53 protein-coding genes and 1 pseudogene (2 of these 54 cut by a window edge) are annotated in these 54,909 nt (G+C 63.5%); 21 read left to right on the top strand and 33 right to left on the bottom strand.

What is annotated here, in order from left to right; translation table 11 throughout:
* On the bottom strand, positions 1 to 979 hold the 5' portion of the coding sequence (locus tag AC1DUB_RS10420) for a tripartite tricarboxylate transporter substrate binding protein (protein WP_477729465.1). It extends 8 nt beyond the left edge of the window; 979 of the gene's 987 nt are visible here — the first part of the coding sequence; its start codon is at positions 977 to 979; its stop codon lies off the left edge, out of view.
* Between the two features lie 524 nt (positions 980 to 1,503).
* On the opposite strand from AC1DUB_RS10420, the gene AC1DUB_RS10415 reads away from it, so the two are divergent.
* Both AC1DUB_RS10415 and AC1DUB_RS10410 read left to right on the top strand, forming a co-directional pair.
* Positions 1,504 to 1,869, top strand: a complete 366-nt coding sequence (locus tag AC1DUB_RS10415) for an ATP-binding cassette domain-containing protein (RefSeq protein ID WP_477729484.1) — start codon at positions 1,504 to 1,506, stop codon at positions 1,867 to 1,869.
* Between the two features lie 119 nt (positions 1,870 to 1,988).
* Positions 1,989 to 5,768, top strand: a complete 3,780-nt coding sequence (locus tag AC1DUB_RS10410) for a PAS domain S-box protein (RefSeq protein WP_477729464.1) — start codon at positions 1,989 to 1,991, stop codon at positions 5,766 to 5,768.
* Between the two features lie 23 nt (positions 5,769 to 5,791).
* Here the strand turns inward: AC1DUB_RS10410 and AC1DUB_RS10405 are convergent, their stop codons facing one another.
* A complete protein-coding gene (locus AC1DUB_RS10405; protein WP_477729463.1) occupies positions 5,792 to 6,646 on the bottom strand; it encodes an IclR family transcriptional regulator domain-containing protein in 855 nt (284 codons plus the stop codon).
* Between the two features lie 128 nt (positions 6,647 to 6,774).
* Here AC1DUB_RS10405 and pobA point away from each other — a divergent pair, with 128 nt between their 5' ends.
* The 3 genes from pobA (at position 6,775) to AC1DUB_RS10390 (ending at position 9,788) form a co-directional block, all read left to right on the top strand.
* Positions 6,775 to 7,944, top strand: a complete 1,170-nt coding sequence (gene pobA / locus AC1DUB_RS10400; RefSeq protein ID WP_477729462.1) for a 4-hydroxybenzoate 3-monooxygenase — start codon at positions 6,775 to 6,777, stop codon at positions 7,942 to 7,944.
* 185 nt (positions 7,945 to 8,129) lie between these two features.
* The gene (locus tag AC1DUB_RS10395) at positions 8,130 to 9,059 is read left to right on the top strand and encodes a CoA transferase (RefSeq protein ID WP_477729461.1); all 930 of its coding nucleotides are present in this window, start codon (positions 8,130 to 8,132) and stop codon (positions 9,057 to 9,059) included.
* Positions 9,060 to 9,086: 27 nt separating this feature from the next.
* Positions 9,087 to 9,788, top strand: coding sequence for a DUF1294 domain-containing protein (locus tag AC1DUB_RS10390; protein ID WP_477729460.1), 702 nt, complete (start codon positions 9,087 to 9,089; stop codon positions 9,786 to 9,788).
* A gap of 22 nt (positions 9,789 to 9,810) precedes the next feature.
* Here the strand turns inward: AC1DUB_RS10390 and AC1DUB_RS10385 are convergent, their stop codons facing one another.
* A complete protein-coding gene (locus tag AC1DUB_RS10385; protein ID WP_477729459.1) occupies positions 9,811 to 10,731 on the bottom strand; it encodes a DMT family transporter in 921 nt (306 codons plus the stop codon).
* On the opposite strand from AC1DUB_RS10385, the gene AC1DUB_RS10380 reads away from it, so the two are divergent.
* The gene (locus AC1DUB_RS10380) at positions 10,730 to 10,975 is read left to right on the top strand and encodes a hypothetical protein (RefSeq protein WP_477729458.1); all 246 of its coding nucleotides are present in this window, start codon (positions 10,730 to 10,732) and stop codon (positions 10,973 to 10,975) included. The genes AC1DUB_RS10385 and AC1DUB_RS10380 overlap by 2 nt on opposite strands.
* A 44-nt stretch (positions 10,976 to 11,019) precedes the next feature.
* On the opposite strand, the gene AC1DUB_RS10375 is transcribed toward AC1DUB_RS10380, so the two are convergent.
* The 9 genes from AC1DUB_RS10375 to AC1DUB_RS10335 all read right to left on the bottom strand — a co-directional run bounded on the left by AC1DUB_RS10375 (position 11,020) and on the right by AC1DUB_RS10335 (position 21,536).
* Positions 11,020 to 11,763, bottom strand: coding sequence for a ParB N-terminal domain-containing protein (locus AC1DUB_RS10375; RefSeq protein WP_477729457.1), 744 nt, complete (start codon positions 11,761 to 11,763; stop codon positions 11,020 to 11,022).
* Between the two features lie 271 nt (positions 11,764 to 12,034).
* Positions 12,035 to 14,551 carry a YgiQ family radical SAM protein gene (locus AC1DUB_RS10370; RefSeq protein WP_477729456.1) on the bottom strand — a complete coding sequence of 839 codons (2,517 nt, stop codon included), beginning with the start codon at positions 14,549 to 14,551 and terminating at the stop codon, positions 12,035 to 12,037.
* Between the two features lie 258 nt (positions 14,552 to 14,809).
* Positions 14,810 to 16,087 (bottom strand): fumarylacetoacetase, encoded by a 1,278-nt coding sequence (fahA, locus tag AC1DUB_RS10365; RefSeq protein WP_477729455.1) that lies wholly within the window; start codon positions 16,085 to 16,087, stop codon positions 14,810 to 14,812.
* A gap of 57 nt (positions 16,088 to 16,144) precedes the next feature.
* Complete coding sequence (gene hmgA / locus AC1DUB_RS10360; RefSeq protein WP_477729454.1) at positions 16,145 to 17,449, bottom strand: homogentisate 1,2-dioxygenase; 1,305 nt, start codon at positions 17,447 to 17,449, stop codon at positions 16,145 to 16,147.
* Positions 17,450 to 17,470: 21 nt separating this feature from the next.
* Positions 17,471 to 17,929 (bottom strand): MarR family winged helix-turn-helix transcriptional regulator, encoded by a 459-nt coding sequence (locus tag AC1DUB_RS10355; RefSeq protein WP_477729453.1) that lies wholly within the window; start codon positions 17,927 to 17,929, stop codon positions 17,471 to 17,473.
* A gap of 22 nt (positions 17,930 to 17,951) precedes the next feature.
* Complete coding sequence (locus tag AC1DUB_RS10350; protein WP_477729452.1) at positions 17,952 to 18,926, bottom strand: Bug family tripartite tricarboxylate transporter substrate binding protein; 975 nt, start codon at positions 18,924 to 18,926, stop codon at positions 17,952 to 17,954.
* Positions 18,927 to 18,978: 52 nt separating this feature from the next.
* Complete coding sequence (locus tag AC1DUB_RS10345; protein WP_477729451.1) at positions 18,979 to 19,224, bottom strand: hypothetical protein; 246 nt, start codon at positions 19,222 to 19,224, stop codon at positions 18,979 to 18,981.
* A gap of 17 nt (positions 19,225 to 19,241) precedes the next feature.
* Positions 19,242 to 20,825, bottom strand: coding sequence for an FAD-dependent oxidoreductase (locus AC1DUB_RS10340; protein WP_477729483.1), 1,584 nt, complete (start codon positions 20,823 to 20,825; stop codon positions 19,242 to 19,244).
* A 243-nt stretch (positions 20,826 to 21,068) separates the two neighbouring features.
* Positions 21,069 to 21,536: a CHRD domain-containing protein gene (locus tag AC1DUB_RS10335; RefSeq protein ID WP_477729450.1), complete on the bottom strand. Its 468-nt coding sequence runs from the start codon at positions 21,534 to 21,536 to the stop codon at positions 21,069 to 21,071.
* A 406-nt stretch (positions 21,537 to 21,942) separates the two neighbouring features.
* On the opposite strand from AC1DUB_RS10335, the gene ku reads away from it, so the two are divergent.
* From ku to AC1DUB_RS10305, 6 genes are all read left to right on the top strand, one after another.
* A complete protein-coding gene (ku, locus tag AC1DUB_RS10330; protein ID WP_477729449.1) occupies positions 21,943 to 22,887 on the top strand; it encodes a non-homologous end joining protein Ku in 945 nt (314 codons plus the stop codon).
* A gap of 27 nt (positions 22,888 to 22,914) precedes the next feature.
* Positions 22,915 to 25,563, top strand: a complete 2,649-nt coding sequence (gene ligD, locus AC1DUB_RS10325; RefSeq protein ID WP_477729448.1) for a DNA ligase D — start codon at positions 22,915 to 22,917, stop codon at positions 25,561 to 25,563.
* A 154-nt stretch (positions 25,564 to 25,717) separates the two neighbouring features.
* The gene (locus AC1DUB_RS10320; protein WP_477729447.1) at positions 25,718 to 25,933 is read left to right on the top strand and encodes a hypothetical protein; all 216 of its coding nucleotides are present in this window, start codon (positions 25,718 to 25,720) and stop codon (positions 25,931 to 25,933) included.
* A gap of 60 nt (positions 25,934 to 25,993) precedes the next feature.
* On the top strand, positions 25,994 to 26,218 hold the full coding sequence (locus AC1DUB_RS10315; RefSeq protein WP_477729446.1) for a hypothetical protein: 225 nt from the start codon (positions 25,994 to 25,996) through the stop codon (positions 26,216 to 26,218).
* Between the two features lie 145 nt (positions 26,219 to 26,363).
* Positions 26,364 to 26,528: a hypothetical protein gene (locus tag AC1DUB_RS10310; RefSeq protein ID WP_477729445.1), complete on the top strand. Its 165-nt coding sequence runs from the start codon at positions 26,364 to 26,366 to the stop codon at positions 26,526 to 26,528.
* A complete protein-coding gene (locus AC1DUB_RS10305; protein WP_477729444.1) occupies positions 26,525 to 26,830 on the top strand; it encodes a hypothetical protein in 306 nt (101 codons plus the stop codon). Before AC1DUB_RS10310 ends, AC1DUB_RS10305 begins: the two co-directional genes overlap by 4 nt.
* A 483-nt stretch (positions 26,831 to 27,313) precedes the next feature.
* On the opposite strand, the gene AC1DUB_RS10300 is transcribed toward AC1DUB_RS10305, so the two are convergent.
* Positions 27,314 to 28,048 (bottom strand): glutathione S-transferase, encoded by a 735-nt coding sequence (locus AC1DUB_RS10300; RefSeq protein ID WP_477729443.1) that lies wholly within the window; start codon positions 28,046 to 28,048, stop codon positions 27,314 to 27,316.
* A gap of 355 nt (positions 28,049 to 28,403) precedes the next feature.
* Between AC1DUB_RS10300 and AC1DUB_RS10295 the strand changes: the two genes are divergently transcribed.
* On the top strand, positions 28,404 to 28,766 hold the full coding sequence (locus tag AC1DUB_RS10295; protein WP_477729442.1) for a MoaF N-terminal domain-containing protein: 363 nt from the start codon (positions 28,404 to 28,406) through the stop codon (positions 28,764 to 28,766).
* A 10-nt stretch (positions 28,767 to 28,776) separates the two neighbouring features.
* Here the strand turns inward: AC1DUB_RS10295 and AC1DUB_RS10290 are convergent, their stop codons facing one another.
* Complete coding sequence (locus tag AC1DUB_RS10290) at positions 28,777 to 29,445, bottom strand: DsbA family oxidoreductase (protein ID WP_477717385.1); 669 nt, start codon at positions 29,443 to 29,445, stop codon at positions 28,777 to 28,779.
* 390 nt (positions 29,446 to 29,835) lie between these two features.
* Here AC1DUB_RS10290 and AC1DUB_RS10285 point away from each other — a divergent pair, with 390 nt between their 5' ends.
* A complete protein-coding gene (locus AC1DUB_RS10285) occupies positions 29,836 to 30,006 on the top strand; it encodes a hypothetical protein (protein WP_477729441.1) in 171 nt (56 codons plus the stop codon).
* 52 nt (positions 30,007 to 30,058) lie between these two features.
* Here the strand turns inward: AC1DUB_RS10285 and AC1DUB_RS10280 are convergent, their stop codons facing one another.
* Positions 30,059 to 30,352, bottom strand: a complete 294-nt coding sequence (locus AC1DUB_RS10280) for a hypothetical protein (RefSeq protein WP_477717387.1) — start codon at positions 30,350 to 30,352, stop codon at positions 30,059 to 30,061.
* A gap of 183 nt (positions 30,353 to 30,535) precedes the next feature.
* Positions 30,536 to 30,929, bottom strand: a pseudogene (locus tag AC1DUB_RS10275) (acyl-CoA dehydrogenase family protein); the annotation flags it as partial.
* A 260-nt stretch (positions 30,930 to 31,189) separates the two neighbouring features.
* On the opposite strand from AC1DUB_RS10275, the gene fabG reads away from it, so the two are divergent.
* Positions 31,190 to 31,933, top strand: a complete 744-nt coding sequence (gene fabG / locus AC1DUB_RS10270) for a 3-oxoacyl-ACP reductase FabG (protein ID WP_477729440.1) — start codon at positions 31,190 to 31,192, stop codon at positions 31,931 to 31,933.
* Between the two features lie 73 nt (positions 31,934 to 32,006).
* A complete protein-coding gene (locus AC1DUB_RS10265) occupies positions 32,007 to 32,960 on the top strand; it encodes a bifunctional helix-turn-helix transcriptional regulator/GNAT family N-acetyltransferase (RefSeq protein WP_477729439.1) in 954 nt (317 codons plus the stop codon).
* Positions 32,961 to 33,001: 41 nt separating this feature from the next.
* Here the strand turns inward: AC1DUB_RS10265 and AC1DUB_RS10260 are convergent, their stop codons facing one another.
* From AC1DUB_RS10260 to AC1DUB_RS10240, 5 genes are all read right to left on the bottom strand, one after another.
* Positions 33,002 to 37,888: an NAD-glutamate dehydrogenase gene (locus AC1DUB_RS10260; RefSeq protein ID WP_477729438.1), complete on the bottom strand. Its 4,887-nt coding sequence runs from the start codon at positions 37,886 to 37,888 to the stop codon at positions 33,002 to 33,004.
* 328 nt (positions 37,889 to 38,216) lie between these two features.
* Positions 38,217 to 39,200 (bottom strand): Bug family tripartite tricarboxylate transporter substrate binding protein, encoded by a 984-nt coding sequence (locus AC1DUB_RS10255; RefSeq protein ID WP_477729437.1) that lies wholly within the window; start codon positions 39,198 to 39,200, stop codon positions 38,217 to 38,219.
* A 96-nt stretch (positions 39,201 to 39,296) separates the two neighbouring features.
* Positions 39,297 to 40,262, bottom strand: coding sequence for a zinc-binding dehydrogenase (locus AC1DUB_RS10250; RefSeq protein WP_477729436.1), 966 nt, complete (start codon positions 40,260 to 40,262; stop codon positions 39,297 to 39,299).
* Positions 40,263 to 40,365: 103 nt separating this feature from the next.
* Positions 40,366 to 41,175: an enoyl-CoA hydratase gene (locus tag AC1DUB_RS10245; protein WP_477729435.1), complete on the bottom strand. Its 810-nt coding sequence runs from the start codon at positions 41,173 to 41,175 to the stop codon at positions 40,366 to 40,368.
* Positions 41,175 to 42,365 carry a CaiB/BaiF CoA transferase family protein gene (locus AC1DUB_RS10240; RefSeq protein WP_477729434.1) on the bottom strand — a complete coding sequence of 397 codons (1,191 nt, stop codon included), beginning with the start codon at positions 42,363 to 42,365 and terminating at the stop codon, positions 41,175 to 41,177. The genes AC1DUB_RS10245 and AC1DUB_RS10240 overlap by 1 nt, the downstream gene beginning before the upstream one ends.
* A 190-nt stretch (positions 42,366 to 42,555) precedes the next feature.
* Here AC1DUB_RS10240 and AC1DUB_RS10235 point away from each other — a divergent pair, with 190 nt between their 5' ends.
* From AC1DUB_RS10235 to AC1DUB_RS10225, 3 genes are read left to right on the top strand one after another with little or no spacing between them, the layout of a single operon-like run.
* Positions 42,556 to 43,233 (top strand): GntR family transcriptional regulator, encoded by a 678-nt coding sequence (locus AC1DUB_RS10235; protein WP_477729433.1) that lies wholly within the window; start codon positions 42,556 to 42,558, stop codon positions 43,231 to 43,233.
* A 39-nt stretch (positions 43,234 to 43,272) separates the two neighbouring features.
* Positions 43,273 to 43,848 (top strand): chromate transporter, encoded by a 576-nt coding sequence (locus AC1DUB_RS10230; protein WP_477729432.1) that lies wholly within the window; start codon positions 43,273 to 43,275, stop codon positions 43,846 to 43,848.
* Entirely contained in the window at positions 43,845 to 44,441 is a 597-nt protein-coding gene (locus AC1DUB_RS10225) for a chromate transporter (RefSeq protein WP_477729431.1), read from the top strand. The genes AC1DUB_RS10230 and AC1DUB_RS10225 overlap by 4 nt, the downstream gene beginning before the upstream one ends.
* Before the next feature lie 70 nt (positions 44,442 to 44,511).
* Here AC1DUB_RS10225 and AC1DUB_RS10220 read toward each other — a convergent pair whose 3' ends face one another.
* The 3 genes from AC1DUB_RS10220 to AC1DUB_RS10210 all read right to left on the bottom strand — a co-directional run bounded on the left by AC1DUB_RS10220 (position 44,512) and on the right by AC1DUB_RS10210 (position 46,508).
* The gene (locus AC1DUB_RS10220; RefSeq protein WP_477729430.1) at positions 44,512 to 44,865 is read right to left on the bottom strand and encodes a hypothetical protein; all 354 of its coding nucleotides are present in this window, start codon (positions 44,863 to 44,865) and stop codon (positions 44,512 to 44,514) included.
* A 40-nt stretch (positions 44,866 to 44,905) separates the two neighbouring features.
* On the bottom strand, positions 44,906 to 45,655 hold the full coding sequence (gene rlmB / locus AC1DUB_RS10215) for a 23S rRNA (guanosine(2251)-2'-O)-methyltransferase RlmB (protein ID WP_041388857.1): 750 nt from the start codon (positions 45,653 to 45,655) through the stop codon (positions 44,906 to 44,908).
* A gap of 124 nt (positions 45,656 to 45,779) precedes the next feature.
* A complete protein-coding gene (locus tag AC1DUB_RS10210) occupies positions 45,780 to 46,508 on the bottom strand; it encodes an ABC transporter ATP-binding protein (RefSeq protein ID WP_477729429.1) in 729 nt (242 codons plus the stop codon).
* 103 nt (positions 46,509 to 46,611) lie between these two features.
* Here AC1DUB_RS10210 and AC1DUB_RS10205 point away from each other — a divergent pair, with 103 nt between their 5' ends.
* Positions 46,612 to 47,250 (top strand): arylesterase, encoded by a 639-nt coding sequence (locus AC1DUB_RS10205; RefSeq protein ID WP_477729482.1) that lies wholly within the window; start codon positions 46,612 to 46,614, stop codon positions 47,248 to 47,250.
* The gene (gene mnmH / locus AC1DUB_RS10200; protein ID WP_477729428.1) at positions 47,247 to 48,305 is read left to right on the top strand and encodes a tRNA 2-selenouridine(34) synthase MnmH; all 1,059 of its coding nucleotides are present in this window, start codon (positions 47,247 to 47,249) and stop codon (positions 48,303 to 48,305) included. Before AC1DUB_RS10205 ends, mnmH begins: the two co-directional genes overlap by 4 nt.
* A 196-nt stretch (positions 48,306 to 48,501) precedes the next feature.
* Here mnmH and dnaB read toward each other — a convergent pair whose 3' ends face one another.
* The 9 genes from dnaB to AC1DUB_RS10155 form a co-directional block, all read right to left on the bottom strand.
* On the bottom strand, positions 48,502 to 49,914 hold the full coding sequence (gene dnaB / locus AC1DUB_RS10195; RefSeq protein WP_477729427.1) for a replicative DNA helicase: 1,413 nt from the start codon (positions 49,912 to 49,914) through the stop codon (positions 48,502 to 48,504).
* 168 nt (positions 49,915 to 50,082) lie between these two features.
* Positions 50,083 to 50,535, bottom strand: a complete 453-nt coding sequence (rplI, locus tag AC1DUB_RS10190) for a 50S ribosomal protein L9 (RefSeq protein WP_477717401.1) — start codon at positions 50,533 to 50,535, stop codon at positions 50,083 to 50,085.
* A gap of 11 nt (positions 50,536 to 50,546) precedes the next feature.
* Positions 50,547 to 50,831 carry a 30S ribosomal protein S18 gene (gene rpsR / locus AC1DUB_RS10185; protein WP_011483947.1) on the bottom strand — a complete coding sequence of 95 codons (285 nt, stop codon included), beginning with the start codon at positions 50,829 to 50,831 and terminating at the stop codon, positions 50,547 to 50,549.
* 10 nt (positions 50,832 to 50,841) lie between these two features.
* A complete protein-coding gene (gene priB / locus AC1DUB_RS10180; RefSeq protein WP_477729426.1) occupies positions 50,842 to 51,153 on the bottom strand; it encodes a primosomal replication protein N in 312 nt (103 codons plus the stop codon).
* 60 nt (positions 51,154 to 51,213) lie between these two features.
* Complete coding sequence (rpsF, locus tag AC1DUB_RS10175; protein WP_007871089.1) at positions 51,214 to 51,579, bottom strand: 30S ribosomal protein S6; 366 nt, start codon at positions 51,577 to 51,579, stop codon at positions 51,214 to 51,216.
* Positions 51,580 to 51,786: 207 nt separating this feature from the next.
* On the bottom strand, positions 51,787 to 53,898 hold the full coding sequence (locus tag AC1DUB_RS10170) for a sodium:solute symporter family protein (protein WP_477717403.1): 2,112 nt from the start codon (positions 53,896 to 53,898) through the stop codon (positions 51,787 to 51,789).
* 3 nt (positions 53,899 to 53,901) lie between these two features.
* Positions 53,902 to 54,171, bottom strand: a complete 270-nt coding sequence (locus AC1DUB_RS10165) for a DUF4212 domain-containing protein (protein ID WP_477729425.1) — start codon at positions 54,169 to 54,171, stop codon at positions 53,902 to 53,904.
* The gene (locus AC1DUB_RS10160) at positions 54,158 to 54,763 is read right to left on the bottom strand and encodes a tetratricopeptide repeat protein (RefSeq protein WP_477729481.1); all 606 of its coding nucleotides are present in this window, start codon (positions 54,761 to 54,763) and stop codon (positions 54,158 to 54,160) included. The genes AC1DUB_RS10165 and AC1DUB_RS10160 overlap by 14 nt, the downstream gene beginning before the upstream one ends.
* Before the next feature lie 38 nt (positions 54,764 to 54,801).
* Positions 54,802 to 54,909: the end of a hypothetical protein gene (locus tag AC1DUB_RS10155; protein ID WP_477717406.1), read on the bottom strand. It continues 189 nt past the right edge of the window; 108 of the gene's 297 nt are visible here — the last part of the coding sequence; the start codon falls outside the window, past its right edge; the stop codon is at positions 54,802 to 54,804.

Genomic DNA, 54,909 nt, shown 5'->3' with positions numbered 1-54,909 from the left:
CGGCCGAGATGCCAACCTCGCGGATCACTTTTTCCCATTTCGAGATCTCTGCATCGAGAAACAGCCCGAGCCGTGCGGGTGGTCCACCGGCCACGGTGATGCCCAGGTCGCGAAGCTGCGCCGCGATGTCGGGCTTGGCGATCGCTGCGTTGATCGCGTCGTTCAGCGTCTGCACGACCTCAGGCGGCGTGTTGGCAGGCGCGAAGATGGCGTGCCACGAACCTGCCGTGTAGCCGGCAACCCCCTGCTCCTGCAGGGTGGGCACGTCTGGCAGCAGCGCGCTGCGTTGCTCGCTGGCAATGCCCAGCGCCTTCAGCTTGCCAGCCTTGACCAACTGGATCACCGAGGTGATGTTGAACAGTCCGAAGTCGATCTGGTTGGCCACGATATCCATGGCCGCTGGCGGATCGCCCCTGTACGGCACGTTGAGCATCTGGATGCCGGTGCTGCGTGTGAGCAGCTCGGTGGCGAGGTGGTCCGAGCCGCCGACTCCGCCCGACTTGAACGACAACTTGCCTGGAGCTAGTCGTGCGCGCGCCGCGAACTCGCGAAATGAGCCCACCGTCGAGTGGGCGCTCACCACAGCAAGCAGCGGCACCGACCCGATCAGCATGACTGGGGCAAAACTCCGGCGAGCGTCGTAAGAAAGCTTTTGCAGCAAACCGTTGATCGCGTGCCCGGAAGGAAACAAGCCGATCGTGTAGCCATCGGCGGGCGCCTGCGCGACGATCTGCGTGCCCGGGATGCCGCTACTGCCGGGTTTGTTTTCGATCACAACCGGCTGGTGCAATGTGGCGGCAAGGGAGGGCGCGAGAAGCCGCGCAACCTGATCGCTGGTGCCTCCGGCCGGAAACGGAACGATCACTCGAATGGGCCTACTGGGAAAGACAGGCTGTGCAGCGGCGACAGCGGAAACCAGCAGCGCTGCCGGCAAGAGCAACTGCCGAAAAAGTCGGGTCCATGGGTTGGCGTGTTTCATGAGCACTTCCGTGATTCGTGGTGAAGTGCAGTCTAGCCACGAGGTTTGATCCAGCCAAGCCACGCTTTCTTGGCCCCCGCTAGAAAATCTGTCGCGCACCTTGCACGCTGCGCTTTGGTTGAAAATCCGACCGTTGGCCGGGCTGGACTAGGAATTGAGTAGGGTAAGAAATGACTCCCTCAGCCCTCTCACACCACCGCACGTGCGGTTCCGCATACGGCGGTTCAAGCAGAACGCTGGAGGTGCTGGGGGGCTTTTCATTACGACTGTCCGATTGACGATGTGCATCAGGTAGCCAAGCTGCGCCGCCAGGCCATTGAGGCGTCGGTAAACATTGAGGCTGATGCGCCAACTGGCGGGTTTGCAGGGTTGGTAGACGCGTGGTTCGCCACGCAGGAGGCGCTGCCAATCACTGCGGCGACAAGCGCGCAACCTCCACCCTGACGGAAAACAGGCGCGAGGCCGTCAATTTAAAAAAGGCCTTCGGTCACCTCTGGTCGCCTCGATCCCTCAGGAATCACGAAATCGATGGTGTGCTGGAGACCTTTCCGCGCCTGAAGGAGCGCCTTAGCCATGGCGGGCAGCAGCTCTCCGGCGGGGAGCAGCAGATGCTGACCATCGGCCGGGCGCTGATGACGAATCCGGATGTGCTGATCCTGGATGAGGCCACCGAGGGCCTGGCGCCGCTGATTGCCCGGGACATCTGGCGAATATGCCAACTGGTGCGGGAAACAGGTATCTCCAGCGTGATCGTGGACAAGAACTGGAAGCATGTCACGCAGATCACCGACCGCAATGTGATCCTGCTCAAGGGCGAGGTGGTCTTTGAGGGCAGCTCGGCCGAGCTGCACGCCAGGCCTGAACTGCTTGAGCTGTATCTGGGGGTTTGAGCCGCGCGCAGGCGCAATCGACAAAGCGCTCCCCGCATGGCATCATCGCCGCTTACTGAGCAACTGGCCACCGTCACCCGCAGGACCTGGTGACAGGGCAAACTGAAAGGTCGGGACGCATGCGGTGGCCCTGGCAAGACGCGCCTTTCCGGCAGTCCCATTTCCCACAAGACCCCGAACGGTATGCCTCCGTGGGGCGCCAGATCATCTGGACGGCCACCGCCCTCATCGTCGTGTCGGGTTGCGTGGTTGCGGTCGCCCTGTTTTACCTGCGAAACGAAGCCCTGCTAGCCGGTGAAAAGCTGACCCGGTCGCTGGCGCAGGTGATTGCAGAGCAGACCAGCCGTACCTTCCAGGCCGCCGACCAGCGCCTGCAACTGGCAGCCAGCCGGCTGCAGGCGCTCGAAGCGGAAAAGCGGCTGACCGGAGATACAGGCCGGGCCATGCTGCGCGAGCAGCTTAAAGAGCTGCCTTTCGCGCGCGCCCTCTGGATACTGGATAGCCAGGGCCGCATTGTTTTTGATTCGGACACCGGCAACATCGGCACCCAATTGGCGGACCGCGAGTATTTTCAGATCTACCAGCAGAGCCCGGCCACGGGCTTTCACATCAGCGCCCCGGTGCGCAGCCGCACTACCGGCACCTGGCTGATCAGCGCCTCGCGCCCCTTGCGCTCGGCCAGCGGGGAACTGACGGGCGTGATCGTCGCTGCGGTGGAGCCACCCTATTTCGACACCCTCTGGCGGGATATCGACCTGGGCGCAGGCGGTGCGATCGCACTGTTTCGCAGCGACGGCCTGCTCATGATGCGCAGCCCGATCGATGAGCGGGCCATGGGCAAGTTTTTTTCCACCCAGCCCCTGTTCACCGAACATCTTCCCCTCGGCCCGCAAGGCACATTTACCGTTGCCAGCGCAGTCGACGCCCGTGAGCGCGTCGTCTCTTACCGCACACTCTCGCCGTACAGCGGGATGCTCGTCACGGTCGCCCCCCTGTATGACGATGTCCTGGAGCCCTGGAGGCGCTTTGCCACGCTGTCATCCGTGATCTGGCTGGCCGCTGCGGCAACGGTGGTTTTGCTGTCGGTGCTGCTGTACCGGCAGTCACACAAACGCGCGGGCACCGACTTGCGCTTTCGCCAATTGGCCCAGGCCATGCCACAGATCGTGTTTATCACCGATGGCAACGGCAGGCTGACCTTCGTCAGCGACCAATGGTGCGAGGTGACCGGCGAGCCCCTGGAGGCGGCGCTGAGGGGCGGCTGGCTCGACCACGTCCATCCCGACGACCTGCAGCGAACCATGGACGACATGCGGCACATGCTGGACACCGGCCAGAGCCGTCCCAACGAACATCGCCTGCGCTGCAAGGACGGTAGTTACCGCTGGCAACTGGTGCGCGCCACGCCGAACCGCGACCGCGCCGAACGCATCGTCTCCTGGTACTGCACCTCGACCGACGTCGATGAACTCAAGCGGGCCGAGGCAACGCTCCAGGTCCAAACCGGCTTGATGCGCATCGCGGGGCACATTTCCAGGCTCGGCGGCTGGGCGCTGGAGCTCCCCGACATGCGATTCATCTGGTCCGATGAAGCCTCCCACATTCTCGGGTTGCCAAAGGGCACTGCGCCAACGCTGGAGTCAGCCATAGGCCTTTGCGCACCCCAGTGGCGTGAACTGGCCACGAAAGTGGCGCAGGATTGCCTGAATCACGGCACGCCCTTCGACGTGGAACTGGAAATGCTCACGCCCGCCGGACGCACTGTGTGGGTGCGCTCGATGGGCCAGGCAGTTCGCGATGACAAGGACAACATCACACGCATGCACGGCGCGCTGCAGGACATTACGGAACGCAAGCTGGCCGCGCAGGCCCTGCTCGAGAGCGAACAGCGCCATGCGGCATTGTTCGATGCCGCGCCAGTGCCGATGTGGGTCATGGACAGGCAAGACAGTCACCACATCGCCGTCAACGACACGGCGATCCGGCTCTACGGCTATTCACGCGAAGAATTCGTCGCCATGACGCCCGCAGACCTGCTCCCCGCTGCCGAGCAGCCACGCCTGCGGCAACTCATGGCTGCCGGCCTGCCGATGGACACTCCCGAATTCTGGATGCACCGACAAAAAGACGGCACCGAGTTCCCGGTGGAACTGATCCGCCGCGTGATCCGATACGGTGGACGGGACGCTGTATTTGCCGTGGCGTTCGACATTACCTTGCGGGTCAAGGCCGAGCAGGAGGTCCAGGCTTACCTGCAGACCCTGCAGCGTGTTGCGGATGCAGCCCAGGCCATCACGCAGCATCAGGCACTGGACACCATGATGCAGGAAGTGGCCGAGCAGTCCCGCGCCATCATCGGCGCACACCAGTCGGTCATCAGCCTGCGGCGTGAAGGCAAAGGGACGCAGGCCATCATGGCCCGGTCGCTGTCTGATAAATATGAGGGCCAGCCGTATTGGACCGACAGCCCCGAGGGCACAGGCATCCATGCCATGGCCTGCGAGACCCGGCGTGCCGTGCGGCTGACCCAGGCCGAACTGCAGGCCGATCCGCGCTGGTGCGGGATCAACGCGTCCGCCGGGCAACACCAGGCCTTGCACGGCTGGCTGGCCGTGCCGCTGACCGGCCGCGACGGCGGCAACATCGGCTTGCTGCATTTGTCGGACAAGTTCGAGGGTGAATTCACGCAGCAGGATGAATACGTGGCCACGGAGCTGGCCCAGCTGGCCTCGATCGCGATTGACAACGTCAACCTGTTGTCCCAGGTCAAGGACCTGAACAGCGGGCTCGAAGAAAAAATCATCCAGCGCAGCGGTGAACTGTCGCGGCAGGAGGCGCTGTTCCGCACCCTGGCCGAGCAGGCGCCGCAGCCAATCTGGACCGTGGATCCGGCGGGCGCCGCCACCTTTTTCAGCCGGGCCTGGTATGAGCTCGTCGGTGGTGCACCGCCCGACTGGCACGGCCACGGCTGGGTCGGGCTCGTGCATCCGGACGACGTGGCTGCCGCGACACAAAACTGGCGGGTGCCCAGCACAGAGCCCACCCTGGTCACCGGGACGCGGCGGCTGCGTGCCAGGAACGGCGCCTACCACACCATGTCGTACCGTGCATCGCCGGTGCGCAATGAACGCGGTGAAGTCATCTTCTGGGTCGGCATCGACGCCGACATCACCGAGATCAAGGCGATCGAGACCGCCCTGCGGCTGTCCAACGCAGAACTTGAAGCCTTCTCGTATTCGGTCTCCCACGACCTGCGTTCACCGCTGACGACGGTCGACGGGTTCAGCCGCCTGCTGGCCAAGGAGCTCCACGGCAATCACGGCAATCAGGGTAACCAAGGCAAGAAGCTGCAGCACTACCTCACCCGAATCCAGTCCGGTGTCGGCCAGATGGGCCAGTTGATCGAAGGCCTGCTGTCGCTGGCGCATGTGGCGCGCCTGGAACTGCGGCACGAGCCCGTAGACCTGAGCGCCATTGCCAGTGAAATTCTTGAGCGCTTGCAGGCCGGCGAGCGCACGCGCCAGGCCGCCTGCAGCATCGAGCCCGGACTGCTCGTGCACGGTGACGGCCGGCTGCTTCGCTCCGTCATGGAAAACCTGCTGGGCAATGCCTGGAAGTTCAGTTCACGCCGGGCCCAGGCCACGATCACGGTTGGCCGGTCAACGGCGCAGGGCGCGTTCTTTGTACGCGATAACGGCGCCGGCTTCGACATGGCCTATGCCGACAAGCTGTTTGGCACCTTTCAGCGGCTGCACAGCGTGTCGGAATATGCCGGAACCGGCGTCGGGCTGGCTACCGTGGCCCGGGTGATTGCGCGCCACCGTGGCCGCATCTGGGCCGAGTCGGCGCCAGACAAGGGGGCGACATTCTTTTTCACACTGCCGGGCGAGGAGTTGTGAGAGTTATGAGCCGCAGCCTGCCTCTATAACAGGGGCCGCAGTTCGCGCGCAGCGTCCAGCAGCAAGGGCAGCAGATCGCGCCGCAGTGCGTCGGGCGTCGTCCGCTGCGGGGACGACACCACATTGAGCGCAGCCACCGTCTGCCCCTGCATGTCGCGCAGCGGCACGGCCAGCGCATGGACGCCGAGTTCATGCTCTTCACTGGCGACACAGTAGTCGTCAAGACGCACCTGGTCAATCAGCGCCCGGAGCTTGCGGGGATCGGTCGTCGTGTGCAGCGTCAGCCGGGCCAGGCTGCCGGCCTCGGTCCTGGCCTTGAGCCATGCGTTGAACTCGCTTTTGGTCTTGGCAGCCAGCAGCACCCGGCCGGTCGAGGTCGCGTGCGCCGGCAAACGCGCCCCAAGATGCAGGCCGTAAGCCAGCAGCCGGGCCGGCGCGGTCTTGCCGTCGGTGAACGTCTTCCACTCAAACCCGCTGCGCCCGATGATGACAATCTCGTCGCCGTCCAGCACCACGACTGAAAACGACTCCTGGGTCTGGGCGGCGAGCCGGTTGAGGGTGGGTTGCACGGCACGCGGCAGGCGCGCCGTCGCCAGGTAACTGCCTGAAAACCGCAGCACCTTGGCTGCCAGCCAGAAATAGCTGCCATCCGTTTCAAGATAACCGAGGTGCGTCAGCGTCAGCAAATGGCGGCGCGCGGCCGCCCGCGTGATGCCGGCGCGCTCGGCCGCCAGCGTGGCATTGAGGCGCTGGCGCTGGGTGTCAAAACTCTCCAGCACCGCCATGCCCTTGGCCATGCCTTCGATCATGTCGGCCTTGGAGATCTCAAAGCGCCGGGGAGGGGAAACGGTTTTGGAAGCAGTTTTCGCAGTGACCATTGCGCGATCATCGCACAAGTACGCCAAACATCGTGCAATGGCGCCCTGCAGCCCCTAGCGGCGCGACGCACAGCAGCCTACGCTTGGAACTCAGGACAACATGCCTTCAATAAGGCCAGGAGACGACGATGAGAGTACAGGTAGCGATTGTGGGTGGTGGCCCGGCCGGGCATTTGCTGGGCCAGCTGCTGCACAAGGCCGGCATAGAGGCCATCGTGATTGAGCGGCACAGCCGTGAGTATGTGCTGGGCCGCATACGCGCCGGCGTGCTGGAACAAGGCACGACCGATCTGCTCGACGAGGCGGGCGTGGGCGCGCGCATGCACCGCGAGGGCCTGCTGCACGGCGGCTTCTCGCTCGACTTCGGAGGTGCCCATCACCGCATTGACCTGCACCACCTCACCGGCGGCAAGCAGGTCATGGTCTATGGCCAGACCGAGGTGACCCGCGACCTGATGGACGCCCGCGCCGCAGCGGGCCTGGCGACCGCCTACGAGGCCGAGCAGGTGAGCCTGCACGACTTTGATGGCGAGCGCCCCAAGGTGCGCTACGTGCAGCACGGTGTCGCGTATGAGGTCGAGTGCGACTTCATTGCCGGCTGTGACGGCTACCACGGCGTGAGCCGCGCCAGCGTGCCGGCGAGTGCGCTGCAGACCTTTGAGCGCATCTACCCCTTTGGCTGGCTGGGCATGCTGACCGACACGCCGCCCGTTTCCCATGAACTGGTCTACACCAACCACGCACGCGGCTTTGCGCTGTGCAGCATGCGCAGCCACACACGCAGCCGCTACTACCTGCAGTGCTCACTCGATGACAAGGTCGAGAACTGGAGCGACCAGGCCTTCTGGGACGAGCTGCGACGACGCCTCGCACCCGATCTCGCGGAGAAACTGCAGACCGGCCCGTCGATTGAAAAAAGCATTGCCCCCCTGCGCAGCTTTGTCGCCGAACCCATGCGCTTCGGCCGACTCTTTCTGGCGGGCGACGCCGCCCACATCGTGCCACCCACTGGCGCCAAGGGCCTGAACCTGGCCGCCAGCGACGTCGGTTACCTGGCACGCGCGCTGACGGAGTTTTATGCGGGCAGCGAGGGCGGTATCAACGCCTACTCGGACACCTGCCTGCGCCGGGTCTGGAAGGCCGTGCGCTTCTCGTGGTGGTTCACCTCGCTGATGCACAAGTTTCCCGATTCAGGCGGCTTTGGGGAGAAGATCCAGGAGGCGGAACTGGACTACCTGATCCACTCGCAGGCGGCCTCCACCGCGCTGGCAGAAAACTACGTCGGCCTGCCGCTGTGACCGGAGTGGTTTGAGTGGCGGCGCCGTAAGCGGCTTGATTGGCCGAGGGCCGGTTGACGGCGGCGAATGGCCGTTCAGCAAGTGCCCGGCACGAGGTGGTCTCCGGGTGGGGCGGGCTGACAGGTGCCAGCGAAGCTCGCCGGGCTCACCCATAATCAGCCTCCTGTCCCTTCAGGTCCCCACCCATGCCGCCTTCTGACTTGCCCCCCACCCGCAAAACCCTCGCCCCACTTCAGTCGCTCAAGGGCGTGCGCGTGGTCAGCCTGGCGCTCAACCTGCCCGGCCCTGCGGCGCTGATGCGCTGCCGCCAGATGGGTGCCAGCTGCGTGAAGCTGGAGCCGCCCGCGCCGCCGGGGGCACCCGCCGGCGCATCAGGCGATCCGATGAAGCAGTACAACGCCACGGCCTACGCCGCACTGCACGCCGGCGTGCGCACCGGTGTGGCCGACCTCAAGACCGAACGCGGCCAGAAGCTGCTGCACCGCGAACTGGCCAAGGCCGACGTGCTGCTCACCTCCTTCCGGCCCTCGGCACTGGCCAAACTGGGGCTCACATGGAAGGCGCTGCACAAGCAGCACCCACACCTGAGCCAGGTCGCCATCGTCGGCAGCCCGGGCGAGCGCGCCGAAGAGCCCGGCCACGATCTCACCTACCTGGCCGAAAACGACCTGGTCACCGGACTCGAATTGCCCGCAACGCTCTACGCCGACATGGGCGGCTCACTGATGGCCAGCGAGGCCGTTCTGCAGGCCGTGATGCACCAACGCAGCAAAGCCAAAGGCCTATACCTTGAGGTGGCCCTTTCAGGCGCCGCAGGCTACCTGGCCCTGCCGCGAGCCTGGGGCCTGACCCAGCCCGGCGCGGCCGTTGGCGGTGGCCACGCCGGCTACCGCGTCTACCCGTGCAAGGATGGACGGGTGACGGTGGCGGCGCTGGAGCCGCATTTTGCTGCCAGCCTGTGCGCGGCTGCGGGTGTTGAGGGATCGGGCATGAAAGCGATGTTTGCACCCGCGACGCATCAGGCGATAGCAGGCTGGCTGCTGGGCAAGACGCGCAAGGAACTGGACAGGCTGGCGGTAGAGAAAGATATTCCGCTGCATACGCTGGCCAAATAAGCCGGCCATTACAAATCAGATCAGCCCATGAGACAACAAGGAACGATCGTGCGCTGGGACGCGGCGCGCGGATTCGGATTCATTCGCAGCGCGGTCGCAAGCGCCGATATTTTTTTCCATGCGAAGGATTTTCGCGGCACAGCAGCGCCCCACGAGGGATTGATAGTCACGTTTGAGGAAATTCACGTCGGCGGCAAGGGGCCACGCGCGATGGCCGTTCAGGCTGCGGCTTATGCTCCGCGTGTTGCGCCCGTTGGCGCACCCGCGCGCAGGGCACCTGCTCAGGGCGCCCGGAGTAGCCGCAGCGCCAACCGCCCGCAGCACCTGCCGCGTCGTGCAACCGTGACCCCGGCCACCGCCCCCGCCGGCCCCGCCCTGCTCCTCATGCTAGCCTGGACCATGCTGATCGGGTGGGGCATCTGGGCAGGTCGCTTGCCGATGCTGACGCTGGCAATAGCCCTGCTGCTGAATCTCATCACGTTCTTCGTTTACTGGACCGACAAATACGCGGCGCAAAAAGGCCAGTGGCGCACCGCGGAAAACACGCTGCATCTGTTCGGCCTGCTGGGCGGCTGGCCCGGTGCCTGGTTCGCCCAGCACATCCTGCGGCACAAATCGAGCAAGGAGTCTTTCCGCACGACCTACTGGGCCACCGTGGTGTTGCACTGCATGGTCCTGGCGGGTTGGCTGTTCTGGAGGCCCTTGCAGAACTCGCTGCTGAATACATAGCTTTACAGGCTCTCTGGCCCCTTCAAGCTGGGTGCCGGCGTGCCAGTAACAGCATGGCAGCCCCCAGCAGCAAAGCCCCCAGACCCTGCTGCCCTGTCAGCGGCTGGCCAAACAGCCATGCCGCGGCCACCGCTGCCACCAGCGGTTCAATCAGCGTGCCCACCACCGCCGCCGTCGGCGACAGGCGGCGCGCGCCCCAGGCAAATGCCAGGTAGGCAATCGAAGTGGTGAACACGCCGGTATAGCCCACCTGCAGCCAGGCGGTGGTACCGCGCGGCCAGGTCAGGCCCTGCGCGCTGGCCAGCACCAGCATCAGCAGCGCAGCCACCGTCATGCTCCAGGCCGAAGCGCTGACCGTCGGCACATACGCAGGCATGCGCGCATTGCCCAGCACCACCACGGAATAAAGGCCTGCTGAAGCAAACGACCAGGCGAGGCCCACGGCGTAGTCCTTCGGCAGGCTCAGGCCCTCCGCAGGCATCACGATCAGCCCGACCCCACCCAGTGCCAGGACCAGCGCCGCCACCAGCCGCCCGCTGGCGCGCTCATAGCCGCGCGACACGGACAGCAAAGCGACGATCACCGGTGCGCAGCAGATTGAAATCACCGTGGGCAAGGCTGCCCCAATGTAGGTGATGCCGGCAAACCAGCTGGTCACATTCATGGCCATCGCCAGACCCGTGCCCACAATCAGCGCCCGTTCGCGCCAGGGCAATTGCCGCCATTCGCCCGGTGTTTTTTCTGCATTTTTCTCAGGCACCGCTTGCCGCAGATGCCACCACCACAGCAGCGGCAGGCCCAGCGCAAAGCGCGCCAGAGACAAGCTGTACGGCGCCATGCCGCCAGCCATCACAGATTGGGCGACCAGCGCGCCCACGCCCCACAAGACGCCCGCGAGCAGGACACCACCCCAGGCCAAGGTGGCCGATGTTTGGGTTTTCATGAAAAAATTTCTCCATCCGTGCGCCTGCCCGCAGGGTTTTGTTGCCGAAAAATGGAGCAGGCGCGTCAACTCATGGCTACGCGCTGTTGTTCTTCACACAGAACAACAGGTGCAGCCGCATGCGCAGCCCGGCATCAAGCCGGGTGCATTACAGAGTGACGGAAGGGGGAGAAAGCTGGAGATGCATCGGCACGATCATAGCCCGATGCCGGCGGTCCGGCCCAACGTGGCGACCTCCTTCTGAGGCAACGCCAGCGTTCAGCGGCCGGGGATTTCAGCCCTGCCAAATCAGAAGTTCAGCTCAGCCAGCTTCGCTTTGAGCGCAGAATTTTCCGCAGTGAGCTCGGTGATAGTCTGCTTGAGCCGCGCAATCAGGCCCTCGGGTGATTCGGGCTCGGTGCGTGCCACGGCCCTGGTTTCACGCACCTGGCGGGCGGCTTTCTGCAGCTCTTTCCTGCCGCCGGCCGCGGCAGCCACTTGCGCTTCAACGGGCAGCGCGGCCACAGTGGCAGCGGCATTGATGGAAATCGTGCCCGACTTCACCGCGGCCATCAGTTCAGGCGTGGCCGATTTCTGGATCTTTTCAATCTGGCTGATGGTGTTGCTGCTGATGCGTGCCGCCTTGGCAATCGCATCTCGCGTGAGCAAGGTGTTGGGCGTCTCGGGCCCGGGTGCTGGCGCCGGCAACTCGCCAGCCGGAGGCTTCACGCGCCCGGCGAGGATGTCCTTCTTCCGCAGGGCCAGCACGCCACGCTGGAAATCAGACACGCTGCGCCGCCCCAGGTGCTGGTCAATCATCCACAGGTGGACGTCATCGATGGACTTGAACTGGCTGTTCTGCACGGTATGGAAAGGGATGCCGTGCCTGGTGCAAATGCTGTAGCGGTTGTGCCCGTCCACCAGCACCTCACCCCACAGCACTAGGGCATCGCGGCAGCCCTCGCCCAGGAGGCTACGCTCCAGGGCCTCGTGTTCGTCGGGCGTCAGCGGATCGATATAGGCAAGCAGTTCTTCGTTGACCGTGATATTCATGGTTGATTAGTTTGGCGGATTCATAAAGAAGGTTCTGCGTCCATGCGCTCGCACGGAAGGTTTGGACGTCAGAAAGGGCCAGCAGGCGCAGCCGCACACGCAGCCCGGCATCAAGCCGGGTGCATTACAGAGTGGCGGAGGGGGGAGAAAGCTGGAGATGCATGGGTGACATCATAGCCAAGGTGATCGTTGCAGCAAGCCAATTAAGCGCAGCGTGTGACTGAACAAAGCGGACATCGCGAACGTCACCCACAGTCCGCGTCCAGCAAGACTATTGGTTAACGCGCCTGCGCCCCGGCGGTTTGCCGCCCGGCTTGCCCGAGCCGTTGTCCCGCGGCGGCAGGCCGGTGTGTTGCGTCAGGATGCGACCCTTCACCGGCGTGGTGGTCTTCAGCGCCACGGTGGTCGAGTTCTTGCGGCGCGCGCTCTGGTAACTGCCATCGGTCAGCGGCTGAAAGGTCGGGATCAAATGGTGCTTGCCATTGCCGATCAAATCGGCGCGGCCCATGGCTTTCAGCGCTTCGCGCAGCACCGGCCAGTTGTTGGGGTCGTGGTAGCGCAAAAAGGCCTTGTGCAGCCGACGGCGGCGTTCGCCGCGCACGATGTCCACCGTTTCGCTGTCGCGCGTGATCTTGCGCAGCGGGTTCTTGTTGGTGTGGTACATCGTCGTGGCCGTGGCCATCGGTGACGGATAAAAGGTCTGCACCTGGTCGGCGCGGAAGCCATTTTTCTTGAGCCAGATCGCCAGGTTCATCATGTCTTCGTCGCTGGTGCCGGGGTGGGCGGCGATGAAGTAGGGAATCAGGAACTGCTTCTTGCCAGCCTCAAGGCTGTACTTGTCGAACATCTGCTTGAACTTGTCATAGCTGCCGATGCCCGGCTTCATCATCTTGGTGAGCGGGCCCTGCTCGGTGTGCTCGGGCGCTATCTTGAGGTAGCCGCCGACATGGTGCGTGACGAGTTCTTTCACATACTCGGGGCTTTGCACCGCCAGGTCGTAACGCAGGCCGGAGCTGATGAGGATTTTCTTCACGCCCTTCAAGGCCCGCGCGCGGCGGTACATCTTGATCAGCGGGTTGTGGTCGGTATTGAGGTTGGAGCAAATGCCCGGGTACACGCAGGAGGGCTTGCGGCAGGCCGCCTCGATCTCGGGCGACTTGCAGCCGATGCGGTACATGTTGGCCGTCGGCCCGCCCAAGTCGGAAATCGCGCCGGTAAAGCCCTTGACGGTGTCGCGGATGGCTTCAATCTCGCGGATCACCGAGTCTTCGGAGCGGCTCTGGATGATGCGGCCTTCGTGCTCGGTGATGGAGCAGAAGGTGCAGCCGCCAAAGCAGCCGCGCATGATGTTCACGCTGAAGCGGATCATCTCCCATGCGGGGATCTTGGTGGCATGGTCGTGGCTGCCGTTTTCATCGGCATACACCGGGTGTGGCGAACGTGCGTAGGGCAGGTCGAACACATAGTCCATCTCGGCCGTGGTCAGCGGGATGGGCGGTGGGTTGATCCACACGTCGCGCGCGGTGGCGCCTTCACCATGGGCCTGCACCAGCGCGCGGGCGTTGCCGGGATTGGTTTCGAGGTGCAGCACGCGGTTGGCGTGGGCGTACAGCACCGGGTCACTCTTGACCTGTTCGTAGGACGGCAGGCGGATCACGGAGCGATCGCGCGGCGGGACCTTGATCTTGCCCTGCATATGCGGAAGGCTGGGGTTGGGCACAAAGGTGAGCGGCTTGATGGCGGGGTTGGCCTGGATGCCTCCCTCTTTTTTTCCCTCTCCCCCTGGGAGAGGGTTAGGGTGAGGGCTCTTCGCGTTGGCTTTGAATGCAGCCTTGGCATCAGATGCGAACTGAAGCGGCTTCGCCGCGCCCTCACCCCTGCCCTCTCCCAAAGGGCGAGGGAGTAAGGCAGCGTCTTTCTCAGCCTGCGCGGCCACTTCAGCGGCCTCATCTTCGCGGGCGCAGGTGGCGCCCTGCTCTTTGGCCTGCTCTGAAATCATCAGGTAGGGGTTGACATGCGCCTCGACACGGCCCGGGGTATCGACGCTGGTCGAGTCGATCTCGAACCAGCCCTGCGCCGTTTCATCGCCACTGCGGCGAATGAAGGCGGTGCCGCGAATGTCCGTCATGCTGGCCACGGGTTCTTTGGCGGCCAGGCGGTGCGCGATCTCGACAATTGCGCGCTCGGCGTTGCCATACAGCAGCAAATCACATTTCGAATCAACCACCACGCTGCGGCGCACCTTATCGGACCAGTAGTCGTAGTGCGCAATGCGGCGCAGCGAGCCCTCAATGCCGCCCAGGATGATGGGCACGTCCTTGAACGCCTCTTTGCAGCGCTGCGAATACACCAGCGCCGCCCGGTCGGGTCGCTTGCCGCCCACGTCGCCCGGCGTGTAGGCATCATCGCTGCGAATCTTGTGATCGGCCGTGTAGCGGTTGATCATCGAATCCATGTTGCCGGCGGTCACGCCGAAGAACAGGTTGGGCTTGCCCAGCACCTTGAAGGGGTCGGCACTCTGCCACTCGGGCTGCGCAATGATGCCGACGCGAAAGCCCTGCGCTTCGAGCATGCGGCCGATCACCGCCATGCCGAAGCTGGGGTGGTCGACATAGGCGTCGCCGGTGACGATGATGATGTCGCAGCTGTCCCAGCCAAGCGCTTCCATCTCGGCCCGGCTGGTGGGCAGAAACTTCGCCGTGCCAAAGCGGGCCGCCCAGTACTTGCGGTAACTGGTCAGCGGCTTGGCGGCGCGCGTGAAGAAGGAGACGTCGATGGGGGCGTTCATGGGGGGCTTGGGTAACCCGCCATTGTAAGGTTTACCCTGATCTTTGCCTCTTTAATTGGCATTTAGGCCCTACAAACTGTCTGCGGCGTGGTTAAAGCGCCCGGCCCGGGCGCTCAGCTCGCTCGGTGCGACGCTTCCGGCCGGAGCCCCGCAGAAGGGCCAGACTCATCCATTGAATAAACCTTCAACCCAATGGATACGGGAGTCATACGCTATCAACTCGATAGCATTCGACGGGCCGGTATCAACGGGCGGCTATCAGCCGCGCGCTGGCAGCAGCCGGCCCTGGCAATCGCCAAAGCCGATGCGACGAAAGCCGGCGCGCGCGCAGTAGCCGCGCAGGATGATGGAATCGCCGTCTTCCAGGAAGGTGCGCGTTTCCCCATTGGCCAGCGTCAGCGGGTTCTTTCCGCCTGAGCTCAACTCCAGCAACGAGCCAGCCTGCTCGGGCCTGGCGCCCGACAGCGTGCCGGAGCCCAGCAGGTCGCCCGGCTGCAGGTTGCAGCCGTTAACGGTGTGGTGTGTGATCATTTGCGCCACTGTCCAGTAGGCATCGCGAAAGCTGGACTGCGACAGGCGCTCCGGACCCTGACCGGCATCGCGCATGGCCTGGGTCTGCAGCCAGACCTCGAGTTCCACGTCGATACCGCCTTGCTGCCGGTTGCCCGGCGAGTCGAGGTAAGGCAATGGCTGCGGGTCACCCTCGGGCCGCACGAAGGGCGCACGAAAAGGCGCCAGGGCCTCCATCGTCACGATCCAGGGGGAAATGGTGCTGGCAAAGTTCTTCGCCAGGAAGGGCCCCAGTGGCTGGTATTCCCAGGCCTGCACATCGCGCGCCGACCAGTCATTGAGCAGCACCATGCCAAAGGCGTGGGCCTCCGCCTGTTCCATCGTGAGCCGGTCGCCGAGCGCGTTGCCCTGCCCCATGAAAACACCCAGTTCAAGCTCGTAGTCCAGCCGGTGACTGGGCCGCAAAACCGGCACTTCTTCGTTGGGGCCCTTGGTCTGGCCCAGCGGACGGAGAAACGACTGGCCGCTGACCCCGATGGACGACGCACGGCCGTGGTAGCCAATCGGCACCCACTTGTAGTTGGGCAACAGCGGCGCATCAGGGCGAAACAGCTTGCCAACGGTGGTGGCATGGTGAATGCCGGTATAGAAGTCGGTGTAGTCGCCGATATGGCAGGGCAAGGCCATTTCAAGCCCCGCCTGCGGCAGCAGGGCGCTGAGCCATGCGGACTGGCTTGGGCTGCCTTCGCGCAGGCCTTCAGAGATCGCTGCGCGCAGGGCCTGGCGCTCTGCAGCGCCCATGGCCATCAGCACATTCATGTCATCCGTGGCGATGAGGCCGGCGGCTTTCAGGTCGAGCGCCTGGTCGCCAATGGCCACGCCAATGCGAAAGGCCTCCGTGCTGCCGGCGCGCCGGAAACGGCCGAACGGCAAATTCTGGATCGGAAAGTCGGTGTCCGCCGCGTTGGCAGAAGTCACCCAGCTGCGAAGCGCCGGGTCATGGGTGGCATTGAGCGAATCATTCATGATGCAAATCCTTGACGCCGTGGCGCCTTGAAGGGAGGTGATGAGCCGTGCGAAAACTCAGGGCTTGAATTGATCCTTGAGGCCAGTCCAGCAACTGAGGTAACCGGTATCCAGCGCACCGCCTTCCATGGCGAATGCGGTGGGAATAAAGCGGTAGCGGCTTTCAAACATGAAGGCCAGCGTGTTGTCCAGCTTGTGCGGCGCCAGCTCGGCGGTGCTGGCTTTCTCAAAGGCCTCGGTGTCGGGGCCGTGCGGAACCATGCAGTTGTGCAGCGAAGCGCCGCCCGGCTTGAAGCCTTCGGGCTTGGCGTCATACTGGCCATACACCAGCCCCATGAACTCGCTCATCAGGTTGCGGTGATACCAGGGCGGACGGAAGGTGTTTTCGGCCACCAGCCAGCGCGGCGGGAAGATCACAAAGTCGCAGTTGGCCGTGCCGGGGGTGTCCGATGGCGAGGTCAGCACCGTGAAAATGGACGGATCCGGATGGTCGTAACTGATGGAGCCAATCGTCATGAAATGGGCGGTGTCGTATTTGTACGGCACCAGGTTGCCGTGCCATGCGACCACGTTGAATGGGCTGCACGGCTGCATTGCCGTCCATAAGCGGCCGCCAAATTTCTTGATGATTTCGAACCCGCCGGCCGGGGCACCGGCGTCATCGAAAGCCGCCGTGGGCGCCATGAAATCCCGGGCATTGGCCAGGCCATTGGAGCCGATCGGGCCCAGTTCCGGCAGGCGGAAATGCGCGCCATAGTTCTCGCAGACGTAGCCGCGTGAAGCGCCGTCCGGCAGTGCCACGCTGAAGGCCATGCCGCGCGGCACAATAGCCACCTCGCCGGGCCTGACCTCCAGCAGGCCGAGTTCCGTCTTCAGCACCACCCGGCCCTGCTGCGGTACCAGCAGCATTTCACCGTCGGCATTGACCAGCGCGCGCTGCGACATGGACCGGTTGGCCACATACACATGCGCAGCCATGCCGGTTTGGGCCTCGGCATCGCCGTTGGCCGCCACGGTGCGCATGCCGTCCACAAAGTCCAGCGCCTCGGCCGGGATGGCAAACGGGTTCCAGCGCAGCGGGTCGGGCGCAACGGCCATGCCGCCCGCCGCACCGGTCGTCCACTGCGGCTGTGCATAGGCCTGGTAAGCGCCGCTGACCACAGAGGGTTGGCGGCGGTACAGCCAGCTACGGCGATTCTCGGCCCGCGGCGCCGTGAAGGCGGTGCCCGACAACAGCTCGGTGTACAGGTCATGGGGCGCGCGCTGCGGGCTGTTGCGGCCCTCGGGCAAGGCGCCCGCAACGGCTTCACTGACAAACTCGTTGCCAAAACCGGACTGGTAACGCAAGGCGTCTGTGTTCATCGCATCTCTCCAAAGTGAATTTCAATCGTCGGTGTCATCAGCCGCGTCGCCATTGGCCCGAGCCTGATCGATCAGGCGGTCGAAAAAATCGCTGAGCTGGGTTCGCTCGGCAGCGCTCAGCACATTGAAAATTTCCTGGTTTCGCTGCCCCACCACCTGCATGGCACGCTGCCATGCCGCCTTGCCCCTGGGCGTGAGCGTCAGCACCACGCCGCGCCCGTCCGTCGGGCTGGCAGCCTTGAGCACCAGGCCCTGGTCGACCAGCGACTGTGCGGCCCGGCTGGCCTGCCCCTTGTTCAGGTTGGCCTTTTTAGCCAGATCGTTAACCGACAGCGGCGCAAAAGTGCCCACCGCCGTGAGGCAGCGGCCGTCGCTCATGGACAGCCCTGCCCCGGCCACATAGGCACGCTGACTTTCAATGTCGGTCAGCTTGTGCAGCAAATGCAGGCGGTAAGTCAGGGTCCTGTCGAGCTTGATCATGGTCAGTCCGGCTTGTTCATGTTCAGTCCAGCTTGATGCCGCTGGCGCGAATCACCTGCGCCCACTTCTCGCGTTCGGCCTTGGCATAAGCAGCCATCTGGGCCGGCGTGCTGGGCGTGGGCTCCAGCCCCAGAACCTGGAAACGCGCCTTCACCGATGTGGAATTGAGCGCGTCCACCAGCGTTTTGTTCAGTTTACCGATCACGTCGGCAGGCGTTCCGGCCGGTGCAACCAGACCTTGCCAGGCATAGGCTTCAAAGCCCTTGAGGCCCTGCTCGTCCAGCGTGGGAATGGCTTCGAAGTTCTTCACGCGGCGCGGACTGGCGATGCCGATGGGACGCAGGCGCCCCGCATTGATGAAAGCCATGCCGCTGGCCGTATCGACAAACATGAAGGGCAGCTGGCCGCCCGTCACATCCTGCACCGCCGGTGCCGCGCCACGATAAGGAACATGGACCAGGTTCAAACCGGTCTTGCCGCGAAACAGCTCCGTTGCCAGGTGGTGCGGGCTGCCCGCGCCCGGTGTGGCGTAGCTGACCCCCGACTTCTGGGTCTTGGCCCAGGCCGTGAATTCGGCCAGGTTCTTCACGGGAATCGCCGGGTTGACCACCAGGATCATGGGAAAGCGGGCCAGCAGGCCAATGGGCGCCAGGTCTTTTTCGGCGCTGTAGCTCAGCTTGGTATAGAGCGTTGGATTCGCGGCCAGCGTGGCGGTGTCGCCGGTCAGAACCGTGTAGCCGTCCGGTTTGGCATGGGCCACATAGTCAGCGCCAATGTTGGTGGCGGCGCCCGGCTTGTTGTTGATGACGATCGGTTGCCCCAGCGCGCTGCCCATCGCTTCAGTCAGCGACCGGGCCACCACGTCGGAACCGCCACCGGCGGGGTAAGGCACCACCCACTCGATGGGCCGGGTGGGGAAGTTTTGCGCCGAGGCGGCTGTTGCGGCCAAGGCCAGGAGCGCCATCGAACGGCGGATAAAAGCGGAAAGGTTTTGCATGTTGTCTCCAAGCAGAAATGAATCGGTAGCAGTCGGTAGCGCGGCAAAAAAATCAGGTACCGGCCAGGCGCTCAGCCTGGGCAATCAGCGCCAGTGCTTCGCCGGCATTGGCCTGGCGGCCGAGCAGTGCGAGGGACAGCGCGGCCAGAAACAGCGGAGCCCTGGCCTCGCCCACACGGGCTGTCGCCTCTGCGAGTGCCGTGTAGGTCTGATCAAGATGGTCAGCATTGGCGACATTGGTGGTACGGGTCGCGGTGATGGTGATGGTGCTGGTGCTGGTGGTGGTGCTGGTGGTCATGGTTATTTCCTGCGGCATCACAACGGGCGGGCCAGACCGGCGGTGAAGTGTTGCTGAAAAGGCTTCAGGGCTGCCTGAACAACGGCGGCCGGTGCGCCTGTCCAGCGCCCCATCAGGTACCCGTCAGGCCGCACCAGCCACGCCGAGCCGTCGGCCGCGCCGTAACGCTCCCGGGCTTGCCCGGACTCGTCGACCAGCGTGTTCACGTCAGGCTCACCCTGGCTGGCAATGCAGATCACGCGGACCGCGGCGGGACCGCCCTCCCCGGGCGCGGCCAACGCGGCGATCTCGTCCGGCAGCCGGCCATGCTGCGCGAAATACAGCACCACAAAACCGCCACCGAAGCACGACGTCAGGTGGACGTGACCGCTGGTGCCGCGCAACCGGGCCTCGGGTGCGGGCATGCCGGCGCGGGGACCGGCCGAAGGCGCGCCCTCCTGCGAAGGCAGATTCAGCGGTGAGCCCACATATTCCACCGGGGTGGATTGGCGTGGGTTGAGCAGCGAATTGACGGCTGCGTCTTCGGTGGCCAGGCGCAGCGCCGCCTCGCGCAGCAACTTGAAACCGTAATCGGGCGGCGCCATGAATTCTGTGCTTTTGGCGCCGTAGGCAATGTTTTCGCGGGTGGCATGCACGCGCTCGGTGGAATAGCTGTCCAGCAGGGAATCCGCCGCCCGCCCCTGTTGCACCAGCGCCAGCTTCCAGGCCAGGTTGGCCGCATCGTCGAGACCCGAGTTGAGTCCGCGCACCCCGAAAATCGGCACCAGGTGGGCCGCATCGCCGGCAAACAGCACACGGCCATGGCGGTAGCTGGGCAACGTGAGGCACTTGGCGTTGTAGATCGAAATCCACAACGGCTCCCAGGGCTCGTCCTCGCCAATCATCGAAAGATGGCTTTGCACTCGCGGCAGCACGTTTTCAGGCTTCACGGCTTCCACCGGATCCTCGTCGTCGCGAATCTGGTAATCGATGCGCCAGACATCGTCGGGCTGGCGGTGCATCAGAATGGTCGAACCGGGGTTGGATGGCGGGTCAAACCAGGCGAGGCGTTCCACCGCGCGGCGGGTTTTCTGCACCACGTCCACGATGACGTAGCGGCCTTCGTACTGGGTGCCTTCCAGTTGCAGCCCGAGCTGCTCGCGCACCGTGCTGCGGCCCCCGTCACAGGCCACAACCCAGTCAGCCTGCACCGTCTGCATCCCATCGGCGGCCTGGACATCTACTTGCGCGCCATCCGCTTGCGGCCGGACTGCGGTCACCTTGCTGGACCAGCGCACGTCAACAAGGCCGCCTTGCGCCAGTGCAGCCTTGTGGGCGAACTCCTCGGCATAGAACTGCTGGATGTTGACCATGGGCGCGAAGCGCTGTGTCGGCTCGCTCGGCATCTGGAAATGCAGCACTTCCCGGTCGCGAAAATAACTGCGCCCGCCGACCCAGGACAGGCCCTTCTCGACCAGCGGCCGGTCGGCACCGACCCAGCCCAGTATTTCCTGCGAGCGGCGCGACATGCAAATCGCCCGGCTGCCGGCGCAATAGCCGTCGTCGGCTTCAATCACGAGACTGGCAATGCCATGGCGTCCGAGCAGGGCCGCCAGGCTCATGCCGACAGGTCCGCCGCCGGCAATCAGCACAGGAACCCTGTCGGGCCAGTGAGTGGGAAGTGGGGTGGTCACGATGCGTTTGTCCCGATTGATTTATGGTTGCGAGCGCAACTATAAGTCAATCAGGTTGCGCGCGCAACCATTTTTTCAGGCTGGTTTTTGCCCGCTGCGGGGACCTCCCCGGCCCGAGGCGGAAAACGGTCAGGATTGCAGCGAAACCATCAGGCCGCTGCCCACTGCACACTAGTTGCGCACCGTCATCTGGCCACGTATCTCGCCTCCGGGGTTGGCCCCCGTGTGAACATTGGCGTACCAGCGCCCCGCCATCAGATCAGCAGCCTGTGCCGGTGTCAGCGTGGCCCGCCCTTCCAGCGGACTCACGATGGGGCCTTGCCAGGGCAAGGCAACACCCGCGTTGGCACCAATGGCAGCAGGGCCGTGAAAGTGGGCGGCCGTGGCGGGGCCGGTCAGTCCGCTGAAGTTGGCTTTCCAGCGAAACAGGTTGGTGTCCTTATTGAACACCGCATCGACCGAGCCGGTAGCCCGGCTGGCGTTGGGCGGGACCTCGTTGGCAGCCCGTAGCTGGGTGGTGAACGCCACCAGGTTGGACTGGCGATCCATCAAGCCGCAGCCGGTGATGGCGGTCACAGCCGCCACCATGACGGCAGCACGGGAAATACGGCTTGCTTGACGATGGAGGTGCAGGGGCATGATCAGTTCCTGTAGATCAAAAGCGTGATTGTCGGCGGGGCAAAACCGCGCCATCGTAGGACAAACCCGGTGTGGCCAGCGGGCATGGGACGACATGCCTGCCAGGCGGCCTGGCCTGGTTGCCGCGGGGGTGCATGGCGCAGCAACCAAAGGGGTCGCTGTCCTACGGCACAGGCGCATGGCAGCCGACAGGCAACTGCCAGCCACTTTGGGAAAGTGACACTATGTCCGTCGTTATTCACCATGACTCGCCATGCGCACCCATGGCTAAAACACATGGCTGACACACTACAACACCACCTACTGCAACACCATCTGCGCCTGCGCGGTTTGCGGGAAAGCATTCACGGCACCGCCGCCGGCAGGGGCGGCTGACGCAGTACGGCACAACCGGAAGGAGCTGGCAATGGCTTCACGCACTCTATGGAAAGGTGCCATCAGCTTTGGGCTGGTCCACATCCCCGTGGCGCTGCATGCGGCCACGTCCGACAGCGGTATCGATTTTGACTGGCTGGACAAACGCAGCATGGACCCGGTTGGCTACAAACGCATCAACAAAAAGACCGGCAAGGAAATCAGCCGGGAAAACATCGTCAAGGGCATCAAATACCAGGATGACCAGTATGTGGTCCTGTCCGCAGAGGAAATTGCCGGGGCTTATCCCAAGACAACCCAGACGATCGAGATCGAGAGTTTCGTTCCCAATACCGAGATTCCCTTCATCTACCTGGAGCGGCCCTACTACATCGCGCCCATCAACAAAGGGCAAAAAGTCTATGCCCTGCTGCGTGACACACTGCTTGACACGCAGCGGGTCGGCATCGCGCGAGTGGTGATCCAGACCAAGCAACACCTGGCCGTGCTGGTGCCCTCCGGACCCGGTCTCATCCTGAACCTGATGCGCTGGGGCGAAGAAATCCGCTCCTGGGAAGACCTGGACCTTCCACCCGAGGGCGCGAAGGCGGCCGGGCTGTCGGCGCGCGAACTGTCCATGGCCAAACAGCTCGTCAATGACATGACGGAGACCTGGGACCCGGCGAAATTCAGGGACTCGTTCAGGGATGAAATCATGGCCCTGGTCGAACGCAAGGCCAGGGAAGGCAAGATCGAAACCGTGGAGCAGCCTGAAGAGGCAGAGGACTCCGCCGGACGTTCGGGCGCCACCATCCTCGACCTTACCGAATTGCTCAAGCGCAGCCTGCGCAAGGGCGGCGCACCGGCCGCGGCAGATGAGGCAGATGGCAAGGAGACCCCCAAGCCCGCAGCCAGAGCCAGGGCGGCCACCCGCACGACCGCCCGCAAGGGTGCGGCAAAAACCGCTTCGCGTACGCACAGTAAGCGGGCTGCCTGAAAACCTGCCCACGAACACCCCCGAGCCATGGCCGCCGAGGACCTGCTGAAAACCTACCACGCCAGGCGCGACTTCAAGCAGACACCCGAGCCCGCCAAAGGAGGCGAGCGTTCCGGCAAGGCGCTGAGGTTTGTGGTCCAGAAGCATGCCGCGCGCAGCCTGCACTACGACTTCCGGCTGGAGTTGCAGGGCTCGCTGAAGAGCTGGGCGATTCCCAAAGGGCCGAGCCTGGATCCAGCTGTCAAACGCATGGCCGTGCATGTCGAAGATCACCCGATGGCCTATGCAGGCTTTGAAGGCACCATTCCACCCGGGCAGTACGGTGCCGGCCATGTCATTGTGTGGGACCGCGGGCTCTGGGCGCCGACGGGCGACCCGGCCGCAGGCCTGAAGAACGGCAAGCTCAAATTTGAACTGCACGGAGAAAAGCTCAAGGGAGGCTGGACGCTGGTGCGCATGCACGGCCATGCCGGGGAAAGCCATGAACCCTGGCTGCTGATGAAGGAGCAGGACGACCACGCACGCCCCGAGCAGGTATTTGATGTACTCCAGGCGCTGCCCGACAGCGTGCTTTCCGGCAAGCCCTTGCCTGGCAAGGCAGCCACCGAAACACAGGGCGCCCTTCGCGCTGCGCGCACCAAAAAAACAGCGCCTGAAAGCAAGGCCAGGAAGCCCACCAGAACAACGGCGGCCAACGCACGGTCCGGTAAAAACACTCCCAAAGGCATTCCCGAAGGCGCGGTGAAAGCCGAACTGCCCGGCACGCTGGCTCCGGAACTGGCCACGCTGGTCAACCGCGTGCCGGCCGACCCGCAAGACTGGATCTACGAAATCAAGTTTGATGGCTACCGGCTGCTCACCCGCATCGAGGGGGACTCGGTACGCTGTATCACGCGCAACGGCAACGACTGGACAGCCAGGTTGCCCAGGCTGGCCAAAGCCGTTGCGCAACTGGGCATGCGCTCCGCCTGGCTGGACGGCGAAATTGTGGTGATGAATGAGCAGGGCGTGCCCAGCTTTGGCGCGCTGCAAAACGCCTTCGACAGCGCCAGCACGGCCGAAATTCGCTATTACGTGTTCGACCTGCCGTTTTACGATGGGCTGGACCTGCGCCAGGTGCCGCTAACACAGCGGCGCGAAATCCTGCGCACGGCCCTGACGCGCAATCCGCAGGACAGCATTCGTTTCAGCGAGGCGTTTGACCAGCCCCCGCAAGACCTGATCGACTCGGCCCAGCGCCTGGGCCTGGAAGGCGTGATCGGCAAGCGCGCAGCCTCGCCCTACGTCTCGCGCCGCTCGCCCGACTGGATCAAGCTCAAAACCCAGCTGCGCCAGGAGTTTGTGATTGGCGGCTATACCGAGCCCAAAGGCTCCCGCACTGGCCTGGGAGCCCTGCTGCTGGGCGTGCACGATGCGCAGGGCAAGCTCCAGTACGCCGGCAATGTGGGCACAGGCTTCAATGTCGAGACGCTGCGCAGCCTCAAGGAGCGTCTGTCAACGCTGCACAGCGAGCGCAGCCCGTTTGCCGCGCTGCCGGCAGGCGTCAAAGGGCAATGGGTGAAGCCGCAACTGCTGGCCGAAGTGGCGTTTGGCGAATGGACCCATGGTGGCCACGTCCGTCACCCCGTGTTCCAGGGACTTCGCACCGATAAACCGGCCAAAAACATCCTCCGTGAGACGCCCACATCACCAGTCACCCCCCGGAAAGGCTCCGACATGCCGCAAGACGCTGCCACACCAGGCCCCTCCAGCCGAAAAACCCCTGACAAGGCCCCTGGCAAGGCTCCTGAGTCCGTGCGCATCACGCATCCCGACCGCGTGATCGACAAAACCACCGGCTTCACCAAGCAAGCCATGGTGGAGCACTACGCCGCTGTCGCCCCGCTCATGCTGCCGCACCTCAAGGGGCGCCCGGTTGCCCTGGTCCGCGCGCCGACAGGCGTCGGGGGTGAGCTGTTTTTCCAGAAACATGCGGAAGCCACGGCGATTCCCGGCATCAAGCTGCTCGACCCGGCGCTGGATCCGGGACATGAGCCGCTGCTCGAGATCCCTTCTGTAGCGGCCCTGCTGGAAGCCGCGCAAGTCAATGCCGTGGAATTCCACACCTGGAACGCGACCAGCCGCGCCATTCGCAAGCCTGACCGCATGACCTTCGACCTGGACCCCGGCGAAAAGGTTGGCTGGCCGGAGATGCAGGAGGCCGCGCAGCTGGTGCACTCTCTTCTGGATGAGCTGGGACTGGCCAGTTTTCTGAAAACCAGCGGAGGCAAGGGCCTGCACGTCGTGGTGCCACTGAGGCGCAGCTACGACTTCGACACGGTGAAGGATTTCTCGCACGCCATCGTGAAGCACCTGGCAGGTGTTTTGCCGCAACGCTTTGTGGCGAAGAGCGGCCCCAAAAACCGGGTCGGCAAGATATTTGTGGACTACCTGCGCAACGGTTTCGGTGCCACGACCGTCTCGGCCTGGTCGGCGCGCGCGCGGCCGGGGCTGGGGGTTTCGATACCGGTGGCGTGGGATGAACTGGCTTCGCTCACCGGCGGCTCGCACTGGACCACGACGACGACAGGTGGGCGCCTGGCCACCGGCAACCAGCCCTGGAAGGACTATGACGCCTGCGCCAACAGCCTGGCTGCGGCGATGAAAAAACTGGGCTTCAAGCCACCCACCCATTGACGACATGGCAAGCACTTCGCCAGCTGTCATCGGCCTCCTACACCAGCAGCATCCTTGCCCCGACAGCCAATCAGAATCATCGCCGCTAAATTGCCATATTGAATTGTCATGGGTTATTTCAGGCGATTTTCGTTGCCTACCGCAGGAGAACCTCATGGAATCCACCGAGCAAACCACCGAAACCCAACAGAACCACCAGACCGAGCAAACCCACCAAACCCAGCAGACCCATCAGCCTGACCTAAGCCACCAAACCACCCAGACCAACCAGAGCGACCGGCAGGACAAGCAGGCCAACCATCCGCAGGCCGGCAACGCCCCTTGGCACCGGTCCCGGGGCCGGCAGGCCGGCGAGGCCACCCGACTGTGAACCAATTTACGCATCGAAGCCCCACGCGCGAGGGCTTTCAGTGCGAACCAGGAGAGCCACATGGAACCGCGCGATGAAATGGATCTGACCGCCTACCTCCAGACAGAAGGCCGCCGCCGTGCGGCCGAGTTGGGGAACTGCCGGCCCACGGAAAGCCCCGGCATCGCGGCGCCGACACCCCAGGCACCACCCTCACTACAACAACAGCAATGCGCCACCCCGGCCAGCAAACAGCCACCGCCCCAAAGCCTCAGCGAGGCGTTGCGGCGCATGGGTGTTGCCTAGCCTGCGGCTACGCCCGGTAATCCGGCCGGCTTTTTTGCACGGTTGGCCGTGTAGGCCTTTGCCGCAAGTTGACGCTGCGCACTGGCATGGCGCCGCATGGCGGCCTATGATTTCAGTACCGCAAGACGATTGCGCTGGAGACCTCATGAAATACCTCTTGCCATTGAGCCTGGCCGCCATGCTGCTGGCGGGCTGCCCGGATACCAGGTCGCCCAAGCTTCCACCCCAGGTGCCGGAACCCAAGGCTGCCGTTGCCCCCTCCACGACGCCCATCGCCATGGTGTTGGCTCCTCGCCCGGCCAGCGCATGAAAGCCTTGATCGCGCTGGCCGCCCTCTGCCTGGGCGCCTGCGCAGGGATGTCTTCGCCCGCCGGGCACAGGGTCAGCGTCGAGGGTGAGTCTTACGTGCTCAGCCAGCTGACCGCCGGCACCTGGACCGCCATTTCCACCAACCTGGTGACACCCCCTCCTGCCAGCAAACCCTCTACCCGCGCCGCGCTGGTGCAGGCCATCGAGCAAGCCTCGGGTTGCAAGGTGACCGGGAGCGACTATTCACGCGAAGGCCGGCAGCTCGATGCGCAGGTCGATTGTGGAAGCCGCCTGAAAAACTAGCCGCAGCCGGAGAAAAAAAGGGGCAGCCTTGCATGCTGCCCCCGGTGTGCCGAGCCTCGAGTGCCAGCAACAAAGTCTTGGGCGCCAGCGAACTGAAGTCATCCTCTCTCTCTAAAGTCATTTTCTTAGCGCGCTGCCTTCAGGCTGGCGCGCATGGCCTTGATCTGGTCATGGTTACGCTGGGCGCCGTGGTGATCAGCAGCACGCAATTCATCATGGCGCGCACAAGGTGCCGCTGCGGTCAGGCAAGCACAGACAGATTTGTAGGAGAAGACCGCGCCGCACTTGCATAGGTCACATAGGGGTCTGCACGGGGTCGGCCCACCTCTGGACACTGCAATATCGACCTCTCTCCCGTCGAATGAAAACAGCTCGGCAGCCCATAAAGAATTGGGCCAAATCAGTAGCAACCAGATTGAAACATGAGGTCGAAACATGAGGTTGAAGCATGAGGCATGAACCATGCAGGCGGGCATGCGTTCGTCAGCTGTCGAGTTCCGGGTAGCGGCGGAAGATGCAGTCTTCATTGAACGCAATGCGTCGCTCGCTGGCCAGGTAGGCCGCCACGCGGCGGTGCTGCCCCACGCTGTCTTGCAGGGCTGCGACGCATGGCGCCTTTTTCAGCGCGCGCCGGCTGGCCTTGGGAAAGGCGTATTGCAGGCCCGCCACCAGCTGGAAAAGCGACAGGTCCGCGTAGCTCAACCGCCCACCCACCAGATGGCGACTACCCCGGGGGTTGCGCACCAGCACGCTTTCAAACCAGGCCAGGAATTTGGGCACGCGCGCCTCGCGAAACTCCTTTGCGCGCCGGACGGCTTCAGGCTTCTGGTCCTCGTAGTAGAGGCCGGTGGCAATCGGGTGGTGCGTGTCATGGGCCTCGGCGACAACGTCGGCAATGGTCAGCTGCAGCTGGTGCGTCCACACGCGCTGAACCTCGCTCTTGCCCACCAGCCCGAGGCGGGGGCCGAGGTACAGCAAAATCGCCGCCGTCTGCCCCACGATGACCTTGCCGTGCACCAGGAAAGGCGGAGCAAACGGTGGGTGCAGCACATCGGGGCTTTCCATGACATGCATCATGGCCGCCATGCCCTGCCCGACTTTTTCACCCTGGCGATCGCGCGCCACATCAACATAGTCGGCGCCTGCGGCTTCCAGCGCCAGGCGCACAAATTCGCCGCGTCCCTGAATGCCGGGCCAGTAATGAAGTTCGTATGACATGAAACTCCCCCGGTGGGTGGGTTGGCAGAGTGTGGGCAGTATGTGAAATGACGGAAAACGACACTTTAGCCCATGCCGGATGGACATCAAGAACTATGTATTTCATCGCAATAAAGGCAAGAGGCGAGAACGCGGTCTCAGGTGTCCCGCTCATCGGACAGAGAAAATAATTCCAGACCAACCAGGTTCAAACCGGGGTTTAAACCAGGGTTTAAACCGTGTTTCATCTTGTCCTACATGAAGTTGGCCACGGTCTGACATCTCCGGTTTTTCGAGCCGATGGACACTGAAGCAGCATGAAAGAAAGGCGCCACCAGGTGCAGGCGCCTTTTCGTTTTTTCCGGAGGTCAATGCAATGGCGAAATCAACCCTACCCGGTTCACTCCACGGCAAAACCCTGAGATGGAACTTCAGCGACGGCCCGGCCAAAGGCCGGACGTTTGAACATACCTTTGAGGCCAATGGCCGCGTCACCTGGCGCAGCGCGGACAGTCCGGAGGCCAGCCAGCACCACGACAAGGCCAGTGCCGCCGTGAAGGTGTCAGACGACGTGCATGTGGTGTCCTACCTGTCAGCCGACAGCGGCTACACGCTCACGGTGGTGCTCAACCTTCGGGACGGCACCGCGGTGGGTTTTGCGTCCAATGGCAAGGAATGGTTCCGGCAGTCGGGCCGGTTTGAAGTGCTCGACCGTCGCGAAGGCGGTCCAGCGGCCTGAGTCCGGAATGTCAGCCCGCCGCCGCGATCTGGCGCAGGGCCTGTTCAAACACTTCAGGGGGCTGCCCGCCAGAGATCAGGTGACGGTCATTGATGATGACGGCCGGCACCGAATGGATGCCCTGGCTCAGGTAGAACTGCTCGCGCTCGCGCACCTCATCGGCGTATTCGGATGACGCCAGGATGTTCCGCGCGCGCTCGGCATCCAGGCCCACTTCGCCCGCCACCCGCGCCAGCACCTCGTGCGAACCGGGACTCTGTCCATCGGTGAAGTAAGCCTTGAACAGTGCCTCTTTCAGCGCCTTCTGCCTGCCCTCGCCCTGCAGCTCGGCCCAGTGGAGCAGGCGGTGTGCATCAAAGGTGTTGTAAATGCGGCTGCGGCCACCGCCCGGCTCGTCCGCCATGCTGAACTTGAAGCCCAGCTGCGCGCCCCGTACCCGGATGTTTTCGCGGTTCGCTTGGGCCTGCTCGGGCGTGATGCCGTACTTTTGCGTGATGTGCTCGGTGATTTCCTGGCCCTCGGCCGTCATCTGGGGATTGAGCTCAAAGGGCTGGAAATGCAGCTCGGCCGTGATGTCTTTGCCGACCCGCGCGAGCGCCTGGTCCAGTGATTTAAGCCCAATCACGCACCAGGGGCAGGAAACATCAGAGACGAAATCGATTTTGAGGGGGATGGTCATGGTGTGTCGTTCTCATTTCTTTTTTCACGCAAGGTCGCCAACTCGCCTGCATGACAAGCCCCCCGGAAGGATCGCCCGGTGTGGACCGCCTTGTCAAACAGTGGATATGACGGGTCTGCAGGCGCAGATTTTTACGTGGAACGGCCGCGCCTTGTCATGGCGTGGGCAATATGCAGGTGCGGCGTACGGTTACTTGAGGGGCCACCTGGAGGCCATCCGCCCATCCATCCACCCACCCGACGTCCTTGTGCCGCCTGTCCGGCTCCGACCGGCGGTCAGGCCGACCAAGGCCTTCAGTAGGCCCGCACTGACACCTATCAGCGCCTCCCCCCGATAGATCGGGAGCGTTCCGCCACGCATAGTGAAACGACAACTTCCCGGAGAAAAACCATGTCTTTTGCACTCTACATGATCGGTTTCGTGATCTTCCTCGGCGGCGTGATCTGGGGCGCGGTGGTGGCGGGCATACCGCACCTGTACATCGGCATCGGTGCACTGATACTTCTCGGCATCGGCATTTTCAGCGCCGTCAGCCGCACGCGCAGCAAAGACCCATCCTGACCACCGGCGCCTGCTGAAGGCCAGCGCAGCGCCGCGGAAGGGCTAGCGCCCCTCAACCATTCCCGACCGGGGCGCTGCGCTGCAGGCTCACAACGGATTCCGGGCCGCGTTTGGCACCTTCGGCTGCCACGGACACGACGCCCCGAAAAGACGGGCTAAATCGTGAAACCGATTCGGACAATTCCTGTTCAAGCCAGATCACGCGCTGCGCATACATCGATGCCAGCGCAAGATGATGGTCCGCCGCTATCTGGTGCTCGATGCGGGCCAGATTGGCCGCCTGCAAATACTCCTGGGCTTTCCGAATATGGGCATCCACGCGTGTATGAAAAAGATCGAATCGCATATAAAACCCCTCCTCAAGCAGAAGTGAAAGAAACAGTTTTTATTGAAACAGAAATAAAGGTTTTGGGAATACCCAGTTTTAGTGATTGGCCGCTGAAACTGTCGCGTCCTCGCGTAGGACGGCATCTCACGGCCTGCTGGCTGCACAAAAGACGGCGCGGACACACGAATCTTTGTTACAGCTCACGCGGGCGTCAGCATAGGCGCGGGTGATCGGGTATTCCCACAGGTAACCGTAGCCACCAGCCTGTCCTGCGCCACCAATTCGGTGCATTTGTCGACAAACACGCGCGCCACCTGCACTTCGGCTTGCATCTCGGCCAGTTTGTAGCGTGTGTTCTGGTAGCTGGCTACGGGCTGACCGAACACCTTGCGCTCCTTCACATAGGCCAGCGTCCAGTCAATGGCGGCCTGCGCCGCCGAAACGGCCATGATGCGATTTGCAGGCGCTCCCACGGCAGCGGCTCCATCAGGCAGATAAATCCCTTGCTCTCATGCGCCTCGCCGTCCAGCAGATAGCCAGCCGGCACCCTCACGTCGTTGAAGAAGAGCTCGGCGGCGTCGTGCGCCTTGAGGCCGGAGCCCCAAGCCCCCGTGGGGAAAATCGCATGGCCGAAGCATTCCTCCACGCCGCCCTCCGCGCGCCGCGGAACTGCAGCGCCGCAATGGATTCAACCCCGGATGACCTCATTCGGCGTTGTAATGAAGTAGCGGCAAAATCCGGCCCAGGCTTTATGCTGACCCGTACCGTCAGGAATGCCCCGGGCAGGCACCAGCCGTCGATCGTCTATGTCTATTGAACCTTGAACCGCCTTCCCTCAACCAACCTCACCCTCTCATGCAACGACTCCAGAACAAGGTAAGCATCATCACTGGCGCGGCGCAAGGCATAGGCCTAGCTACCGCCCTCAAATTCGCCCGGGAAGGCGCCATCGTCATCGTCTGCGACGTCCGGCAAGCCGGTGTTGACGAGGCTGTCAGGGCGTGCCAGGCACTGGGCGCGCAAGCCGTCGGCCATGTGATGGACGTCACGCAGCGCGCCATGGTCGATGCCGTGGTGAAACGGATCAAGGACCAGTTCGGCCGCATTGACGTGCTGGTCAACAATGCCGGCATCACGCAGGATGCGCGGCTGCAAAAAATGACACTGGAGCAGTTCGACCGCGTGATTGACGTCAACCTGCGCGGCGTGTTTCATTGCGCCCAGGCTGTGGCGGACACCATGGTGGCGCAGGGCCGGGGCGTGATCCTCAACGCCAGTTCGGTGGTGGGCATTTACGGCAACTTCGGCCAGACCAACTACGCGGCCAGCAAGTTCGGCGTGATCGGTTTCACCAAAACCTGGAGCCGCGAGCTCGGTCCCAAGGGCGTGCGCGTGAATGCCGTGGCGCCTGGCTTCATTGCCACGCCCATCCTGAACACCATTCCCGAGAAGGTCCTGAAAGAGATGGAAGCGCATGTACCGCTCAAGCGGCTGGGGCAGCCCGAGGAAATCGCCAACGTCTACGCCTTTCTGGCAAGCGACGAGGCCAGCTACATCAATGGCGCGGTCATCGAGGTGTCGGGCGGCATGTCGGTTTGAGTTGCCGGCCGCAAAAAAAGATTTCAAAGTTCAATTGGTTGACAAAGTCAATCAATTGATTGACGATGGCCGCATGGCATCGTCAAAGCCCTCCACCCCACTCCCATCTGCCGCGGGCCACGTCGAAGCCGTCCGCGGCTTTAACCGTTTTTACACCCAACGCATCGGCGTGCTCGACCCCTATCTGGGCAGCGAACTTTCACTCACCGAGGTACGGGTGCTCTACGAACTGGCACACCGCGACCAACCCACGGCCTCCGAACTGGGGCGCGACCTGGCGCTCGACCCCGGTTACCTGAGCCGCATCCTGCGCCGTTTTGAAAGCAAAGGCTGGCTGGCGCGCGTGCCATCCGTGGCAGATGCCCGGCAAAGCCTGCTGGCGCTCACGGCAGCGGGTCGCAAGGCGTTTGCGCCCTTGCAACAAAAATCCAGCGAAGAAGCAGCAGCTTTGCTGGCAGCGCTGGCGCCCGATGCGCAGCAAAAACTGGTCAACGCCATGGCCGCCATTGAGCACCTGCTGGCGCCAGCCGCTGAACTTGCGCCCACCCGCACCATTGTGCTGCGCGATCCACAGCCCGGCGACATGGGCTGGGTGGTGCAGCAGCACGGCGAGATTTACGCACGTGAATACGGCTGGAACAGCGAGTTCGAAGCGCTGGTGGCCGACATCACCGGCAAATACCTTAAAAACTTCCGGCCGGATTCCGAGAAATGCTGGATCGCAGAACTCGACGGCGAGCGGGCCGGCGCGGTGTTTGTGGTGCGCAAATCAACCGCCGTGGCCCAGTTACGCATGTTGATCCTCACCCCGGAGGCGCGCGGTCTGGGCCTGGGCGGACGCCTCACGGATGAATGCATCGCGTTTGCCCGCCGCAAGGGCTACCAGAAAATGCGGCTCTGGACCAATAGCTGCCTGGACGCGGCGCGCGCCATCTACGCCAAGCGGGGCTTCCGGCTGGTTAAAAGCGAGCCCTACCACGGCTTCGGGCATGACCTCGTGGGTGAAACCTGGGAGTTGCGGCTGTAAGACATGGGAAGTGTGCTTTTGCCGATTGCCCAGCCCAGCCCTCACACCCCCTCGATCATTCGCATCTCCCGCATCGCCACCGACAGCATGGCCAGGTCCACTGTGCCTGCTGCCTGCTGCTCGGCAAGAAAGCGCCGGTAGCGCTCCAGCGGCACCTGGTTGTGCGCCTGCCAGGCGGCGATCAGCGCCTGGGGCGTTTCCAGCGTCGGTGAAAGCCGGATCACGCTGGTTGTCAGCGCCCGCTTGAGCGCGGCCAGGTCGTCGAACAGCGCGGCGCGCGCCAGCATCTGCCAGTGGGTGTCGGCCGGCAGCGCACTCACGCGTTCGCGTATCCAGCCGTGGTTCAGATGCAGGTCGAGCGCAAAATAAAGGCTGGCGACCAGTTCGAGCTGGCGCTCGCAGGCGGCCGCGACTTCCGCGATGTCGAGCACGGCGGCGATGCTGTCCGCACCCGCGACACGCCGCGCGAGTTCGGCCGGCACCCCGGCCTGCACCAACTCGTCGCGCCGCGCGCCCTGTGCCGCCGCATCGGCCGGCGCCAGCAAGGTCGCAAGCTGCGGGCCGACCAGGTCGGCTGCCGCGCGAAAGCGCGTGACCGCCTTCTCGATCGCGCTGCGCTCGACCCGGTGGCGCAGGAACCACAGGCTGGCACGCTCAATCAACTGGCCGGTGTCTGTCAGCATCTGCGCCTGCAGCGCATCCGGCACCTGGTTGTCGAGCGCATCGATGCCCTGCCAGATGTCCTCCAGCCCGAACACCGCGCGCGCGATGATGCAGGCGCGCACGATGTCGGCCGGGGCTGCATCGGTTTCCTCCGCGAGCTGGTGCACCAGGGTCGCACCGACGCGGTTGGTCAGCGTGTTGGTCAGGTAGGTCGCGATGATCTCGCGCTTGAGCGGATGGTGCTGCATCGTGTCGCCGTAGCGCTCGCGCAGGGGCTGCGGGAAGTAGTCGGCCAGCACATGGGCGACGAAGGGATCATCCGGCAGGTCGGACGCGAGCAGCGTGTCGTACAGCCACATCTTTCCGTAGGCGAGCAGCACCGCGCGCTCGGGCGAGGTGAGCCCCTGTTTCGCGGTTTTGCGTTCCTCAATTTCCTCGTCGGGCGGCAGGAACTCTATTTTGCGTTTGAGCCGGCCGGCGCGTTCCAGATGGCGGATCAACCGCGCCTCGGGCTCCAGCAGCGCGGCCGCGCGCCGATGGGCGACCGACAGCGCCTGGGTCTGGTAGTAGTTGTCGCTCAGCACCAGCTCGCCGACCTCGTCGGTCATCTCGGCGAGCAGCTTGTTGCGCTGCTTGCTGGTCATCTCGCCGTCGGTGACCACCAGGCCCAGCAGGATCTTGATGTTGACCTCGTGATCCGAGCAGTCGACGCCGGCCGAGTTGTCGATCGCGTCGGTATAAATGCGCCCGCCGTGCTGCGCGTACTCGATGCGGCCGAGCTGGGTGCAGCCGAGGTTGCCGCCCTCGGCAACCACCTTGCAGCGCAGCTCGGCGCCGTTGACGCGAATCGCGTCGTTCGCCCGGTCGCCGACCTGGGCGTGGGTCTCGCGGCCGGCCTTCACATAGGTGCCGATACCGCCGTTGTAGAGCAGGTCGACCGGTGCCTTCAGGATCATGCGGATCAGATCGTTCGGCGTGATCTCGTCGCCTTCCAGCTCGAGCGCCGCGCGCACTTCAGGCGTGAGCGGGATCACCTTCGCGCTGCGCGCAAACACGCCGCCGCCAGCCGAGATGAGCGAGGGATCGTAGTCGGCCCAGCTCGAACGCGGCAGCGCGAACAGGCGCTCGCGCTCGTGAAAGCTCGCCTCGGTATCAGGATTGGGGTCGAGGAAGATGTGGCGGTGGTCGAACGCCGCGAGCAGCCGGATATGGTGCGACAGCAGCATGCCGTTGCCGAGCACGTCGCCCGACATGTCGCCGATACCGATCGCCGAGAAGTTGGTGGTCTGGGTGTCAACACCCAATTCCCGGAAGTGCCGCTTGACCGACTCCCAGRCGCCGCGSGCGGTGATSSCCATCTTCTTGTGGTCGTARCCSACCGARCCGCCSGAGGCGAAKGCRTCGTCCAGCCAGAATCCGTATTCGGCCGAGATCGCGTTCGCATAGTCGGAGAAGGTCGCCGTGCCCTTGTCGGCCGCAACCACCAGGTAGGGGTCGTCCGGATCGTGGCGCACCACGTCCTCGGGCGGCACCACCTGCGCGCCGACCAGGTTGTCGGTGAGGTCGAGCAGCCCGCGCAGGAAGGTCTGGTAGCAGGCGACGCCTTCCTTCATGTACGCGTCGCGGTCGGTCACGGACGGCGGATTTTTCACGACAAAGCCGCCCTTGGAGCCGACCGGCACAATCACCGCGTTCTTCACCATCTGCGCCTTGACCAGCCCCAGCACCTCGGTGCGGAAGTCCTCGCGCCGGTCGGACCAGCGCAGCCCTCCGCGGGCGACGCGGCCGCCGCGCAGGTGCACACCCTCGACCCGCGGCGCGTAGACCCAGATCTCGAACATCGGCTTGGGCTCGGGCAGGCCGGGCACGCGCGCCGGGTCGAACTTGAACGACAGATAGGGTTTGAGCCCGCCGTCGGCCGCGCGCTGGAAATAGTTGCTGCGCGTGGTCGCCTCGATCACGCCGAGGAACTGGCGCAGGATGCGGTCCTCGTCAAGGTTGGGCACCTGATCGAGCGCATTCGCGATGTTGTTTTGCAGCGCCTGCGTCCGTGCGTCGCGCGCCTCGCCTTGCGCCGGGTCGAAGCGCGCGAGGAACAGCTCGACCAGTTTGCGCGCAATCGCCGGGTTGCCGGTCAGCGCGCGCTCGACATAGGCGTCGCTGAAGGTCGAGCCGACCTGGCGCAGGTAGCGTGCATAGGCGCGCAGGATCGCGACTTCGCGCCAGGCCAGTTGCGCGCGCAACACCAGCCGGTTGAAGTCGTCGTTCTCGATTTCGCCGCCCCAGGCGCGCGCGAACGCGTCCTCGAACAGCGCCTTGATGCGGTCGATCTCGATCTCGGCGCCGTCGGCGAGCTCCATGCCAAAGTCATGCACCCACACGGCTTGCGCGTCCCGCGGCTCGATGCAATAGGGGCGCTCCTCGTTGACCCGGACACCCAGGTGCTCGAGCATGGGCAGGCTCTGCGACAACGCGACCGGCTGTCCGGCGCGGTAGACCTTCAAGCGCAGCGAACCCGGTGCCGCCTCGATCGGTCGGTAGAGGTTCATCGCGAGCGCGGCCGGCTCGCCATCTGGCTGGCCGCCCTGCACACTTTCCATCAGTTCGATGTCGCGTACCGCGGTGCGCGCCGCATAGTCCTCGCGAAAGCCGGCCGGGAACGAGCCGCCCCAGCGGCGCAGTAACCGGTTGCCGCGCTCCTCTCCGCAGCCTTCCAGCAGCGCGTGGGCCAGCTCGTCCTGCCAGCGGTGGGTGGTTTCGACGATACGTGCTTCCAGCTCCCGCACATCGACTTCCGGAACATTGCCCGGCTGGGTCCGCACCATGATGTAGATGCGCGCCAGCATCGATTCCGACAGCTGCGGTGTGAACTCGGCGCTCACGCCGCGGAAGGCGTCCAGCAGCAGGCTCTGTATCCGCAGGCGCAGATCGGTATTGAACTTCTCGCGCGGGACGAACACCATGCAGGACACAAAGCGGTCGAAGCGGTCGCGGCGCACGAACAGCCGGGTGCGCTGGCGCTCCTGCAAGCGCAGGATGCCGAGCGCGATCTCATACAGTTCGCTGTCGTCGATCTGGAACAGCTCGTCGCGCGGGTACTGCTCGAGTATCGTGAGCAGCGTTTTGGCGAGATGGCCCTTGGGCAGAAAGCCGGCGCGGCTCATGACGTGGGCGACCTTGCGCCGCACCAGCGGGATCTCGTCGGTCGCGACCCGGTAGACGATGGAGGTATAGAGGCCGAGGAAGCGGCGTTCGCCGAACAACTTGCCGTCGGCGTCGAACAGCTTGACGCCGACATAGTCCAGGTAGCCCGGCCGGTGCACGGTCGAGCGCGAATTGGCCTTCGTGACGAAAATCGGCGACGGCGAGTCGACGATGCGCTGCACGCCGGCCGGCAGCCGGGTCAAGTCGGGCGTGGCCGGGTCGCGCAAGGCCTCGCGCAGGATGCCCTGGCCGGAGCCCGCGACACCCTGCAGGTAGTAGACGCCGTCCCGCACAAGCGACTGGTAGTCGCGACAGCCGAGGTAGGTGAAATGGTCGTCAGCCATCCATTCGAGGAAAGCCCTGGCTTCCGCAGTTTCCGCAACTTCCGCGGCTTCAATCTGCGCCGGGCCGGCTGCCTGCTCGCGCGCGACCAGGTCCGCGATCGTGCGCCGGGTCGTCTCCAGCATCCGGGGCCAGTCCTCCACCGCTGCCCGCACGTCGCCCAGAACCTTGATCAGGCCGGCCGTCAGCTCCTCCAGGCGCGCCGCCTCGGTGCGGCGATCCACCTCCAGGTGGATATAGGATTCCAGCGCCGACCCGTCGGATTCGGCATCGCCTTGCTCGCTGGCCGCCTGCACATTCACGATCTGGCCACCGACCTCGCGCCAGACGCGGAACACAGGATGCACCGCCGCATGCAGCGTGAGCCCGAGCCGGTTGACTTCCATCGTCACCGAATCGACCAGGAATGGCATGTCGTCGTTGACGATCTCGATCACCGTGTGATCGGAGTACCAGCCGTGCTGCTCCAGCCCCGGGTTGTACACGCGCACGCGCGCGCTGCCCGGTGAGAACTTGCGCGCCAACTGCCAGTGCGCCATCGCGGCGCCGTACAGGTCGGCAATGCTGCGGCTCAGTACGTCTTCCTCATCGGCCTGACCGTAGTAGTGGTTCAGGAACGGCTCGAATGCCGCAAACGCCGCATCCGGCAGGCGCTCGCGCGCGCACGCCATGACGTCATCGAACAAGCGCCGCACTCTGTCTTCGGTTCTGGTTAGCATGATGTGCCCTCCAGTCTCAGGGCTGACCGACGACCAGATCAGCGTATTTCATCTTGCGCCAGTTACAGGCTCTCAGACTAGTTGATCGGACGAACGGTCAGCGGCGTTGGCCAATGCCATTTTCTCACCAGCTTGTGTTTTTGCATAACGTTGGGATGCAGCACCGGGCTGCCGTGACGTGTTCACCACTGACACTGAATTTGCAACACCTGCTACAAATTCCACGAGGGCTGAAACCGCAAATGACTTTTAACCTTTCAGCCCATGGCGGGCCGCAAGCATCGCTCCTCGCCCGCCCACCCAGCCACCCGGCCTTCACTCGCGCCCTTCACTCGAGCTTGACGCCCGCGTCCTTGACCAGCTTGACCCAGAATTTGGCGTCGTCGTTCAGGAACGCTGCGAACTGCTCGGGCGACTGGGAAAGCGACACGTCGGTACCCTCGCGCGCCAGCGCGGCCTTGACCGAGGGCTGTTGCATTGCCCTGGTGGCGGCTTCAAATATTTTCCTGACAATGGCCGGAGGCGTACCCGCCGGCACAAAAAGGCCATACCAGAACTCAATGCTGTATTCAGGCAGGCCCGCCTCGACCATGCCCGCAATGCCGGGAACCAGCGCCGTGCGTTCGCGGGTGCTCACCGCCAGCCCGCGCAGACGGCCGGCCTGCACCATGGGCAGCACCGACGGCGGCGTGCCAAACGTCAGCTGCGTGTCGCCCGCGATCACCGATTGAATCGCCGGGCCGCCGCCACGAAACGGAATGTGCGTCATCTGCACGCCGGTGACCTGAAGAAACAGCGCGGCGCCCAGGTGCGGCGCCGAGCCATTACCGGAGGTAGCGTAGTTGAGTGTGCCGGGCGCCGCTTTGGCCCGGGCAATCAGGTCTTGCACCGAGTTGATGCCGAGGGCCGGATTCGCTGCAATCACCAGCGGCGAGCTGCTCACCCTGGTGATGGGTGTGAGGTCGCGGGCGCTGTAGCCCAGCTTGGGATTGAGTGCCGGATTGACCGACATGCTGCTCGGGCTGGCGATCAGCAGGGTGTAGCCGTCCGGTGCGGACTTGGCCGCTGCCTCTGCGGCGATGCTCGATCCGGCGCCCGCGCGGTTTTCAACCACGATGGGTTGACCCATGGCCTTGCCCAGCGCATCACCCATGGCCCGCGCCACGTAATCGGCCGCACCGCCGGGCGCAAAACCGACCAGCAGCCGGATCGGCTTGGCGGGATAGGCTGGCACCTGGGCCCAGGCGCCAGCGCTGAGACTCAGCGCGAGGCCGCCGAGGACCAGCGCCGCGACGATGTTTGCTTTTTTCATGTTGAATGTCTCCTGTATTTGTATGTGTCTGCAGTAGCAAAAGGGATAGCGGTCGCGGTAGCAGTTGTAGCCGTGGCAGGCAACCGGAAGCTCGCCTCAGGGCGCGGCCGGCATGGAGAGCACGATCTTGCCCAGATGCTGGTTGGACTCCATGTGGGCCTTGGCGGCGGCGAGCTCGCCAAACGGAAAAACGCGATCCAGCAGCGGCTTGATGCGGCCCGCCGCAATGGCAGGCACCACATCGGCCACAAAGCCCGGCACGGCCAACGCGCGCTGCTCGGGTGTGCGCAGCTTGTTGGACACACCGAAGAGCGTCAGCCGCCGGGCATGCAGGGCTTCAATATCGATCTCGGCCTTGAGCACGCCATCGACATAGCCGACCGTGGCCAGCCGCCCCTGGAAGGCCGTGCAGCGAACGTTTTCCGCAAACACCGAGCCGCCCACCGTGTTGACGACCAGGTTCACGCCTTTGCCGCCGGTGGCCTGCATCACGGCATCGTAAAAATCGGCAGAACGTGTGCACAGGCCCACATCCAGGCCCAGCGGCTTGAGGCGCGCCAGCTTGTCGGCCGAGCCGGAGGTGCCAATCACTTTCGCACCCAGGGCCTTGGCGGTTTGCAGGGCGGCGACGCCGACACCCGACGACACGCCGTTGATCAGCAGCCATTCATCGGCGGCCAGACGCCCCTGCAGCACCAGCATGTCGTAGACCACCAGGAAGGTCAGCGGAATGCTGGCGGCCTCCTCCCAGGACAGGCTGGCCGGCATGATCATGGCCTCGCGTACATCCATCAGGGCATATTCGGAAAACGTCCCGGGGCAGCGGCCCATCACCCTGTCGCCCACTTTCAGGCTGTTCACGCCGGCACCGAGCCCGACCACCTCACCCGCTCCCTCCATGCCCACCGCCTTGGCGCTGCCGGACTTGCCATGCAGGCCATGGCCGGCAATGAACTCGCCGCGGTTCAGGCTGGCGGCATGAAGCCGCACCAGCACCTGGCCGGCTCCCGGTTCGGGTTGGGGCACGTCACGCAGTTCCAGCGTGACATGATCCGCGGTCATTTGCATCCAGTAAGACTGCATTCGTTCGCTCTCTTTCGATGTCGGTGTCGGTGTCGGTGTCGGTGTCGGTGGGGTGTCGCCGGGCGGCCGGCCCAGGCGCCGGTTATTTCCCGGTAAAGGCCGGTTTGCGTTTTTCCATGAAGGCCTTGCGGCCCTCGGCATAGTCGGCGCTGTCAAAACAGCCGCGAATCAGACGCTGGCACAGGTCCAGGTCCAGCTCGGGTGAAGGTTTGAGGATTTCCGCCGTGATGGCCTTGCCCGCGCGCACCGTCAAGGGGGCATTGGCAGCCAGGGCCGAGGTGTATTCCGCCAGCAGCGCCGGCAGCTGCTCGGGCTCGCACACGCGCGAGATCAGGCCCAGCGATTTGGCCTCGTGGGCGTCAATCTTGCGAGCAGTGAAAAACAGGTCTTTTGCAGCACCCGGACCGATCAGGTCCACCAGATTTTTCATCGCCGAGTAGCGGTAGCCAAGACCGAGACGGGCCGCGGGAATGGAAAACACCGAGTCGGTGGAGGCAATGCGGATGTCGCAGCTGATCGCCACATTCACGCCGCCGCCGATGCAAAAGCCTCGTATGCACGACAGCGTGGGCTTGCTGAAGCGGTGGATGCCCATCAGCGCGTTTTCCGCCATCTGTTCGTAGCGGGTCACGGCTTCGCGGGCGGCACGCATGTCTTCAAATTGCGAGATGTCGGCGCCCGACACAAACGCCTTCTCGCCGGCGCCCGAGAACACCACCAGACGTACCCGGTCGTCGGTTTCGGCCTGCGCCAGCAAAGGCGGAACGGCCTCCCACATGTCCACCGACAGTGCGTTATGGCGGGCCGGATTGTTGAAGCGGATATGCAGCGTGGAGGCGTCCAGCCAGGTCTGCACGCGTTCGGTAGGGGAGTCATAGCTCACGGTTGTCATCAATACACTCCAGTTGATTTCATGCGCGCCAGGTCGCCGGCGCTTAAACCCATTTCGGTCAGGATTTCCTCGGTGTGCTCGCCACGGCGCGGTGCGGCGCGGGCAATGGTGCTGGGCGTGCGCTCCAGCTGCATGGGCTGGCCCACCAGGCGCTGCGCCCCCAAATGCACGGACATCACATCCTTGACCATGTTGAGGTGCTTGATCTGCGGTTCCTCAAAGGCTTCCTGCACATTGTTGATCAGGCCGCAGGCCACGCCGCCCTTGTTCAGGCGTTCGATCCAGTAGGCGCGGTCCTGCGCGGCCAGCAGCCGGTTGATTTCGGCATTGAGCGAGTCGCGGTTCACCGAGCGCCCCGCCTTGTCCTTGTAGCGCTCGTCGCTGACCCACTGTGGCGCGCCCAGGATGTCGCAAAAGCGCTCCCATATCTTGGACCCGAACACCGCAATGTTCATATAGCCGTCGCGCGCCTTGTAGACCCCGGTCGGAATGCTGGTGGGGTGAAAGTTGCCGGCCTGCGTGGCGACTTCACCGTCGATCAGCCAGCGCGAGGTCTGGAAGTCCATCATGTAGACCATGGACTCCAGCAAGGAGGTGTGCAGCCACTGGCCCTTGCCCGAGGTTTCGCGTTCCAGCAGCGCCACCAGGATGCCCTGCGCCGCAAAAATACCGGCGCACAGGTCTGCAATGGGAATGCCCACGCGCATCGGCCCTTGCTCGGCCAGGCCGGTCACCGACATCAGGCCGCCCATGCCCTGCGCAATCTGGTCAAAACCGGGGCGCGTAGCCAGCGGGCCCGACTGGCCAAAGCCCGAGATGCTGGCATACACCAGACCCGGGTTGTCCGGCTTCAGGGTTTCGTAGTCGATGCCCAGGCGAAATTTCACGTCGGGACGGAAGTTCTCCACCACCACGTCGGCCCCGCCAATGAGGCGCTTGAGCACGCGGATGCCCTCCTCCTCTTTCAGGTTCAGGGTAATGGACCGCTTGTTGCGGTGGGTGTACTGGTAGTCGGAGCCTTCCTGCCCGCCCAGCGTGTCATCGCCGCGCATGTGCTCGGGCATCTGGACCTGGATGACGTCGGCGCCCCAGTCGGCCAGCTGGCGGCAGGCCGTCGGGCCCGCCCGGACCTGGGTGAGATCCACCACGCGAAAGCGCTGGAGTGCGGAAGAGGCTGGCAAATGAGGCATGAGGGGAAATCCAGGATTGAATGGAGGCAAAAACAGGCGAAAGTGTCATCTACATGAATGACAAGTGTCAACACTTTTTTTACTATAGATAACACTTTTTGGCAATTCGTCTTCTGGCAGAATTTTTTCAGGTACCATTCCCGCACAAGGTGGCATGCGCACAATTCGCGCGGCCCCGACCCCTCCAGCCATGACCTCACCCAAAGAAAAGCCCGAACAGGGACTGCCGCTCTTCATTGCGGAAGAGCTCAAGCACTTGATTTACACCGGCGCACTCAAGCCCGGGGAGCGCCTGAACGAGGCCGCACTGGCGCTGCGCATGGGTACCAGCCGCGGCCCCATCCGCGAGGCCATCCGCATGCTGACGGGCCTGGGCATCGTCAAGGCTGTCGTCAACCGCGGCGTCTTCGTGCGGCAGATTTCGGTGCGCGAGATGCTGGAGATCTATGAGCTCCGGGCGCTGGTCTTCGGCTTTGCGGCCGAACGCGCCACGGAGCATGTCAACGAAGAACACAAGCAGCAGTTTGAGCGGCTTCTCACGCAGATGGATGCGGCCTGCGACGCTGAAGACTCCGATCTTTACTACGACCTGAACCTGCAATTCCACGCGCTGATCCTGCGTCTGTCCAACAACCAGCGGGCCCATGAAACTTATGACGACTATGTCAAGGAGCTGCACCTGTTCAGGCGGCGTTACTTCAACTCACCCGGAAACATGCGGCGCTCCAATATCGAGCACCGGACGATTTACGAGGCCATCATCAAGGGGGCCAAAGCCAGGGCGAAATCGGCTGCTGAACGTCATGTGCTGTCAGGGCGGGAGCGCCTGCTGGCCAGCATCGATGACAGCAGTCCCCTCTCCTCCTAGGAGGCCTCCATGCGCAGGGTGAACGACGATAATCAGGCCATGAGTTCCCTGTCCGCGGAAGTGCGCCCGCAACCCAAATCCCTGACCGACCTCTTTGTTTCATTCACCCTGCTGGCCCTGCAGGGCTTTGGCGGCGTGCTGGCGGTCGTGCAGCGCGACTTGGTGGAAAAAAAACGCTGGATGACGCGTGAAGAATTCATTGAAGACTGGGCGGTGGCGCAAATCATGCCGGGGCCCAACGTGGTGAACCTGTCACTGATGGTGGGCGGTCGCTACTTCGGCCTCAAGGGCGCCATGGCAGCGCTCGCCGGCATGCTGACCGTGCCGCTGGTGCTGGTGTTGCTGCTGGCTGTGCTGTATGCCCAGTTTGCGGCGCACCCGGGCGTGGCGGGCGCCCTGCGCGGCATGGCGGCGGTGGCCGCCGGCCTGATTGCGGCAACCGGCATGCGGCTGTCTGGCGCGCTGGCCAAAAACGTACTGGGACTGCGCCTGTGCGCCGTGTTCGGCGTGGCAACCTTCGCCGCCATCGCCCTGCTGCGCTGGCCGATGGCCTATGTGCTGCCCGGGCTGGGCGGGGTGGCCTGCGTGGCGGCTTTCTACAGGCTCAAGCCATGACCAATGCGCCCCACCTGGTTTTCGGCGCGCATGAATGGTTTGAGCTGTTTTTGCACTACCTGTCGCTCTCGCTGCTGTCGATCGGAGGCGCCATCAGCACGGCGCCCGACATGCACCGGTTTCTGGTGGACAAGCAGCACTGGCTGACCGACGCCCAATTCAACGCCTCCATTGCCATTGCGCAGGCGGCACCCGGCCCGAATGTCCTGTTCATCGCCCTGCTCGGCTGGAACGTGGGCATGAATGCGGGCGGCATGCTCTCCGGCCTAATGGGCGTCTTTCTCGCCTTGCTGGGCATTCTCATCCCCAGCACCGTGCTCACTTACACGGCGGCCCAGTGGGGCCACAGAAATCGGGAGATGCGGGCAGTGCGCGCCTTCAAACAGGGCATGGCGCCCATCGTGGTGGCGCTGCTGATTGCCACCGGCTGCATCCTGGCGGGTGCCAACGGCAAAGCAGGCAACAGCGTTGCGCAAAACTGGCCCGTGTGGTTACTGAGCGGCACCACCGCGCTGATCGTCTGGCGCACCAGGATTCACCTGCTCTGGCTGCTGGCGGCAAGCGCTGCGCTCGGCTGGTTCGGACTGATCTGAGCGTGATTCGGGCCACATCCAGGGTTTGATCTGCCCTGGGCCGGACCTGCTGGATCAGGTCAGGCTTGGCCTAGTGGGGGTTCTCGAAAAAGATGTAGTTCGAGCCGTAGTCGCTGACCTCGAAATACACCTTTTTCTCGCCGGCGTCGGCAACCATGTTCAGGTTTTCATCCAGCACGCCATACCCAAACCGGTAGGAGCGCGCCTTGCCGTCATCGGTGCCCATGGCGGTGCTCAGTTTGTCAATCTTGATGAAGCGGCGCATCAGCTTGTCGCCCGCATAAAACTCCAGCACGCCGTTGGTGCCGGTCCAGTTCTGGATGTCGCGGCTGATCTTGTTTTGCTGCTCCTGGGTACAGGAAGCCAGCATGGTTAACACACTGACAGCTATCAAAACAGGAGCAATCAAGTACCGGAAGTTCATGGTGGCCATCTCCAGGAAAATGCGGGCGACAGAAGCCCGCTCAGCTGCGCTGGCGCAGCGCTTCGTACAGGCAAACGCCGCTGGCCACCGACACGTTGAGGCTTTCGACAGCCCCGCGCATCGGAATGCTGACCAGTTCGTCGCAGGTCTTGCGCGTGAGCTGGCGCATGCCCTCCCCTTCGGCGCCGAGCACCAGGGCAACCGGGCCCTTGAGGTCCACGTCGTAAATCGTTTTGGGGGCGTCATCGCTCGTGCCTATGCACCAGATGTTGCGCTCCTTGAGCTCGCCCAGCGTGCGGGCCAGGTTGGTGACCATGAAGTAAGGCATGGTTTCGGCCGCGCCACTGGCAACCTTGGCCACTGTGGCGTTGATGCCGGCGGCATGGTCCTTGGGCGCAATCACGGCATGGGCACCCGCGCCGTCGGCCACCCGCAGGCAGGCACCCAGGTTGTGCGGATCGGTCACGCCGTCGAGCACCAGCAGCAGGGGCTGCGCGGTGCCGGCCTCTTCCAGTTGCTCCAGCAGCTCATCGAGCGATTTGACCTGGGCCACCGCATCGACGCGGGCGACGACACCCTGGTGGCCGTGGCTGCCACACATTTTGGCCAGGCGCAGGCCGTCGGACTCAATCAGGCGAACGCCGGCTTCGCGGGCGCGGTCAGTGAACTGGCGCATGCGGGCATCGCGGCGCGAGGCATCGAAAAAAACCTCCAGAACCGATTGGGGGGCGGTTTTAAGGCGCACACCCACGGCATGAAAGCCAAAAAGAACTTTGGGGGAAGAAGACATGCAGGGATTATCACTGCTCGTGCCGACAAGCCCATCGGCCACCCTGCCCGCCGTCAAATTGCCGGACAAGCAATAGCAAAGACAAAGGGGGACCGTATTACCTGGCCCAGGATCGTTTTTTCCATCAAGCCTTGACTATCCGCCCGGCATCAATGGTGATGCGCCGCTCGCAGCGTGCGGCAATCATCGGGTCGTGCGTGACCAGCACCAGCGTCGTACCCAGTTCCTGGTTGAGTTCAAACATCAGCGCCATCACGGTTTCGCCGGTAGCAAAGTCAAGGCTGCCGGTCGGCTCGTCGGCCAGCAGCACGGCGGGCTGCACGACGAAGGCCCGCGCCAGCGCCACGCGCTGCTGCTCGCCGCCCGACAGCACTTTGGGATAATGGCCCAGCCGCTCGCCCAGACCCACCCGTTTGAGCATGTCGGTCGCCAGCGCACGGGCATTTCGTTGATCAGCCAGCTCCAGCGGCAACATGACGTTTTCCAGTGCCGTCAGATTGCCCATGAGTTGAAAGTTCTGGAACACAAAACCGACTTCGCGGGCGCGCAGCGCCGCACGGTCGTCCTCATTGAGGGCAAACAGGTCTTGCCCCGCCATCCGCACAGTGCCTTGGGACGGCGTATCGAGCCCAGCGATGATGGACAGCAGCGTGCTTTTGCCGGAACCGGAGGCGCCGACAATAGCGGCAGTTTCCCTAGGCGCCAGCGAGAAATCAATATCGCGCAAAATGGTCAGTGTGCCGGTCGAGTCGCTCACCGACTTGAAAACATGCTCAACGGAAATAATTGAAGGAGTCGGGGAAGCCGGCGCGCACGAAGCGTCGCTCACGACAGTCACTGCGGGTTCAAACATGTCAGCCTTGTCAGAAAACTTGAAATCAGACTTTACCAAGCTTGCGCGGATGCCGACGGCCCGGCTGCTAAAACCATTCGGCACGCTGCTGATCGCAGTGCTCATGGGCGCGCCCGGGCTGGCCCCTGCGCAAGCGGGGCAAGTGGGGCAAAAACCCGGCGCACAGGCCCAGGCCGCCCCAACGTCGCACACCATTTTGATCGTTGGCGATTCGCTGAGCGCCGAATACGGCCTCAAGCGCGGCACCGGCTGGGTGCCGCTGCTGGAAAAGCAGCTGGCCGGCGAAAGGAAAGCCGCCAGGGTCGTCAACGCCAGCATCAGTGGCGACACCACCTCCGGCGGGCGCTCGCGCCTACCGGCCCTGCTGGCACAGCACAAACCAGACACGGTGGTGATCGAGCTGGGCGGTAACGACGCCCTGCGCGGCCTGCCGCTGGACATGACCGAGAAAAACCTGACGGCCATGACGCAGGCGTCCAAAAAAGCGGGTGCCAAAGTGCTCCTGGTGGGGATGCAGGTGCCGCCCAACTACGGCGGCGCTTATGGGGCTGGCTTTGCCGGCCTGTTCCCGAAAGTGGCCGGGACCGAAAAAGTCGCGCTGGTGCCCTTCTTCCTCCAAGGCGTGGCCGACGCGGCCGACCCTGTCGCCAACTTCCAGGCCGACCGCATTCACCCCAACGAACAGTCGCAAGCCAGAATGCTGGCCAATGTCTGGCCCGAACTGAAGAAACTGATCAAGTGAGCCTCGAACGCATTTCCGCCGAGGACGCACTCGGCAAACTGGGCAGTTTTTCCGCCATCATTGACGCCCGCAGCGAGGGTGAATACGCGGAAGACCACCTGCCCGGCGCCGTCAACTGGCCCAGCCTGAATGACGACGAGCGAAAAATAGTTGGCACCCAGTACAAGCAGATCAGCGCGTTTGAAGCCAAAAAGCAGGGTGCGGCCCTGGTGGCCAAAAACATCGCTGCCCACATTGAGCGCGAGGTGCTGGACAAGCCCCGGGAATGGCAGCCGCTGGTGTATTGCTGGCGCGGCGGCAAACGCAGCGGCTCGCTGGCGCTCATCCTCGACCAGATCGGCTTCAAGGTCACCCTGGTCGATGGCGGTTACAAGGCTTTCCGGGCCGCGCTGGTGGCGGATTTACCGCAACTGGCAGCACGCCACAGCTACCAGGTTGTTTGCGGCACCACGGGTTCGGGCAAGACCCGCCTGCTCCACGCGCTGGCGGCCCAAGGCGCCCAGGTGCTGGACCTCGAAGCCCTGGCCAATCACCGCAGCTCGGTGCTGGGCATGATTCCCGGTTCACCGCAGCCCAGCCAGAAAGCCTTTGACAGTCGCATCTGGGCCGCCTTGCGTAGCTTTGACCCGGCGCGCCCGGTGTACATTGAAAGCGAAAGCAAAAAAGTCGGCAATGTGGCCGTGCCCGAAGGGCTGATTGCCGCCATGCGTGCCAGCCCCTGCCTGCAGCTGGAACTGCCCGAGGAGGAACGAGTGGCGCTGCTGCTGGAAGACTATGATTTTTTTGTCAAGGACATCGACTTTTTCTGCGACCGGCTGGGCGCCCTGACCGAGGCCCGGGGCAAGGAAACCGTGCAGGACTGGCAGGCACGGGCCCGCGCCGGCGACGTGGCCTCGGTGGTTCGCGAACTGCTGGTCAAGCACTACGACCCGGTCTACCTGCAGTCGATGCGGCGCAACTTTGCGCACTACGAAACAGCGCGGGTGCTGCAGCCGCAAAACCACAGCGTGGCCGCCATGACCGCGCTGGCGCAAGCCATGCTTGCCGGGCCCTGAAGGAGGCCTTTCAGGGCAACTGATCGCGCCTGCGTCTGGGAGCCTGTCGGGCTTGGGGCGTCGGCTGCAAATCGACCGCAGCGGTCCATTTTTCACCATTCTCTTGTCCCATAGCGGGGCTATGGGCCTGCAAATCCGGCAAAAACTGTCCTCGCCGGGGCCGATTTTCGCTCGACGCCCCAAGCCCGACAAGCTCCTAGAAGTCCCCGCTCGACCCGCTGGCCAGGCTTTCAAACTTGGTAATGCGGTTGATAAACGCCAGCTTCACCGTGCCCGTAGGGCCGTTACGCTGCTTGCTGATGATGACCTCGGCCACACCCGGCTCCTTGCAGGCCTCCTTGGTGTAGTACTCGTCGCGGTAAATGAACATGATGATGTCGGCGTCCTGCTCGATGGCGCCGGACTCACGCAGGTCGCTCATCATGGGACGCTTGTCGGTGCGGGACTCCACGCCACGGCTGAGCTGTGACAGGGCAATCACGGGGCATTGCAGTTCTTTGGCCAGCATCTTGAGGCCGCGCGAGATTTCGCCCACCGCCGTCGCGCGGTTCTCGTCGTTCATGCCGGTAGAGACGCTCATCAGCTGCAAATAGTCGACCACGATCAAGCCGAGCTTGCCGCACTGGCGGGCCAGGCGGCGCGCGTTGGCGCGAAGCTCGCTCACGGTGAGGCCGGGCGTTTCGTCAATGTGCAACGAGACGGTGCGCAGCTTTTCAATGGCTTCGGTCAAACGCGGCCACTCTTCATCAGTCAGGCCGCCGGTGCGCAAATGGGTCTGGTCGATGCGACCGATGGAGCCGACGATACGCACGGCAAGCTGGGAGGCACCCATCTCCATGGAGAACACGGCGACGGGCAAGCCTTCGTTGAGCGCGACGTGTTCGGCGATGTTGATGGCGAGCGCGGTTTTACCCATGGAGGGGCGCGCCGCCAGAATCACCAGATCACCGGCCTGGAAGCCGGAGGTCATCCGATCCAAATCGTAGAAACCCGTGGGCACGCCGGTGACGTCCTGCGGGTTCTCGGCCATTTCGGTCACGCGGTCGAGCAGGCTGACGACCAGCGTGTCCATGCTCTGGAAGCCTTCCTTCATGCGCGAGCCCTGCTCGCCAATCTTGAAGATCTTCTGCTCGGCCTCGTCGAGGATGGTGGCGACATCCTTGCCTTGCGGGTTGAAGGCGTTGGTGGAGATTTCGTCGGAAGCGGACACCAGCTTGCGCAGGATGGAGCGCTCCCGCACGATCTCTGCATAGCGGCGGATGTTGCTGGCGCTCGGCACATACTGCGCGAGCGAGTTCAAATAGCCCAATCCCCCCACCTCGTCAGCCTTGCCCTGGTTCTGCAGGTGCTCGTATACCGTGATGATGTCGGCCGGCTTGGAAGCGTTGATGAGCGTGCCGACAGCGGCGTAAATCAGCTTGTGCTCGTGGCGATAGAAATCTTCATCGGTCAGCAGGTCGCCCACACGGTCCCAGGCGCCGTTGTCGAGCAGCAGGCCGCCCAGTACGCTGGATTCGCCTTCGATGGAGTGCGGCGGAATGCGCAGCTGGGCAATTTGCCGATCGGCGCTGTAGCCGGGGTCGTTGTAGGCAGAAAGTACGGCAGACATGGGTTTCCTTGACAGCTTTGGATGCTATCGCCGCTGTGCTACGGCGTCATCGGATAACGCTGTTTATAAATGGTGAATAACAGGGGTACAACCCTGTAAAAGATGTGAATTGACGCCCCAACAAAAAAGCCGCTCCGAAGAGCGGCTTTTTTGGCAGCGTAACCGGATTTAAGCGGTTTCGCCGTAGACCGTCACAGTGATGTCAACTGCCACGTCGGTGTGCAGTGCCACGCTGACAGCGTGGTCGCCCACGGTCTTCAGCGGGCCGTTGGGCATGCGGATTTGCGACTTGGCGACGGGGAAGCCCTGCTTGGTCAGCTCAGCCGAGATGTCGTGGTTGGTGACCGAGCCAAACAGGCGGCCATCCACACCGGCTTTTTGCGTGAGCTTGATGGTGGTACCACCGAGCTTTTCGCCCTGAGCCTGCATTTCGGCGAGCTTGGCGGCGGCGGCTTTTTCGAGCTCAACGCGCTTGGCTTCGAACTCGGCCTTGTTGGCTTCCGTGGCGCGACGGGCACGGCCGGAAGGGATCAGAAAGTTGCGTGCATAGCCGTCTTTGACTTTGACGACTTCACCCAGATTGCCCAGGTTCACGACTTTGTCGAGCAGAATAATTTGCATGGTCGTGCTCCTTACAGGCTACGGTGCTGGTCGCTGTAAGGCAGCATCGCGAGGAAGCGAGCGCGCTTGACGGCGGTGTTGATCTGGCGCTGGAAAATCGCGCGCGTGCCGGTCAGGCGTGCGGGGATGATTTTTCCGTTTTCGGCGACGAAATCGCGCAGGGTGTCGATGTCCTTGTAGTCGATTTCTTCAACGCCAGCGGCTGTGAAGCGGCAAAAACGCTTGCGCTTGAACAGCAGGGATTGGGTATTGCGCTTGGGGCGCTTGTCTTTGTTGAAACGTTTTGGTCCGGCCATGATGGACTCCTTAAATTGGGTTCAGTACTTGCTCAGAAACTTGTTCTAGGGCTTGAATATGAAAAACAACGCCTTTGCTGGTGCGCGCATTGATGAGGAAACCGGTGAACCTGAAGGGCTTGCCTAGCGGGGACTTGGCTGATTGCTCAGCCAGCGCTCCGAAGGCAACCGCCCTGACCGTCAATTTGACCTGTCTGGCAACACCTGCTTCGACGATTTCGGACTCGTGTTCGAGGACGAAATTGGCGGCGGGGATTCCAGCGGGCGTGTAGCGAAGAGGACTTGCCTCGGCGATACAGGCGGTCAGTTCAACGTGGTTCACTGCGGGCTTTTGCTCAATGGCAGCTGCGCGGCAGCGAGGCGTTCAACAGCATGGTGGCTATTAAGCCGCATACTCCTGCTGTTGGGCTTTACGGGCTTCTTCCCTCTCGACGTTGCGCATCATGAGGGATGGGCCGGTTTCGGCCTTTTTCTTGACCACGGTCAGGTGGCGCAGCACGGCATCGTTGAACTTGAACGCGTGCTCAATTTCTTCCATCACGGCCTGGCTGGCTTCGATGTTGATGCAGAGGTAGTGGGCTTTGGCGAGTTTCTGGATCAGGTACACCAGCTGGCGACGGCCCCAATCTTCAACACGATGCACTTTTCCACCGCCGGCGGTGATCATGCCCTTGTAACGTTCCAGCATGGCTGGCACTTGCTCGCTTTGATCCGGATGGATCAGCAAGACGATCTCATAGTGACGCATAAACTCTCCTTGTGGTTGATTGAAGCTGCCCCAGCGTCGTTAAGGGTGCAGCAAGGCGAAGCCCATGATTATAGCCGGTTGGCGGCCCCGGGTGCAAATTCAGGTGTTCAATTGACGCAGGGAGGTACTTCCGGGGCGAACCTCCACCGGCGGACGGCATGCCAGGGGAGCGCGCCAAGGGGGTGGACGACGCCCGAAAACCTGAACCTAAAGGCTTTTCAGGTCCGGATAGCGCACGTGATCCACCAGATCGCGGGCTTTCTGGGGGGGTGGCCGGGTCACCAGGCTCACCAGCACGATCACGGCAAACCCGACCGGAACGCCAAACAGCCCCGCGGAAATGGGATCAATCCCCCACCAGAGCTGGATGGGTGAGGTGATGCCGAAGGCCTCGCGCAGCCAGGGCTGGGTGGTCAGCATGTAGTAGGACGTCACACCCAGGCCCGACACCATGCCCAGCACCGCCGCAATGCCGGTCGCGCGTTTCCAGAAAATGCCCAGGCTCAGCGCGGGAAAAAATGAGGCCGCCGCAAAGGAAAAAGCCGCCGACACGAGAAACAGGATATCGGCCGGTTTTTGGGCCGCCACGTAGGCCGCCGTCAGGGCCACGATGAGCAGCAGGATTTTGGACACCGTCACCCGGCTGACCGTCGAGGCGTTGGGATCGATCATCTTGTAATACACGTCATGGCCCAGCGCATTGGCAATCGTCAGCAGCAGGCCGTCTGCCGTGGAGAGCGCAGCCGCCAGACCGCCGGCCGCCACCAGCCCGGAAATAACATAAGGCAGGCCGGCAAGCTCGGGGGTGAGCAGCACAATGACGTCGCCGCCTACCGTCATTTCATTGAGTTGCAGGATGTTGTCCCTGTTGACATCGGTCACCGACAGCAGCGACGGGTCCACCTTGCTCCAGGTGTTGATCCAGGCCGGCAGGTGGTCAAACGGCATGCCCACCAGCACGGTGAAGATTTCATACTTCACCAGCACGGCCAACGCCGGCGCCGTGAAGTACAGCAGGCAGATAAAAAACAGGGACCATGTGACGGACTGGCGCGCCTCCCGCACGCTGGGGACGGTGTAATACCGCATCAGGATGTGCGGCAAAGCGGCAGTCCCCACCATGAGGCAAAAGACCAGCGCCAGGAAATTCCGGCGCGACGTGTCGTAAATCTCTCTTTCTTTCGGCGTTCCCTCCGGGTCGCCGGAAAACTGGGCCGCGTGTGGCGGCATGCCGTTGAGCGGCTGGCTTTTGATGTCTGCGACGGCTTTGGCGGCCGACCAGCTGCGAACCGCCGCGGCCTCGTTTTTAGGCATCGCCGCCAGCGCCCTGGCCGCTGAGGAAACCTGTGCAACGGAGGCGTTACCGCTCTTCAACTCTTCCATCTTCTTGCTGGCAGCGAGTTTGTCGGCAGCCAGCGAAGCCGCCGGATGCCCGATCTTGTCGGCCAGGGCCTCCGAGCGCTGCCGGAACAGGGCTCGCACCTGCTGCTCGCCGGGATCATCGACCAGCTGTTTTTCCCTGGCGGTGACCTTCTCCAGCTGATAGCCATAAACCAGTTGCGGTACGGGGACGCCGGTCTGCTTGGCAGACAGCCAGATCACCGGAATCAGGTAAGCCACCACCAGAATAATGTACTGGGCTACCTGCGTCCAGGTCACGGCGCGCATTCCGCCCAGGAATGAGCACACCAAAATACCGCCCAGGCCGAGGAAGATTCCGAGTTCGAACGCAATGCCCGTGAGATAGGACGTGATCAGGCCGACACCATAAATCTGGGCCACCAGGTAGGTGAAGGAGCACAGGATAGCGGCCATCACTCCGATGAGCCTGGGCAGGTTGCCGCCGTAGCGTTCACCCAGGAAATCCGGGATGGTGAACTGGCCAAACTTGCGCAGGTAGGGAGCCAGCACCAGGGCGACCAGACAATAGCCGCCCGTCCAGCCCATGATGAAGGCCAGACCGCTGTAACCCGTGAGGTACAGGGTTCCTGCCAGGCCGATGAACGACGCCGCCGACATCCAGTCGGCACCGGTCGCCATGCCGTTGTAGACAGCCGGGACACGGCGGCCCGCCACGTAATATTCCGCGGCGTCGGTGGTGCGGCTCATGATCCCGATACCCGCATACAGGCCAATGGTGGCCATCAGGAAGGTGGAACCTATCCACAACCTGGGCATGCCCATGCGCTCCAGGCCGGCGAGCACGGCCACAAACAGCACCAGACCTACCGTGTACCAGCAGTACACCCGGTTCAGCTGGGTCTTGAACTGCCGCTTCGAGAGGCCGATCCCGTCCCGGGATCCGAAAAATCCGGCCATGGTTCAGGGCTCTCCATCCGCAAGGTCTGCCACGTCGTGCTCAATGTCGAGACGGTTCATGCACCACGCATAAAACCCGATGATGAGGCAATACACCAGCAAAGCGCCCTGCGCCCCCATCCAGAAACTGAAGGGCCAGCCAAAGAACGTGAAGCTCAATGCCCGCGCGAAGTAACTCACGCCAAACGTGACGGCAAACCAGATCAGCAACAGCGCGGCCGTCAGGACGAGGTTCTTGCGCCAGTAGCGGCGATGGTTGTCAGTGAGCTGCATTGCCCGTCACACTCATTGCCGCGCCAGGGGCCTGCACCGCGCGCGCCGGCTGGCCGGGCCTGGCTTGCAAGCCGTATTCGCCTTCCAGTTGCGCGGCCACCCGGGGCTCAAACTGCCGGAGGTGGTCGATGATCTTCCGGGCTTTTTCGGGCTGGCCCAGTTCCAGGCGAACCTGTGCCAGCCGGTACCAGCCGTGGGGACTCATGGGCTGCAATGCCGTATTCATTTCCAGGGGCTGCACCGCCGCATGAAACTGCCGCTGGTGGATCAGGGCCAGCGCCAGGCCGTACCACGCACGGTCCATGCGCTCATCCAGTGCCAGGGCGCTGCGAAACGCGGCCTCAGCGGATTCATGCTGCCCGGCATTCTGCAGCACATAGCCCAGGTTGAACCAGGCAGGTGCGTCCTGCGGCCAGGCGCGGGTGAGCTGGTGCAGGCTCGCGGCCGCCTCGTCATAATTTTTCAGTGCTGCCAGCACATGGGCCCGGCTGGCGAGCGCATAGCGATCCAGCGGCCTGAGCCGCAGCATCCGCTCAAATCCTGCCAATGCGCGCGCGCGGTCGCCGAAAGCAAGCAGAGCCACTGCCTGCATTCTCAGAAAGTGATAGTTCAGCGAGTTCAGCGCCACCTTCATTTGCACAGCACCACGCCGATCTGCAGGCAAATCGCGACCTTGGCGATGGCCGCACCGCCCCAGATGAACAGCAGGACCAAACCGGCCACCAACGGCAGATGGCG

This window comes from Polaromonas sp. P4_F9, from assembly GCF_056401235.1.
The sequence above is the reverse complement of the archived record's forward strand: the minus strand, read 5'-3'. Positions and strand labels throughout refer to the sequence as shown.

What these genes read in the sequence shown, in the direction of transcription:
- AC1DUB_RS10410 (WP_477729464.1), top strand. Translation starts at nt 1,989, where the DNA reads ATGCGGTGGCCCTGGCAAGACGCGCCTTTCCGGCAGTCCCATTTCCCA.
- AC1DUB_RS10405 (WP_477729463.1), bottom strand. Translation starts at nt 6,646, where the DNA reads ATGGTCACTGCGAAAACTGCTTCCAAAACCGTTTCCCCTCCCCGGCGC.
- pobA (WP_477729462.1), top strand. Translation starts at nt 6,775, where the DNA reads ATGAGAGTACAGGTAGCGATTGTGGGTGGTGGCCCGGCCGGGCATTTG.
- AC1DUB_RS10395 (WP_477729461.1), top strand. Translation starts at nt 8,130, where the DNA reads ATGCCGCCTTCTGACTTGCCCCCCACCCGCAAAACCCTCGCCCCACTT.
- AC1DUB_RS10390 (WP_477729460.1), top strand. Translation starts at nt 9,087, where the DNA reads ATGAGACAACAAGGAACGATCGTGCGCTGGGACGCGGCGCGCGGATTC.
- AC1DUB_RS10380 (WP_477729458.1), top strand. Translation starts at nt 10,730, where the DNA reads ATGAAAAAATTTCTCCATCCGTGCGCCTGCCCGCAGGGTTTTGTTGCC.
- AC1DUB_RS10385 (WP_477729459.1), bottom strand. Translation starts at nt 10,731, where the DNA reads ATGAAAACCCAAACATCGGCCACCTTGGCCTGGGGTGGTGTCCTGCTC.
- AC1DUB_RS10375 (WP_477729457.1), bottom strand. Translation starts at nt 11,763, where the DNA reads ATGAATATCACGGTCAACGAAGAACTGCTTGCCTATATCGATCCGCTG.
- AC1DUB_RS10370 (WP_477729456.1), bottom strand. Translation starts at nt 14,551, where the DNA reads ATGAACGCCCCCATCGACGTCTCCTTCTTCACGCGCGCCGCCAAGCCG.
- fahA (WP_477729455.1), bottom strand. Translation starts at nt 16,087, where the DNA reads ATGAATGATTCGCTCAATGCCACCCATGACCCGGCGCTTCGCAGCTGG.
- hmgA (WP_477729454.1), bottom strand. Translation starts at nt 17,449, where the DNA reads ATGAACACAGACGCCTTGCGTTACCAGTCCGGTTTTGGCAACGAGTTT.
- AC1DUB_RS10355 (WP_477729453.1), bottom strand. Translation starts at nt 17,929, where the DNA reads ATGATCAAGCTCGACAGGACCCTGACTTACCGCCTGCATTTGCTGCAC.
- AC1DUB_RS10350 (WP_477729452.1), bottom strand. Translation starts at nt 18,926, where the DNA reads ATGCAAAACCTTTCCGCTTTTATCCGCCGTTCGATGGCGCTCCTGGCC.
- AC1DUB_RS10345 (WP_477729451.1), bottom strand. Translation starts at nt 19,224, where the DNA reads ATGACCACCAGCACCACCACCAGCACCAGCACCATCACCATCACCGCG.
- AC1DUB_RS10340 (WP_477729483.1), bottom strand. Translation starts at nt 20,825, where the DNA reads ATGAGCCTGGCGGCCCTGCTCGGACGCCATGGCATTGCCAGTCTCGTG.
- AC1DUB_RS10335 (WP_477729450.1), bottom strand. Translation starts at nt 21,536, where the DNA reads ATGCCCCTGCACCTCCATCGTCAAGCAAGCCGTATTTCCCGTGCTGCC.
- ku (WP_477729449.1), top strand. Translation starts at nt 21,943, where the DNA reads ATGGCTTCACGCACTCTATGGAAAGGTGCCATCAGCTTTGGGCTGGTC.
- ligD (WP_477729448.1), top strand. Translation starts at nt 22,915, where the DNA reads ATGGCCGCCGAGGACCTGCTGAAAACCTACCACGCCAGGCGCGACTTC.
- AC1DUB_RS10320 (WP_477729447.1), top strand. Translation starts at nt 25,718, where the DNA reads ATGGAATCCACCGAGCAAACCACCGAAACCCAACAGAACCACCAGACC.
- AC1DUB_RS10315 (WP_477729446.1), top strand. Translation starts at nt 25,994, where the DNA reads ATGGAACCGCGCGATGAAATGGATCTGACCGCCTACCTCCAGACAGAA.
- AC1DUB_RS10310 (WP_477729445.1), top strand. Translation starts at nt 26,364, where the DNA reads ATGAAATACCTCTTGCCATTGAGCCTGGCCGCCATGCTGCTGGCGGGC.
- AC1DUB_RS10305 (WP_477729444.1), top strand. Translation starts at nt 26,525, where the DNA reads ATGAAAGCCTTGATCGCGCTGGCCGCCCTCTGCCTGGGCGCCTGCGCA.
- AC1DUB_RS10300 (WP_477729443.1), bottom strand. Translation starts at nt 28,048, where the DNA reads ATGTCATACGAACTTCATTACTGGCCCGGCATTCAGGGACGCGGCGAA.
- AC1DUB_RS10295 (WP_477729442.1), top strand. Translation starts at nt 28,404, where the DNA reads ATGGCGAAATCAACCCTACCCGGTTCACTCCACGGCAAAACCCTGAGA.
- AC1DUB_RS10290 (WP_477717385.1), bottom strand. Translation starts at nt 29,445, where the DNA reads ATGACCATCCCCCTCAAAATCGATTTCGTCTCTGATGTTTCCTGCCCC.
- AC1DUB_RS10285 (WP_477729441.1), top strand. Translation starts at nt 29,836, where the DNA reads ATGTCTTTTGCACTCTACATGATCGGTTTCGTGATCTTCCTCGGCGGC.
- AC1DUB_RS10280 (WP_477717387.1), bottom strand. Translation starts at nt 30,352, where the DNA reads ATGCGATTCGATCTTTTTCATACACGCGTGGATGCCCATATTCGGAAA.
- fabG (WP_477729440.1), top strand. Translation starts at nt 31,190, where the DNA reads ATGCAACGACTCCAGAACAAGGTAAGCATCATCACTGGCGCGGCGCAA.
- AC1DUB_RS10265 (WP_477729439.1), top strand. Translation starts at nt 32,007, where the DNA reads ATGGCATCGTCAAAGCCCTCCACCCCACTCCCATCTGCCGCGGGCCAC.
- AC1DUB_RS10255 (WP_477729437.1), bottom strand. Translation starts at nt 39,200, where the DNA reads ATGAAAAAAGCAAACATCGTCGCGGCGCTGGTCCTCGGCGGCCTCGCG.
- AC1DUB_RS10250 (WP_477729436.1), bottom strand. Translation starts at nt 40,262, where the DNA reads ATGACCGCGGATCATGTCACGCTGGAACTGCGTGACGTGCCCCAACCC.
- AC1DUB_RS10245 (WP_477729435.1), bottom strand. Translation starts at nt 41,175, where the DNA reads ATGACAACCGTGAGCTATGACTCCCCTACCGAACGCGTGCAGACCTGG.
- AC1DUB_RS10240 (WP_477729434.1), bottom strand. Translation starts at nt 42,365, where the DNA reads ATGCCTCATTTGCCAGCCTCTTCCGCACTCCAGCGCTTTCGCGTGGTG.
- AC1DUB_RS10235 (WP_477729433.1), top strand. Translation starts at nt 42,556, where the DNA reads ATGACCTCACCCAAAGAAAAGCCCGAACAGGGACTGCCGCTCTTCATT.
- AC1DUB_RS10230 (WP_477729432.1), top strand. Translation starts at nt 43,273, where the DNA reads ATGAGTTCCCTGTCCGCGGAAGTGCGCCCGCAACCCAAATCCCTGACC.
- AC1DUB_RS10225 (WP_477729431.1), top strand. Translation starts at nt 43,845, where the DNA reads ATGACCAATGCGCCCCACCTGGTTTTCGGCGCGCATGAATGGTTTGAG.
- AC1DUB_RS10220 (WP_477729430.1), bottom strand. Translation starts at nt 44,865, where the DNA reads ATGAACTTCCGGTACTTGATTGCTCCTGTTTTGATAGCTGTCAGTGTG.
- rlmB (WP_041388857.1), bottom strand. Translation starts at nt 45,655, where the DNA reads ATGTCTTCTTCCCCCAAAGTTCTTTTTGGCTTTCATGCCGTGGGTGTG.
- AC1DUB_RS10210 (WP_477729429.1), bottom strand. Translation starts at nt 46,508, where the DNA reads ATGTTTGAACCCGCAGTGACTGTCGTGAGCGACGCTTCGTGCGCGCCG.
- AC1DUB_RS10205 (WP_477729482.1), top strand. Translation starts at nt 46,612, where the DNA reads ATGGGCGCGCCCGGGCTGGCCCCTGCGCAAGCGGGGCAAGTGGGGCAA.
- dnaB (WP_477729427.1), bottom strand. Translation starts at nt 49,914, where the DNA reads ATGTCTGCCGTACTTTCTGCCTACAACGACCCCGGCTACAGCGCCGAT.
- rplI (WP_477717401.1), bottom strand. Translation starts at nt 50,535, where the DNA reads ATGCAAATTATTCTGCTCGACAAAGTCGTGAACCTGGGCAATCTGGGT.
- rpsR (WP_011483947.1), bottom strand. Translation starts at nt 50,831, where the DNA reads ATGGCCGGACCAAAACGTTTCAACAAAGACAAGCGCCCCAAGCGCAAT.
- rpsF (WP_007871089.1), bottom strand. Translation starts at nt 51,579, where the DNA reads ATGCGTCACTATGAGATCGTCTTGCTGATCCATCCGGATCAAAGCGAG.
- AC1DUB_RS10170 (WP_477717403.1), bottom strand. Translation starts at nt 53,898, where the DNA reads ATGGCCGGATTTTTCGGATCCCGGGACGGGATCGGCCTCTCGAAGCGG.
- AC1DUB_RS10165 (WP_477729425.1), bottom strand. Translation starts at nt 54,171, where the DNA reads ATGCAGCTCACTGACAACCATCGCCGCTACTGGCGCAAGAACCTCGTC.
- AC1DUB_RS10160 (WP_477729481.1), bottom strand. Translation starts at nt 54,763, where the DNA reads ATGCAGGCAGTGGCTCTGCTTGCTTTCGGCGACCGCGCGCGCGCATTG.